42 protein-coding genes and 1 tRNA gene are annotated in these 49,208 nt (G+C 67.5%); 34 read left to right on the top strand and 9 right to left on the bottom strand.

Annotated features, from left to right (window positions below):
- From BLP83_RS15720 to BLP83_RS15710, 3 genes are all read right to left on the bottom strand, one after another.
- Nucleotides 1-461 (bottom strand): flagellin N-terminal helical domain-containing protein (locus BLP83_RS15720; protein ID WP_483757028.1); only part of this gene is annotated, 461 nt, incomplete at its 3' end.
- Nucleotides 462-713: 252 nt separating this feature from the next.
- Entirely contained in the window at nucleotides 714-1,148 is a 435-nt protein-coding gene (locus BLP83_RS15715; RefSeq protein ID WP_091244966.1) for a hypothetical protein, read from the bottom strand.
- Nucleotides 1,149-1,285: 137 nt separating this feature from the next.
- Entirely contained in the window at nucleotides 1,286-1,738 is a 453-nt protein-coding gene (locus BLP83_RS15710; RefSeq protein WP_091244963.1) for an RDD family protein, read from the bottom strand.
- 41 nt (nucleotides 1,739-1,779) lie between these two features.
- On the opposite strand from BLP83_RS15710, the gene xerD reads away from it, so the two are divergent.
- From xerD to BLP83_RS15580, 26 genes are all read left to right on the top strand, one after another.
- Nucleotides 1,780-2,763 carry a site-specific tyrosine recombinase XerD gene (xerD, locus tag BLP83_RS15705; protein ID WP_091244960.1) on the top strand — a complete coding sequence of 328 codons (984 nt, stop codon included), beginning with the start codon at nucleotides 1,780-1,782 and terminating at the stop codon, nucleotides 2,761-2,763.
- A 141-nt stretch (nucleotides 2,764-2,904) separates the two neighbouring features.
- Entirely contained in the window at nucleotides 2,905-3,642 is a 738-nt protein-coding gene (locus tag BLP83_RS15700; RefSeq protein WP_091244958.1) for a DsbC family protein, read from the top strand.
- Nucleotides 3,643-3,891: 249 nt separating this feature from the next.
- Nucleotides 3,892-7,764 (top strand): phosphoribosylformylglycinamidine synthase, encoded by a 3,873-nt coding sequence (purL, locus tag BLP83_RS15695; protein ID WP_091244956.1) that lies wholly within the window; start codon nucleotides 3,892-3,894, stop codon nucleotides 7,762-7,764.
- The gene (locus BLP83_RS15690) at nucleotides 7,764-8,375 is read left to right on the top strand and encodes an exosortase H-associated membrane protein (protein ID WP_091244953.1); all 612 of its coding nucleotides are present in this window, start codon (nucleotides 7,764-7,766) and stop codon (nucleotides 8,373-8,375) included. Before purL ends, BLP83_RS15690 begins: the two co-directional genes overlap by 1 nt.
- A gap of 87 nt (nucleotides 8,376-8,462) precedes the next feature.
- The gene (gspE, locus tag BLP83_RS15685; protein WP_425389020.1) at nucleotides 8,463-10,220 is read left to right on the top strand and encodes a type II secretion system ATPase GspE; all 1,758 of its coding nucleotides are present in this window, start codon (nucleotides 8,463-8,465) and stop codon (nucleotides 10,218-10,220) included.
- 176 nt (nucleotides 10,221-10,396) lie between these two features.
- Nucleotides 10,397-11,611 carry a type II secretion system inner membrane protein GspF gene (gene gspF, locus BLP83_RS15680; RefSeq protein WP_091244951.1) on the top strand — a complete coding sequence of 405 codons (1,215 nt, stop codon included), beginning with the start codon at nucleotides 10,397-10,399 and terminating at the stop codon, nucleotides 11,609-11,611.
- 5 nt (nucleotides 11,612-11,616) lie between these two features.
- Nucleotides 11,617-12,045 (top strand): type II secretion system major pseudopilin GspG, encoded by a 429-nt coding sequence (gene gspG / locus BLP83_RS15675; protein WP_176764232.1) that lies wholly within the window; start codon nucleotides 11,617-11,619, stop codon nucleotides 12,043-12,045.
- A 33-nt stretch (nucleotides 12,046-12,078) separates the two neighbouring features.
- Nucleotides 12,079-12,525 (top strand): GspH/FimT family pseudopilin, encoded by a 447-nt coding sequence (locus BLP83_RS15670; protein WP_091244946.1) that lies wholly within the window; start codon nucleotides 12,079-12,081, stop codon nucleotides 12,523-12,525.
- Nucleotide 12,526: 1 nt separating this feature from the next.
- The gene (locus tag BLP83_RS15665) at nucleotides 12,527-12,961 is read left to right on the top strand and encodes a type IV pilus modification PilV family protein (protein WP_091244942.1); all 435 of its coding nucleotides are present in this window, start codon (nucleotides 12,527-12,529) and stop codon (nucleotides 12,959-12,961) included.
- Nucleotides 12,958-13,677, top strand: coding sequence for a prepilin-type N-terminal cleavage/methylation domain-containing protein (locus BLP83_RS15660; RefSeq protein WP_091244938.1), 720 nt, complete (start codon nucleotides 12,958-12,960; stop codon nucleotides 13,675-13,677). Before BLP83_RS15665 ends, BLP83_RS15660 begins: the two co-directional genes overlap by 4 nt.
- Nucleotides 13,674-14,585 (top strand): type II secretion system minor pseudopilin, encoded by a 912-nt coding sequence (locus tag BLP83_RS15655; RefSeq protein WP_091244935.1) that lies wholly within the window; start codon nucleotides 13,674-13,676, stop codon nucleotides 14,583-14,585. Before BLP83_RS15660 ends, BLP83_RS15655 begins: the two co-directional genes overlap by 4 nt.
- Before the next feature lie 43 nt (nucleotides 14,586-14,628).
- Nucleotides 14,629-15,753, top strand: a complete 1,125-nt coding sequence (locus BLP83_RS15650; RefSeq protein ID WP_091244932.1) for a PilN domain-containing protein — start codon at nucleotides 14,629-14,631, stop codon at nucleotides 15,751-15,753.
- On the top strand, nucleotides 15,750-16,352 hold the full coding sequence (gene gspM, locus BLP83_RS15645; protein ID WP_091244928.1) for a type II secretion system protein GspM: 603 nt from the start codon (nucleotides 15,750-15,752) through the stop codon (nucleotides 16,350-16,352). Before BLP83_RS15650 ends, gspM begins: the two co-directional genes overlap by 4 nt.
- Nucleotides 16,352-17,068, top strand: coding sequence for a hypothetical protein (locus tag BLP83_RS15640; protein ID WP_091244925.1), 717 nt, complete (start codon nucleotides 16,352-16,354; stop codon nucleotides 17,066-17,068). Before gspM ends, BLP83_RS15640 begins: the two co-directional genes overlap by 1 nt.
- 100 nt (nucleotides 17,069-17,168) lie before the next feature.
- On the top strand, nucleotides 17,169-19,442 hold the full coding sequence (gspD, locus tag BLP83_RS15635) for a type II secretion system secretin GspD (RefSeq protein ID WP_176764231.1): 2,274 nt from the start codon (nucleotides 17,169-17,171) through the stop codon (nucleotides 19,440-19,442).
- Between the two features lie 54 nt (nucleotides 19,443-19,496).
- Nucleotides 19,497-19,937, top strand: a complete 441-nt coding sequence (locus tag BLP83_RS15630; protein ID WP_091244920.1) for a hypothetical protein — start codon at nucleotides 19,497-19,499, stop codon at nucleotides 19,935-19,937.
- A gap of 260 nt (nucleotides 19,938-20,197) precedes the next feature.
- Nucleotides 20,198-21,811 carry a hypothetical protein gene (locus BLP83_RS15625; protein WP_091244916.1) on the top strand — a complete coding sequence of 538 codons (1,614 nt, stop codon included), beginning with the start codon at nucleotides 20,198-20,200 and terminating at the stop codon, nucleotides 21,809-21,811.
- A gap of 141 nt (nucleotides 21,812-21,952) precedes the next feature.
- On the top strand, nucleotides 21,953-23,110 hold the full coding sequence (locus BLP83_RS15620; RefSeq protein WP_143006723.1) for a hypothetical protein: 1,158 nt from the start codon (nucleotides 21,953-21,955) through the stop codon (nucleotides 23,108-23,110).
- Nucleotides 23,111-23,388: 278 nt separating this feature from the next.
- Entirely contained in the window at nucleotides 23,389-24,399 is a 1,011-nt protein-coding gene (locus BLP83_RS15615; RefSeq protein WP_091244908.1) for a peptidylprolyl isomerase, read from the top strand.
- A gap of 17 nt (nucleotides 24,400-24,416) precedes the next feature.
- Nucleotides 24,417-25,208 (top strand): ABC transporter permease, encoded by a 792-nt coding sequence (locus BLP83_RS15610; protein ID WP_176764230.1) that lies wholly within the window; start codon nucleotides 24,417-24,419, stop codon nucleotides 25,206-25,208.
- Nucleotides 25,205-26,401 carry an ABC transporter ATP-binding protein gene (locus BLP83_RS15605; RefSeq protein ID WP_091244900.1) on the top strand — a complete coding sequence of 399 codons (1,197 nt, stop codon included), beginning with the start codon at nucleotides 25,205-25,207 and terminating at the stop codon, nucleotides 26,399-26,401. Before BLP83_RS15610 ends, BLP83_RS15605 begins: the two co-directional genes overlap by 4 nt.
- Nucleotides 26,398-27,273 carry a glycosyltransferase family 2 protein gene (locus BLP83_RS15600; protein WP_091244897.1) on the top strand — a complete coding sequence of 292 codons (876 nt, stop codon included), beginning with the start codon at nucleotides 26,398-26,400 and terminating at the stop codon, nucleotides 27,271-27,273. Before BLP83_RS15605 ends, BLP83_RS15600 begins: the two co-directional genes overlap by 4 nt.
- A 20-nt stretch (nucleotides 27,274-27,293) precedes the next feature.
- Nucleotides 27,294-28,154: a class I SAM-dependent methyltransferase gene (locus BLP83_RS15595; protein ID WP_091244893.1), complete on the top strand. Its 861-nt coding sequence runs from the start codon at nucleotides 27,294-27,296 to the stop codon at nucleotides 28,152-28,154.
- Nucleotides 28,151-29,995: a hypothetical protein gene (locus BLP83_RS15590; RefSeq protein ID WP_091244890.1), complete on the top strand. Its 1,845-nt coding sequence runs from the start codon at nucleotides 28,151-28,153 to the stop codon at nucleotides 29,993-29,995. Before BLP83_RS15595 ends, BLP83_RS15590 begins: the two co-directional genes overlap by 4 nt.
- Nucleotides 29,992-30,867 carry a glycosyltransferase family 2 protein gene (locus BLP83_RS15585; protein WP_176764229.1) on the top strand — a complete coding sequence of 292 codons (876 nt, stop codon included), beginning with the start codon at nucleotides 29,992-29,994 and terminating at the stop codon, nucleotides 30,865-30,867. The genes BLP83_RS15590 and BLP83_RS15585 overlap by 4 nt, the downstream gene beginning before the upstream one ends.
- Complete coding sequence (locus BLP83_RS15580) at nucleotides 30,864-31,229, top strand: gamma-butyrobetaine hydroxylase family protein (RefSeq protein WP_091244882.1); 366 nt, start codon at nucleotides 30,864-30,866, stop codon at nucleotides 31,227-31,229. Before BLP83_RS15585 ends, BLP83_RS15580 begins: the two co-directional genes overlap by 4 nt.
- A 188-nt stretch (nucleotides 31,230-31,417) precedes the next feature.
- Here BLP83_RS15580 and BLP83_RS15575 read toward each other — a convergent pair whose 3' ends face one another.
- The 4 genes from BLP83_RS15575 to thiS form a co-directional block, all read right to left on the bottom strand.
- The gene (locus BLP83_RS15575) at nucleotides 31,418-33,247 is read right to left on the bottom strand and encodes an SLC13 family permease (protein ID WP_091244879.1); all 1,830 of its coding nucleotides are present in this window, start codon (nucleotides 33,245-33,247) and stop codon (nucleotides 31,418-31,420) included.
- Between the two features lie 70 nt (nucleotides 33,248-33,317).
- A complete protein-coding gene (gene trmB, locus BLP83_RS15570; protein ID WP_091244876.1) occupies nucleotides 33,318-34,034 on the bottom strand; it encodes a tRNA (guanosine(46)-N7)-methyltransferase TrmB in 717 nt (238 codons plus the stop codon).
- Complete coding sequence (locus tag BLP83_RS15565; protein ID WP_091244874.1) at nucleotides 34,034-34,834, bottom strand: thiazole synthase; 801 nt, start codon at nucleotides 34,832-34,834, stop codon at nucleotides 34,034-34,036. The genes trmB and BLP83_RS15565 overlap by 1 nt, the downstream gene beginning before the upstream one ends.
- A 66-nt stretch (nucleotides 34,835-34,900) precedes the next feature.
- Nucleotides 34,901-35,101, bottom strand: coding sequence for a sulfur carrier protein ThiS (thiS, locus tag BLP83_RS15560; protein WP_218121263.1), 201 nt, complete (start codon nucleotides 35,099-35,101; stop codon nucleotides 34,901-34,903).
- A 115-nt stretch (nucleotides 35,102-35,216) separates the two neighbouring features.
- Between thiS and BLP83_RS15555 the strand changes: the two genes are divergently transcribed.
- From BLP83_RS15555 to BLP83_RS15530, 6 genes are all read left to right on the top strand, one after another.
- Nucleotides 35,217-35,290: transfer RNA gene (locus BLP83_RS15555), tRNA-Gly, on the top strand.
- 21 nt (nucleotides 35,291-35,311) lie between these two features.
- Entirely contained in the window at nucleotides 35,312-35,755 is a 444-nt protein-coding gene (locus BLP83_RS15550) for an ATP-dependent zinc protease family protein (RefSeq protein ID WP_091244868.1), read from the top strand.
- An 83-nt stretch (nucleotides 35,756-35,838) separates the two neighbouring features.
- Nucleotides 35,839-36,732 (top strand): 30S ribosomal protein S6--L-glutamate ligase, encoded by an 894-nt coding sequence (rimK, locus tag BLP83_RS15545; RefSeq protein ID WP_091244865.1) that lies wholly within the window; start codon nucleotides 35,839-35,841, stop codon nucleotides 36,730-36,732.
- An 878-nt stretch (nucleotides 36,733-37,610) separates the two neighbouring features.
- Nucleotides 37,611-37,916: a hypothetical protein gene (locus BLP83_RS18420; protein WP_143006722.1), complete on the top strand. Its 306-nt coding sequence runs from the start codon at nucleotides 37,611-37,613 to the stop codon at nucleotides 37,914-37,916.
- A 323-nt stretch (nucleotides 37,917-38,239) separates the two neighbouring features.
- Nucleotides 38,240-38,764 carry a hypothetical protein gene (locus tag BLP83_RS15535; protein ID WP_143006721.1) on the top strand — a complete coding sequence of 175 codons (525 nt, stop codon included), beginning with the start codon at nucleotides 38,240-38,242 and terminating at the stop codon, nucleotides 38,762-38,764.
- A 33-nt stretch (nucleotides 38,765-38,797) separates the two neighbouring features.
- A complete protein-coding gene (locus BLP83_RS15530; protein WP_091244853.1) occupies nucleotides 38,798-40,723 on the top strand; it encodes a putative 2OG-Fe(II) oxygenase in 1,926 nt (641 codons plus the stop codon).
- A gap of 21 nt (nucleotides 40,724-40,744) precedes the next feature.
- On the opposite strand, the gene BLP83_RS15525 is transcribed toward BLP83_RS15530, so the two are convergent.
- Nucleotides 40,745-41,701 (bottom strand): class I SAM-dependent methyltransferase, encoded by a 957-nt coding sequence (locus tag BLP83_RS15525; RefSeq protein WP_176764228.1) that lies wholly within the window; start codon nucleotides 41,699-41,701, stop codon nucleotides 40,745-40,747.
- Between the two features lie 249 nt (nucleotides 41,702-41,950).
- Between BLP83_RS15525 and BLP83_RS15520 the strand changes: the two genes are divergently transcribed.
- A complete protein-coding gene (locus BLP83_RS15520) occupies nucleotides 41,951-43,213 on the top strand; it encodes an aspartyl/asparaginyl beta-hydroxylase domain-containing protein (protein WP_091244846.1) in 1,263 nt (420 codons plus the stop codon).
- A gap of 464 nt (nucleotides 43,214-43,677) precedes the next feature.
- Here the strand turns inward: BLP83_RS15520 and BLP83_RS15515 are convergent, their stop codons facing one another.
- Nucleotides 43,678-46,533, bottom strand: a complete 2,856-nt coding sequence (locus tag BLP83_RS15515; protein WP_091244843.1) for a TonB-dependent receptor domain-containing protein — start codon at nucleotides 46,531-46,533, stop codon at nucleotides 43,678-43,680.
- A 340-nt stretch (nucleotides 46,534-46,873) separates the two neighbouring features.
- On the opposite strand from BLP83_RS15515, the gene tkt reads away from it, so the two are divergent.
- A complete protein-coding gene (tkt, locus tag BLP83_RS15510; protein WP_091244978.1) occupies nucleotides 46,874-48,865 on the top strand; it encodes a transketolase in 1,992 nt (663 codons plus the stop codon).
- Nucleotides 48,866-49,208: the final 343 nt, after the last annotated feature.

The raw sequence follows: 49,208 nt of genomic DNA, 5'->3' as shown, positions 1-49,208 counted from the left end.
CCGGCATTGGCGCCGACCTGGAAGGCCTGGCCGGTGAAGCTGCCGTCGAGCAGCTTGGTGCCGTTGAACTCGGTCTGGGTGGCGACGCGCTGGATTTCCGACTGCAGCTGGGCGACTTCCTTCTGCAGGGCCTCGCGATCGGTGGCGCTGTTCGAGGCGTTCGAGGACTGCACCGCCAACTCGCGGATGCGCTGCAGGTTGTTGCCGATCTCGCCCATGCCGCCTTCGGCGGTCTGCGCCAGCGAGATGCCGTCGTTGGCATTGCGGGTGGCGACGTTCAGGCCGCGGATCTGGGTGCTGAAGCGCTCGGAGATGGCGAGGCCGGCGGCGTCGTCCTTGGCGCTGTTGATGCGCAGGCCCGAGCTCAGGCGTTGCAGGCTGGTGGCGAGCTGGCTGCCGGAGGTGGACAGGTTGCGCTGCGCGTTCAGCGAGGCGACGTTGGTGTTGATGACCTGCATGATGACTCTCCTTGAAACCGGTGCCGGCGTGCGGCGCGTGGGTCGGATGCGGCAGGCGGTGCTTGCCTGCGCCTGATCCAGTTATCGGAGGTGAGCCGTGTTTCTTTAGGGCGATTTTTGAGGATCGTCGTGCCGCCGGCTGCCGAACTAAGGAAACAGGCGCGTCGGCGAGGCCGGTTGTGCGGCTGGCCTTGAATCGCGCGCAAAAAAAGGCGGGCCGGAGCCCGCCTTGCCTTTCGAGGGCGTGCGGTGGCTTCAGCGCAGCAGGGCCAGCGCGGTTTCCGGCTTCAGGTTGGCCTGAGCACTGACGACTTGCGCGCCTGCCGTCTCTGCCTGCAGACGCAGGCGCCCCAGGCTCTCGTTGATGCGCTGCGCGGTTTCCGCACGGGTCTGGTCCAGCAGCTCGGACGCCGACGGCGCGCCACCTTGGGCGGTCCGCGCCAGTCCGGCGCTGCCGCTCAAGGGACGCGGTCGCGCGAGGAACTCAGCGCCCAAAGCGAAGGTGTCCTGCCCCGGCTGGATTCGTTGGTCGATCTGCAGGCCCAGATTGGATGCCTGCTGGGTTTCCGCCGCACCCGTCGGGTTCAGTGCCTGGCCGCTGCCAAGACGCTGGCCGGCGCGCGACTGCGTGTCGAGATCGACAGCGCGCGTGCTCTGGGCGGACAGGGTGGGTTTGACGTTGATCTGCATGGCGGCCCCCGCTGGGGATGAGCTCGAGTGCTGACGCGCAGTCTAGGCCCGGGGCCGCGCGCGGGTCGTCAAGCCGGACACGGTCGGGTGTCAGGGCAAACCTGACATGTCTGCCTGTGGCCGATCGGATCCGTGGTTCAGCGTTTGGGTAGACGCACGGTCAGCGTGCCGGAGGCCAGTTCGTGCCAGCTGCGGCGCTCGCGGTCGATCAGGACCCAGACGAAGCCCAGCCCGGCCGCGGCGAGTGAGACCGCGCCCACCGCGAAGCGCAGCGCGATCGCCGTCCAGCCCGGCGGGTTGCCGCTGGCGTCGACCGCGCGCAGGCGCCAGGCGCGCATGCCGAGCGTTTGGCCGCCGAAGCGCCAGGACAGGCCCGCATACAGAAAGGTCGCGGCGACCAGGGCTGCGAACTCCAGCCAGGCGCCCAGGCTGCCCGGGGTGACGGGCTCGCCGCCGTTCAGGGCATAGCTCAACACTGAAACCGCGAACCAGATGCCCAGCACCGGGAAGAAGTCGTAGACCAGCGCCAGCAGGCGCGGCAGCAGGGGCGCAGTTTCGACTTCGAGGCGGGGGGCAGGGGCGGTGCTCATGGGCGGCAAGGATACCGGGCTCACTCGCTAAGCTTGCGCGCATGCCGACGCCGCCGACTCCCAAGCCGAGATCCAAGCCCGCCTCCGCCGCCGATCGGAGGGAGCAGACCCTCGCCCTGCCGCCTGCGCGCGAGGCCGACCAGCGCCTGATCGAGGCCTTCATCGAGCGCGCCTGGGCCGAGGACGGGCTGTCGCGCAACACCCAGGATAGCTACCGCCGCGACCTCGAAGGCTTTGCCCGCTGGCTGGTCGACCATGGTCCGGGTCTGTTCGAGGTGGGTCGCAGCGAGGTCTACGCCTATCTGGCCTGGCGCAGCGCGCAGGGCTACAGCCCGCGCAGCGGTGCGCGCCTGCTGTCCAGCCTGCGCCGCTTCTATGCCCAGGCCCTGCGCCTGAACCGTATCGGCAGTGATCCGCTGGCACTGATCGAAAGCCCCAAGCTGGGGCGCCCGCTGCCCAAGGCCCTGACCGAGGCCGAGGTCGAGGCCCTGCTGGCCGCGCCCGAGCTCGACAGCCCGTTGGGCCTGCGCGACCGCGCCATGCTGGAGTTGATGTACGGCACCGGTCTGCGCGTCTCAGAGCTGGTCGAGCTGCCGGCCACCGCGGTCAACCTGCGCCAGGGCGTGCTGCGGGTGATGGGCAAGGGCAGCAAGGAGCGTCTGCTGCCGATGGGCGAAGAGGCCCAGCATTGGCTGCAGCGCTACCTGGACGAGGCCCGCCCGCTGCTGGCCCGCGGGCGGCAGCCGCTGGCCCTGTTCCTGTCGCGGTTGGGCGAGGGCATGAGCCGGCAGATGTTCTGGCATGGCGTGAAGCAGTTGGCCCTGCGCGCCGGCATTCCCGGCGAGCGCGTCAGCCCGCACACCCTCCGGCACGCCTTCGCCACTCATCTGCTGAATCACGGCGCTGATCTGCGCGCCCTGCAGATGCTGCTGGGCCACAGCAGCCTGTCGACCACCCAGATCTACACCTTCGTCGCGCGCGAAGGCCTGAAGCGCCTGCACAGCCAGCACCATCCGCGCGGCTGAGGTCGGCCGTAGCTGCCCGGCCGGCTCGGGTACACTCGCCGCCGCCCGCGCCTGCCGCGGCACAGTGAACTTCCGGCCCGGGGCACGGTCGCAGCGCGACAGGCCCGCAGCCCGCCGGCCCATCCAGCTTCGAGGAACCGCATGACCCGCATCCTTGCCGGCGCCGTGATCGCCGCCCTGAGTCTCGTGGCCACTGCCACGCCCGCCATCGCGCAGTCCGGTGAATCCGCGGTACGCGGTGCCATCGAAACCCTGGTGCCGAACGCCAAGATCGACAGCGTGTCCGAGTCGGTGGTGCCGAACCTGTACGAGGTCACCATCGAAGGCCGCGTGGTCTATGTCACCGCCGACGGCCGCTACCTGATCCAGGGCTCGCTGTTCGACATCCCCAACCGGGTCGATGTCACCGAGGCCAGCCGGGCCAAAGTCCGCCGCGAGGCCCTGGCCGAGGTCACCACAGGCCGCATCGTGTTCGCGCCGCCGAACCCCAAGTACACGCTCACCGTGTTCACCGACATCGACTGCGGCTACTGCCGCAAGATGCATGAGCACATGACCGAGTACAACAGCGCCGGTATCGCCATCGAGTACATGTTCTTCCCGCGCGCTGGCATCGGCTCCGAGAGCTACCAGAAGGCGGTTTCGGTCTACTGCTCGACCAACCAGCAGAAGGCCATGACCGACGCCAAGGCCGGCCAGCCGCTGGATATGAAGGAGTGCGAGAACCCGATCGCCGACCAGTTCAACCTGTCGCAGAAGATCGGCGTGACCGGCACCCCGGCCGTGTTCGCCGAGGACGGCACCCAGCTCGGCGGCTACATGCCGCCGGACCAGCTGCTGCAGCGTCTGGAGGCAATGGCGGCGGCGCCCAAGCAGTAAGCCGCGCCAGCCATCCGGAAAGAGAACGGCGATCCCGGCTGCGGGGTCGCCGTTCTTCGTTTTGGCGGCGCGGTCGCCGCGGTTTCGGGCAAGAGGGCGGCATCGCCGATCGGCTGGCAAGCGTCGTAGGAGGGCGGGCTCCCGACGCCCGCCACTGCCCGGGAACAACTCGGGTCCGGCCCGCTCCGGGCAAGCTGGTAGAATCCGCGCCCCGCATTCCTCGCGCCGCGCGCGCGTGACAAGGTCAGCATGATCGTGTTCGAGGGCCAGGCGGCCCTGTCGTCCTTCCGTCTGGCGGCACTGGCCGCCCGCGTTGGCAGCCTGGCACCGGGCCTCGGCCCTGTCTCCACCCGCTGGCTGTATTTCATCGAACTGGAGCCCGGCGCGGTTCTCGGTGAAGCGGACAGCCTTCGCTTCGGGCGCATCCTCGAAGCCCGCCCCGGCAGCGCGCAGCCTGCGCCGACTTCACCCTGGGTGCTGCCGCGTCTGGGCACGCGCTCGCCCTGGTCGACCAAGGCCACCGAGATCCTGCGCGGCGCCGGCCTGCCGGTGGCGCGGGTTGAGCGCGGGCTCGCCTATGCGCTGAACGCCGAGCTGCCGGCCACGCCGGGCCTCGCCGTGCTGCTGCACGATCCGATGACCCAAAGCCTGGTGGTCGAGGGCTCGCGTCTGGCCGGCCTGTTCGCCGCACAGCCGCCGGAGCGGGCCGAGCGCATCGCCCCGGCCGAGCTGCCGGCGGCCAACCGCCGCTTGGGCCTGGCCCTGTCCGAGGACGAGATCGAGTACCTGCAGGCGCGCTTCGCCGAGCTGGGGCGCGACCCGTCTGACGCTGAGCTGATGATGTTCGCGCAGGCCAACTCCGAGCACTGCCGGCACAAGATCTTCAACGCCAGCTGGCGGATCGACGGCGAGAACAAGGCGATCAGCCTGTTCGGCATGATCCGCAACACGCAGAAGGTCTCGCCGCAGCTGACCCTGTCCGCGTACAAGGACAACGCGGCCGTGGTCGAGGGCTTCAGCGCACGTCGCTTCGCCGCCGGCCCCGATCGCGTCTACGTCGAGCGCGCTTCCGTGCCTTCGGCGTTCGCGATCAAGGTCGAGACCCACAACCACCCGACCGCGATCTCGCCCTTTCCTGGGGCGGCCACCGGCTCGGGTGGTGAGATCCGCGACGAAGGCGCCACGGGCCGCGGCGGCAAGCCCAAGGCCGGGCTCACCGGCTTCACCGTCAGCCATCTGCGCATTCCGGGGTTGCCGCGGCCCTGGGAGAACGCGCGTCCACTCAACCCGCGCATGGCCACGGCCTTCGAGATCATGCGCGACGGCCCGATCGGCGCGGCAGCGTTCAACAACGAGTTCGGCCGGCCGGCGCTGACCGGCTATTTCCGCAGCTTCGAACTGCCCACCGAGCAGCCCGGTGTGTACCGCGGCTACGACAAGCCGATCATGCTGGCCGGCGGCATTGGCAGTATCGAGCGCGACCAGGTCGAGAAGCGCCGCCTGCGTCCCGGCGATGCCGTCGTGGTGCTCGGCGGGCCGGGCATGCTGATCGGTCTCGGTGGCGGTGCGGCCTCCTCGGTGGCCTCGGGCCAGAGCAGCGAGGACCTCGACTTTGCCTCGGTGCAGCGCGACAACCCCGAGATGCAGCGCCGCTGCCAGGAAGTGATCGATCGCTGCTGGCTGCTGGGCGAGGCCAACCCGATCCTGTCCGCACATGACGTCGGCGCGGGCGGCCTGTCGAACGCGCTGCCCGAGCTGCTGAACGATTCCGAGGTCGGCGGCGAGATCGATCTGGCCCAGGTGCCCTCCGACGATCCCGGCCTGTCGCCGATGCAGCTGTGGTGCAACGAGGCGCAGGAACGCTACGCCCTGGGCATCGCCGCCGAGCGCCTGGCCGAGTTCGAAGCCCTGTGCCGGCGCGAGCGCTGCATTTATGCGGTGGTCGGCCGGGTCACTGCCGAACGCCATCTGCGCGTCACCGATTCGCGGCCGCAGGCGCTTGCGGTCACCGGCACGCCGGAGGCGGTGATCGACCTGCCGATGGACGTGCTCTTCGGCAAGGCGCCGAAGATGCACCGCGATACCCGGCCGCCGCGCGCTGTGGCCTGGCCGCGGCTCGACCCGTCCGCGATCGACCTGCGCGAAGCAGGCCTGCGCGTGCTCTCGCATCCCAGCGTGGGCGCCAAGCAGTTCCTGGTGACGATCGGTGATCGCACGGTCGGCGGCCTCTCGGCCCGCGACCAGATGGTCGGGCCCTGGCAGCTGCCGCTGGCCGATGTCGCCGTCACCCTGGCCGACTTCGAGGGCTATACGGGTGAGGCGATGGCGCTGGGCGAGCGCAGCCCGCTGGCCCTGATCGATGCCGCCGCCTCCGCACGCATGGCCGTTGGCGAAGCCCTGACCAATCTGGCCGCCGCACCCGTGGCGTCGCTGAAAGAGGTGAAGCTGTCGGCCAACTGGATGGCCGCGGCCGGTTTTGACGGTGAGGACGCCCTGCTGTTCGAGGCAGTGCAGGCGGTCGGCATGGAGCTCTGCCCCGCGCTCGGCATCGGCATTCCGGTCGGCAAGGATTCGCTGTCCATGCAGGCGCGCTGGCAGCACGGCGATGAGACCCAGACGGTGGCCTCGCCGGTGTCGCTGGTGATCAGCGCGTTCGCACGCGTCGAGGACGTGCGCGCCACCCTGACTCCCGTGCTGGCGACCGACCAGGGCGAAACCGAGCTGTGGCTGATCGGCCTGGGCGCCGGCAAGCAGCGCATGGGCGGCTCGATCCTGGCGCAGTGCTACGAGCGCTTCGGCGGTGCAAGCCCGGACATCGAGGATGCCGAGACCCTGCGCGAGTTCTTCGATCTGATCCAGACCGCGCGCGCCGAAGGCCTGATCCTCGCCTACCACGATCGTTCCGACGGTGGCGCCTTCGCCGCCGCCTGCGAGATGGCCTTCGCCGCTCACTGCGGCCTGCGCCTGCAGCTGCAGGGCTGGTCCGAGCAGGCGATCCCGGCGCTCTTCAACGAGGAGCTGGGGGCGGTCGTGCAGATCCGCACCGAGGACCGCGCGGCTTTCGCCGACCTGGTCGAGCGTCACGGTCTGATCCACTGCGCGCAGCGCATCGGCCGGCCCAGCCGCCGGCCCAGCGTGCGCGTGCTGGACGGCGACGCCATCGTCGCCGAGTGGACGTGGAAGGATCTTTTCGAGGCCTGGTGGTCGACCAGCCATGCGATCCAGCAGCGTCGCGACGAGCCCGGCTGTGCCGATGCCGAACTGGCCCAGGCCAGCGATTTCGAGGCCGCGCCGCTGGAGGCTGTGCTCAGCTTCGAGCCCGAGGACGACATCGCCGCGCCCTACATCAACACCGGCGCGCGGCCGCGGGTGGCGATCCTGCGCGAGCAGGGCGTCAACGGCCAGGTCGAGATGGCCGCGGCCTTCCATCGCGCCGGCTTCGAGGCCGTCGATGTGCACATGAGCGACCTGCTGGAAAACGGCGGCTCGCTGGCGAGTTTCCGCGGCCTCGCCGCCTGCGGTGGTTTCAGCTACGGCGATGTGCTGGGCGCGGGGCGCGGCTGGGCGACCTCGATCCTCGAGCATGCACGCCTGCGCACCGAGTTCGAGCGCTTCTTCCACCGTGCCGATGCCTTCGCCCTGGGCGTCTGCAACGGCTGTCAGATGCTGAGTCAGCTCAAAGATCTGATTCCCGGCGCGGAGGACTGGCCGCAGTTCCACCGCAATGCCTCGGAGCAGTACGAGGCGCGGCTGGTGCAGGTCGAGGTGCTGGAATCGCCCTCGATCCTGCTGCGCGGCATGGCCGGTTCGCGCTTGCCGATCGTGGTCAGCCACGGCGAAGGCCGAGCAGTATTCGCCTCGGCCGAGCAGCAGGGCAGGGCGGCGGTCGTGCTGCGCTATGCCCTGCACGGCGGTGGCCCGGCGAGCGCGTATCCGCTCAATCCGAACGGCTCGCCCGAGGGCATCACCGGCCTGACCAACCGCGACGGCCGGGTCAGCTTGATGATGCCGCACCCCGAGCGCGTGTTCCGGACGGTGCAGATGAGCTGGCATCCGGCCGGCTGGAGCGAGGCTTCGCCCTGGCTGCGTCTGTTCCGCAACGCCCGCGCCTGGGTCCAGTGATGCAGCTCTCGCCGCTGCGCCAGTTCATCCTCGCCGCGGCGCTCTGGCTGCCGGCCTGCTTCTTCCTGTGGGCGGTGCTGATCTCGCCGATCCTGATGCCAGTGGCCAAGCTCGCACAGCTTGTGCTGCTGCAGCTGCTGCCGCAGACGGTGGAGCTGATCGAGCAGGACGGTCAGAACTTCGAGGTGGTCACCCGTCTGCTCACCGAGGCCGATGCCAGCGGCCGCGTGGGTCAGCTGGTGCTGAGCTCGACGCCGATGATCTACGCCTGGTGTCTGCCGCTGTTCGCAGGGCTGGTGATGGCCGCCCCCATCGAGGCCCGCCAGCGTTTGAAGCAGTTCGCCATCGGTATCCCCGTGCTGTGGCTGGTGGTGAGCTGGGGTGCGGTCTTCGATGCGCTCTATCTGCTGCAGTTCCAGGCTGGCGCACTGGGCCAGGCGGCCCTGCAGCAGGCCGGGCTCGCGCCCAATCTCGTCGCCCTGGGCTACCAGTTCGGTTATCTGATCCTGCCGCCGGTGGTGCCGATCGTGATGTGGATCGGGCTCAACAGCGCCTTCCTGCAGGAACTGGTGGAGTTCACCCGGGAACCACCGGAGCCACCCGCAGTCTGAGGCCCGCTTCCGCGTCGCGGCAGCCCCCGCGCCGGCCCAGGGGTTATCCTTGCCGGCCCATCCTTCTGGCCGCTTGAGGCAATCCGCTTGAACGCAGCGCTGGCTGACCCCCTGCACTCCGACACCCTGGTCGATGCCGATGGCGTCGATGCCGGTCTCGTTGCGTTGGAGAACCGCATCAGCGAGGCCCTGCTGGCCCGCGGTCGACTGAAAGACGCCGACCTGCAGCGCGCGCGCCGGCTGCTGGAGGAGAACCCGGGCAGCCTGATCGGCCTGATCACCCGGATCGGCCTGGCATCGGAGCGCGATGTCGCCGAGGCCAGCGCGGAAGTGCTGGGCCTGCCGCTGGTCTCGACCAAGGATGTACCCGAACAGCCGCCGCAGAACGTGCAGCTGTCTCTGCGGTTTCTCAAGCAGCAACACGTGTGCCCGATCGGCGAAAGTGAAACCCATGTGGACCTGCTCACGGCCGATCCCCAGGATCATTACCTGGTCGAGGCCGTGCAGCTGGCCACCGGCAAGGAGGTGAAGCTGCACGTCGGCCTGCGCTCGGAGATCGACGACCTGATCGAGCGCTACTACGGCGCCGGCCGCTCGGCCATGGGCACGATTGTCGAGAACCTCGCCGAAGGCGACGTGCGCAGCGAGGACGATGTCGAGCACCTGCGCGACCTGGCTTCGGAAGCGCCGGTCATCCGCCTCGTCAACCTGGTGATCCAGCGCGCGGTCGAGCAGCGCGCCTCCGATATCCACATCGAGCCCTTCGAGAGCCGGCTCAAGGTGCGCTACCGCATCGACGGCGTGCTGCACGAGGTCGAGTCGCCGCCCTCGTCGAGCACGGCGGCGGTGATCTCGCGCATCAAGATCATGGCCAAGCTCAACATCGCCGAGCGCCGCCTGCCGCAGGACGGCCGCATCATGCTGCGCGTGCAGGGCAAGGAACTCGACCTGCGCGTCTCCACCGTGCCGACCGCGCACGGCGAGTCGGTGGTGATGCGTATCCTCGATCGCGAGTCGATCGTCTTCGATTTCCACAAGCTCGGCTTCACCGACAATTTCCTCGACAAGTTCGTCAAGGTGCTGGAGCTGCCGCACGGCATCCTGCTGGTCACCGGCCCCACCGGTTCGGGCAAGACCACGACGCTGTACACCGCGCTTTCGCGCTTGAACACGCCGGACGTCAAGATCATCACGGTCGAGGACCCGGTCGAATACCAGATCGAAGGCATCAACCAGATCCAGGCCAAGCCGCAGATCGGCCTCGATTTCTCGCACGCCTTGCGCTCCATCGTCCGCCAGGACCCCGACGTCATCATGATCGGCGAGATGCGTGACCTGGAAACCGCGAAGATCGCGATCCAGTCGGCGCTGACCGGCCATCTGGTGCTGTCGACCCTGCACACCAACAACGCCGCCGGCGGCATCACCCGTCTGCTCGACATGGGTGTCGAGGATTACCTCTTGACCTCGACGGTCAATGGCATCCTCGCCCAGCGTTTGGTGCGGCGCCTGGTGCCCGAGTACCGCGAAGCCTATGTCGCCATGCCCGAGGTGATCGAGGAGTTCGGCCTGCGTCGCTTCACCGAAGCCGACCCGGTGACGCTCTATCGCCCGGTGGCCAGCGCCGGCTCCAGCACCGGCTACCACGGCCGCACCACGATCATGGAATTCCTGGTCATGAACGACCCCCTGCGCAGGCTGGTAATGAAGCACGCCGGCATGAGCGAGCTCGAGCAGGCCGCCCGCGAGAACGGCATGCGCACCATGTACGAGGACGGCCTGGTCAAGTCGCTGGAAGGCGTGACCACGATCGAGGAGGTCCTGCGGGTGACGCAGGAGGGCTGATGGAGGGCTGGGATTCGGGATTCGGGATTCGGGATTCGTCAGAGCCGCGCTCGGCGAGAGCCGTGCTCGCGCCCTGGTCGCAGGTCGACAGCGTTCGGGGAGTGCCGCTGCGTGGTGCCATGCCGTACCGCTTCTGCGAATCTCGAATCCCGAATCCCAAATCCCGGCTCTAACCCATGCCCCAATTCCGCTACAAAGCCCTGAGCCCCGCCGGTGAGGCGGTGGACGGCCTGATGGAGGCGGCGAGCGCCGACGAGGTGATCGCCAAGCTGCAGGACGCCGGCAACATTCCGCTCAAGGCCCTGCCCGCGGATCAGGCTCAGGGCTCGGGCCTGTCTGCGCTGTTCCAGCGCGCGCCCATGGGCGCGAACCAGGTGCTGCAATTCACCCAGCAGCTCGCCACCCTGCTCGGCGCCGGCCAGCCGCTGGACCGCGCCCTGCAGATCCTGCTCGATCTGCCCGAGTCCGAGCAGGCGCGCCGAGTCATCGACCGCATTCGTGAGGCCGTCCGCGGCGGCACGCCGCTGTCGCAGGCGATGGAAGCGCAGAGCGGCGTGTTCTCGCGCCTGTACGTCAACATGGTGCGAGCCGGCGAGGTCGGTGGCGCGCTCGACGACACCCTGAAGCGCCTCGCCGACTACCTGGAGCGCAGCAAGGCGCTCAAGGAAAGCGTCATCAACGCGATGATCTACCCGAGCATCCTGATCGTGCTGGTGCTGGGCGCGATCGGCCTGCTGGTGGGCTATGTGGTGCCACAGTTCCTGCCCCTGTTCGAGGACATGGGCGCCGAGATTCCCTGGTTGACCGCGGTGATCATGAGCCTCGGTCTGTTCGTGCAGGGCTGGTGGTGGCTGCTGCTGCTCGGCGCGGTGGCGCTGATCTGGCTTGCATCAAAGTCGCTGGCGGATCCGGCGCGGCGCCTGCAGTTCGACACCTGGATCCTCGGCCGTGGCCTGCTCGGCCAGCTGCTGGCCAAGCTCGATACCGCGCGCCTTGCGCGGACGCTCGCGACTCTGGTGCACAACGGCGTGCCGCTGCTGACCTCGCTTGCCATCGCCCGCAACGTGCTGACCAACAGCGCCTTGTCCGAGGCTGTTGGGCGGGCCGCCGAAGAAGTGAAGACCGGTGGCGGACTGGCGGTCGCGCTGGGCCGCAGCAAGCTGTTCCCGCGGTTGGCCCTGCAGATGATCAGCGTCGGCGAGGAATCCGGCGAGATGGACACCATGCTCGGCAAGGTCGCCGACACTTTCGACGCCGATGTGAGGAACACTGTCGATCGCCTGCTGTCTGCCCTGGTCCCGGTCATTACCATCGTGATGGCCTTTGCCGTCGCCATCATCATGATGGCCATCCTGATCCCGATCTTCGAACTCACCAACACCGTGGGATGAATGCCATGAACACTTCCAGCTCCGTGCGCCTTCGCAGCCTTCGCCAGGGCGGTTTCAGCCTGATTGAAATCCTGATCGTGGTCGCGTTGATCGCGGTGATCGTCGGCTTCGCGACCAACCAGATCTTCGGTGGCCAGGACAAGGCCAAGGCGAATCTGGCGAAAGCCCAGATCCAGACGCTGGTGGGCAAGATCGAGCAGTACCAGCTCGACAATGGCGGCGCGCCGACCAGCTTGGAGGACCTCGTGCGCCAGCCCTCCGGCTCGCGTACCTGGCTCGGCCCGTATGCGAAGGAATCCGACCTGAAGGATCCCTGGGGCCGCGCGTTCCAGTACCAGACCGGCGGTGACGCCGGCTTCGAGATCGTCAGCCTGGGCAAGGACGGCAAGGCCGGCGGCGACAGCGTCAACCGCGACATCAAGAGCAGCGAGTAAGCGCAGAGGCCGCGGGCGTCCCGAGGGCATTGCATGCGCGCGCGCGGCTTCAGCCTGGTGGAAGTGCTGGTGGTGGCAGCGATCATTGCTGTCGCCGTTGCCATGCTGGCCGGCGCCATGGGCTACAGCCTCACGGGCCAGCAGATGCGCGGCGCCAGTCGCGATCTGGTGGCCGCACTGCGCTACACGCGGGGCCAGGCCATCGTGAAGCGCGAGCCCCAGGTGCTGGTGCTCAATCTGGACGACAAGAGCTACCGCGCCGCCAGCCGACCGCCGGTCAAACTGCCGCCCAAGTTCGATCTCGCGATCGAGACCGCACGCCAGGAAATGCGCAGTGAGAGCGAAGCAGGCATCCGCTTCTTCCCCGACGGGTCTTCCACCGGCGGCAACATCGAGCTGTCCCGTGGCGACACGGTCTGGCGCATCGACATCAACTGGCTGACGGGCGAGGTGAATCTGCGTGAGCCGGGCAGCCGCTGACATGCGCCAACGGGGTTTCACCCTGATCGAAGTGGTGATCGCGCTCGCCGTGTTCGCCGTCGCGGTGGGCGTGTGCATGCAGATCGCCACCGCCGGCCTGCGGCAGAGCCGGATCGCCGCCGAGCAGACCCAGGCGGCGCTGCTGGCGCAGTCCCTGCTGGACATGCATGGCGTCGGCGAGCGACTGGAACCCGGTCGCGACAGTGGTCGCGCCGAAGGCGATTACCAGTGGGAGCTCGAGGTCACGCCCTACGAGGTGCCGCTGCAGACCGACAGCCCGCTGGCGCCCGGCTTCAGTGCGGTGCAGCTGTTCCGGCTGGATCTGACGATCCGCTGGCCCGCTGGCCAGAACGAGCGCAGCGCGCGCTTCTCCACCCTGCGGGCGATGACCCCGGATCCGAACGTGCCGGCAAATCTTCCGGGAGCTGGCGGATGAAGCAGGATGCCCGCGGTTTCACCCTGGTCGAGATCCTGATCGCCACCAGCCTGCTGGCGCTGATGATCCTGGGCGCGATGGCGGCGCTGTCGAGCAGCGTACGCGCTGTCCGTTCGGGCCAGGCGCTGGTCAATCGCACCGACAGCGTGCGCATCGCCCAGGAGTTCCTCCGCCGCCAGCTTTCCCAGGCGCTGGCGCTGCCGTTCGAGCGCAGTGACGATCTCGGCATGGTGTTCGTGTTCGAGGGCAGCGACCGTGATCTCAAGTTCGTGGCGCCTATGCCCGGCCATCTCGCGCGCGGCGGTCCGCACGTGCAGCAGATCAGCATCGGCGACGGCGAGCGTGGGCAGAAGCGCATCGAGTTCACCCACGCCCTGCTGAATGGCTATGGCGATTTGCAGAATCGCCCGGATGAGCGCCCGCCGGTGGTGGTGCTGGAGGGCCTGCAGGACGCGTACTTCGAATACCGCTCGGTCGACGAGAACGGCCAGCTGATGCCGTGGTCGCGCGATTGGGACCATCCGCAGTTCCTGCCGATGATGGTGCGGCTGGTGGCCGAGTTCCCGCGCGAACGCCCGCAGCACTGGCCGCAGTTCGAGGTGCCGGTGCATGCGGGGGCGGGCGGTTCGGTCAGCAGCTTCTACAGCCGGACCTCGTTCCAGCGACGGGCTCGCGACCGCGATCGCGACAGCCCGGGCAAGCCGCCGCAGCGATGAGAAAGGCCCTCTACCCTCGCGGTCGCCGCGCGCGCGGCGTTGCGCTCATTTTCGTGCTCTGGCTGCTGGCCCTGTTGACCCTCCTGCTGGGCAGCTTCGCGCTGGTGACCCGCACCGAGTCGTTGCAGTCGCGGCACCTGTTCGACAGCACCCGCGCCCGCTATGCAGCCGAGGCGGGGGTCAATCAGGCGGCCTGGTCGCTGTCCCTGCCCGACCCCGTGCTGCGCTGGCTGCCCGACGGCCGCGAGTATCGGGTGCAGTTCGAGGAGTCCGAGATCTCGATCCGGATCACCGACGAGTCCGGGCTGATTGACCTGAACGCCGCCGAGCCGCAGACCCTCGCCAACCTGTTCGTCGGCGCCGGGGTCGAGCTGCCCCAGGCCAGCGCCTTGGCCGATGCCATCCTCGACTGGCGCGACGGTGACGATCTGAAGCTGCTGAACGGAGCCGAGGACGACGACTACCGCGCCGAGGGCTATCCCTATGGCGCCAAGGACGCGCCCTTCGATCTCGTGGCCGAACTGGAACAGGTGATGGGCATGACGCCCGAGCTTTACCAGCGGGTGGCGCCGGCGCTGACCGTCTATTCCGGGCAGGCCGTGCCCAATCTCGCTTACGCGCCGATCGAGGTGATCCGGGCCTTTCCCAACATCGATCCGGCGATGGCGCAGATGCTGATCGAGCAGCGCCACGCTTGGCGTCCCGGCCTCGGCCTGCCGCCCCCGACACTCCCCGACGGCACGCCGCTCGTGGCGGAGGGGGGCACCGGAACGTATAGTATCGAGTCGCGTGCCACCCTTCCGAACGGCGCTTTCACGGAACTTCGGGTGACTCTGCGACTCGGAGGCTCCGGCATTTCCGGTCGTGCTTTCAGCGTCCTGCGTTGGCAGGACACGAGCGCGCTGTGAGGGCCCCGGTCCTTTTCCCGTCCCAACCATTCGAAGCTGGCGCATGACACTGGCGGATGCCTTCAACCCGCTGCTTGCGCGACTGCGGTCGCGCCTGGCCCAGACACCGCTGCCGCAGTTCTGGCGCTGGTGGACGGGCGAGCTGCTGTCCTTCCTGCCGCCCCGCTGGCGCGAGGCCCTGGCCGTCGAGCAGGCGTGCCTGCTCCTTTCCGCCCATGGCGACGGGCTGAGCCTTGAGCTTGAGCGAGCCGGCCAGCGCAGCCCCCTCCTTCAACTCGATGGCGAGCGCGACGCCTGGGGGCAGCGTTTCGCCGCGGATGTCGATGACAACCTGCGGGCGCTCCCTCTGATCCTCGGCCTGCCGGTCGCGCGAGTGCTGCGCCGCGTGCTGTCCCTGCCGGTCGCCGCACTCGAGAACCTTGATGCCGTGCTCGGCTTCGAGCTCGACCGGCAGACGCCCTTCAAGCCTGAGCAGGTCTACTTCGCCAGCCGCGTGCTGCGCCAGGATGCCGGTGCGAAGCAGGCCCAGGTGGAACTGATTGTCGTGACGCGGCCCGTGCTGGAGGAGGCGGTGGCAGGCCTTGCCGGCCTCGCCGAACGACTGGCCGCGGTGGACGTGATCGATGCCCACGGGCAGCGCCTTGGCGTGAACCTGCTGCCGGCCGAGCGCCGCGCCTCGCAGCCGCGGACCCAGCCGCTGATCCAGCTCGGCCTGCTGTGCGCCAGCATCATGCTGGTGTTCTTTGGCTTGGGTCAGGTTGTCGGCAACCGCCAGGCTGCCGTGGCTGAGATGGAAGAGCTGGTGCAGGCGCAGCGCGAGCGCGCCCGCGAGGTCGGGGCACTGCGCGCCCAACTGGAGGAGTCGGCCACCGCCGCCAATTTCCTCGCCGTGCAGAAGCAGACCCAAGCCTCGATGGTGCTTCTGCTCGACGAGCTCACCCAGCGTCTACCCGACGATACCTTTCTTACGCGCCTGTCGGTCAGCGGCAACCAGGTCAGCCTCAGCGGCTACAGCTCGCAGGCGCTCAAGCTGGTGGCTGAACTGCAGAAATCCGTTGTGCTGAAGGACGCCGCGCTGAGCGGTGGCGTGCAGCCCGAGGTGCGCGTCGCCCGCGACATGTTCACCATCAACGCCAGCTACGGGCCCGACCCCAAGGCCGAGCCATGACCCCCGCCAACCTGACACCCAAGCAAAGCCGCTGGCTGGCCTTGGGCCTGCTCGGCCTGGTGCTCGGCCTGTTCTACCTGCTGTTCGTGCACTGGTGGTTCGTCGAGCCATTTCTCGAGGCCCGGGCGAGCTTCATCGAGCAGCGCGAACAGGAGCAGCGCCTGCGCGCCAACGCCTCCCAGCGCGCGGAGATCGAGGCCCGGCTCGCCGAGGTTCGCGCCTTCGAGGCTGGCAATCCGGGCTTCCTTACCGAAGCCAGCTTCGACTTGGCGGCGCCTGCTCTGATCATGCGCATCCAGAGTGCGGTTGAACGCCAAGGCCAGCCCGAGCGCTGCCTCGTCATCAACAGCCAGCCGATGCGCGGCCAGCAGGCCGAGAGCTTCGAGCGCGTCACCATCCAGGTGCGCCTGCGCTGCGAGCTGGAACATCTGTATCCGGTGCTCCACGAACTGGAAAGCGGCAGCCCGCAGCTGTTCCTGTCGGAGCTCAACATCATCGCCCGACGCATTCCCCCGCATCCTGGCGGCGAGGTCTTCCAGGGCTATGTGGACGTCTCGTTCAATGTGCACGGCTACCTGCGGCCAAAGGGAGGGCGCTGATGGCCAGCCGATCGCAGATCCTGCTGACCTCGGCGCTCGCTGCCGTGGCGGCTTGGAGCACAGGTTTCGCTGTGCTCGGCGCAGCCGGTCTTGGTGGCCGCTACGGCACCCTGCCTGATGATCCCTCGCTGGTGGCTCCGCTGCCGGCGATCAACCTCGAACAAGCGGTCAGCAGCCTTGAGGGCGTCGGCAGCTACGCCGCCATTGGCGATCGTCCGCTGTTCAACTTCGACCGCAGGCCGCTGCCGGCGGTCAACGCGCCTGATGCGAACGCGGTCGTCGAGGCCCCTCCGCCAGCGCCTGAGTTCATCCTCACCAGCGTCATAAAGAGCGGCGACAGGCAGATCGCCATCGTCCAACACACGCCCTCCGGCAAGAGCCAGACGGTGACCCTCGGTCAGGCGCTGCAGGCCGAGCTGGCCGGTTGGACCCTGGTTGAACTGGCGCCGCGCGGCGCCGTGTTCGAGGGCGGCGGTGGGCGCAAGTCGTTCGAACTTCGCGTGTTCGACGGAACCGGTGGACAACCGCCGACGCCGATCGATGTCCCGGCGCCCCAGGCGACAGCGGCACAGGACGGGTCGGCTCCGGTCGTCGGCGCAGACGGCCAGTCGCAGGCGGCCGTGGACACTCCCGAGGCTCGTGCCGAGATGATCCGCCGTCGTATCGAGGAGCGTCGCCGGCAGATGCGCGAGGAGGCAGAGCGTGCCCGCCAATAATCCGCCCGCCCCAGGCGGGAACCTTCGCCGGGATGGGCGTTCTGTCGCCCTCCCCAAGCCCGGGGCTGTCACTGTCGCCCCCGTTGCAGGAGTCACACGCGTGAGCCAACGCATCATCGGTCTGCTCGCCTGCGCGAGCCTCGTCTTCCTGAGCGGCTGTGCCAGCACGGGCGGTCGCTACGCGCCGCTGGAGTCTCGCCCGCAGCCCAGCCTGGCTGCCGCGCAGGATGTGCTCCCGTCCGACAGTCCGGATACGGATGCTGCGACGTCCGGCGAGCACGCCATCGGGGAGGCCTCGGAGGGCGACAAGGCAGTCCGCCTTGGCAGCGGCAGTTTCATCAACCGTGACCTCGCCAGCCGCGGACCGGCGGGTGCGGGCGCCACGGGTGAGGTGACCTTCAATTTCGAGGGTGAGTCCCTGCATGCGGTGGTCAAGGCCATCCTTGGCGACTTCCTGCAGGAGAACTACGTCATCGCCCCGGGCGTGCAGGGCACGGTGACCTTCTCCACCGCCAAGCCGCTGCGTGGTGATCAGGCGCTGTCCATCCTCGAGATGCTGCTGCGCTGGAACAACGCCACCGCGGTCTGGCAGGACGGCCGTTACACCATCCTGCCGGTGTCGCAGGCCCTGCCCGGCAACCTGACGCCGCGCACCGGCCCCGCGGCCAGCGCCCGCGGCTACGAAGTGCGCGCGGTGCCCCTGCAGTACATCTCGGCGGTCGAGATGGAGAAACTGCTGAAGCCCTACGCCAAGCCCGAAGGCATCATCAACGTCGACCCGGCACGCAACATGCTGGTGCTGGCCGGCACTGCTGCCGAACTCGCCAACTACCAGCAGACGGTCGAGATCTTCGACGTCGACTGGCTGGCCGGCATGTCGGTCGGCACCTACCGTCTGGAGCAGGCCGAAGCCGCCAAGGTGGTGACCGAGCTTGAGAAGGTCTTCGGCGAAGGCGCGGGCACCCCACTGTCGGGCATGTTCCGCTTCATCGCCCTGGAAGGCGTCAACTCGATCATCGTCATCACACCGCAGCCGAAGTATCTGGCCCAGGTGCAGGAGTGGATCGAGCGCCTCGACGCCGGCGGCACGCAGAGCGGCTCGCGCCTCTATGTGTATGACGTCAAGAACGTCAAGGCCACGGATCTCGCCGGCACACTCGGCGAGATTTTCGGCGGCCAGCCGCGGCAGCCCCGCGCGAGTCAGTCGGGAGCCGTGGCACCTGGCCTGGACCCCGTGCGCGCCAGCACCCTGGGTCGGGGCGAGCAGCCGCGCTTCGACAACAATGCGCAGCCCGCGGCAGTCGACGCCAACCCCGTCGCCTTCAGTGGCTCGGGCGGCGCGTCTGGCGGCTCCGGAATCCCGGGCGCCACGGGCATCTCGGGACCGGTCGTGGACGCCGCCGGCGGCATCGCGCTGGGCTCGGAAGAGAACGTCCGAGTCTCCGCGATCGAGGAGAACAACCAGCTGCTGGTCAAGGCCACCAGCCAGCAGTGGGAATCGATCCGCCGGGTGATCGAGCGTTTGGACCAGATCCCGCTGCAGGTGCATATCGAGGCGAAGGTGGTCGAGGTAAGCCTCACGGACCAGTTGCGCTATGGCGTCAGTTGGTTTCTTGAGAATGCCATCACGAATGAGGGTCTGCGCAGTGTCGCTGCCGGCCGCAACAGCTTCTCAAGCATTGCCGGATCGATCGCTCGTGCCTCGGCCGATGCGCCGCTGCAGACCAGCTGGACCTTCGTCGGTCGTGACGCGGTGGCGACCATCGCGATGCTCGACAGTGTGTCGCGAACCCAAGTTATCTCGGCGCCGTCGCTGATGGTGCTCAACAACAAGAGCGCTACCATCAATGTTGGTGCGCAGGTCCCGGTTCAGAGCGTATCGATTGGCGGCCTGCCAGGCACGGGGACTGGCGTAGGCACCACCAACTCGTTCACCCAATTCCTGCAGACGGGTACGACCCTGACTGTCACCCCGCGGGTCAACCCCGGGGGGCTGGTATTTATGGAGATTGAGCAGGACGACAGCACTCCGGTCTTCGCCGATGGCGCTGCAAACCCGACGGTCAACAACAAGACGGTATCTACCGAGGTAGCGATCCAGTCGGGCGAGACCCTGATCCTTGGAGGGTTGATCAGCGAGGAGGGAGGCCGCACCAAGGCCGGCCTGCCGTTCTTGAGCCGAATTCCATTGCTCGGTGGTCTTTTCGGTGAGCAGTCACGGACCAGTAACCGTCGAGAATTGATTGTGCTCATCACCCCGCGCGTGGTGAGTAACCCCGAGGATGCGCGACGGGTGACTGATCAGTACATGCGCCAGTTCCGGGGGATGCAGCCCCTGCGCGTGATCAACGACACGCCCGCCGCCCAGCCCTGAGCGGCCGGGGCGGTTCCAAAGACGAAAACAAGAAGCCGAAGAAGAGGAATACCGATGCACCTGAAGCACATTCTCCTGCTCCTGTTGCTCCCGCTCCTCGCCGCCTGCGCCGCGAGCGGCGGTGGCAAGCCCGCAGCAGTGGCCTCCGACGAGGAGCAGCTCTCCACCCGGCCGATCGAGCGCTGGGAGCATCTGATCGCCAAGCGCCCGGACCAGGCTTGGGAGTACCTGAGCCCCGGGTACCGCTCGACCCGTGATCGCAGCGCGTACGTGCAGACCATGTCCAATCGCCCGGTCAGCTGGCTGCGCGCGGAATACCAATCGCATACCTGTGAGCGGCCGGGCGAGTTCTGCGCGGTCGTGATCAAGGTGCATTTTCGGGTGCGCTCGCGCCAGCTGGGTGTGGGCGACCTGGAGTCGTACAACTTCCTGACCGAGCGCTGGATCAAGTCGGGCGGCACCTGGTACCACGTTCCGGAAGAGGTGACGGGCTGACATCCTGCAGCCCTTGCCACGCGTTCGCCGCCAGACTTCCGGGTCTCATCCGGTGGGGGCCGGCGCAGCGCGTGTGGCCTGAAACCCGCGTTTTGTCTGGGCTTGGCGGGGATTGCACGGCCTGTATCGATGTGTCAGACTGCCAGCGCTCTTGTCTAACCTCGCCCATGTAAGGCGGGTGGAACACCGCCGTCATGGCGTGCGGTTGGTCGGTTGGCAAAAGCACAAAAAGCCCTGTGGTTGAATTTAGGAGTGTTGTGATGAAAAAGAGTTCTCTGACCACCGCCGTGGTCGCAGGTATCGTGGGCGTCGCCGGTCTGGTGAGCGTCTCCAACGCCGTCAACGTCAACGCCGACGGTCTGGGCCAGGTCCTGATCTACCCGTACTACACCGTGAACAAGGGCAACAACACCCTGATCTCGGTCGTCAACACCACCGACCAGACCAAGGCCGTCAAGGTCCGCTTCCTGGAAGGCCGCAACTCGAACGAAGTCCTCGACTTCAACCTGTACCTGTCGCCGTGGGACGTGTGGACTGGCGCCGTGATCTCCTCGGGCGCTGAGGGCACCGATCCGGCCGCTGCTCCGCCGGCCCGCCTGATCACCAACGACAAGTCCTGCACCGTGCCGGCCATCCCGGCCGCCGGCGTTGACTTCGTGAACTTCGAGTACGCCCGCTTCGAGACCACGACCGGCGCCAAGACCGACGGTCCGTTCAACCTGAGCCGTACCCGCGAAGGCCACATCGAAATCATCGAGATGGGCGTTGTCAACAACGCCGGCACCGCGGCTGCCACCCAGTTCGCCAGCTTCGCCAAGCACAACTCGGCGGGCATCCCGGCCAACTGCGCCGCGCTCGACGCGGCTTGGGGTGAAACCGGCCAGTGGACCGCCACCAACGGTGACCTCGGCGTGCTGCCCCCGAACGGCGGCCTGTTCGGCGGCGCCGAGATCGTCAATGCGGCGAACGGCACCAACATCAGCTACAACGCCACGGCGATCGAAGGCTTCTTCCAGTCTGCTACCCTGAACCTGCACTTCGAGCCGGGCAGCACCTCGCCGACTCTGGCCCAGGCCCAGACCGATGACACCGGCAACGCCACCGCCATCGTCTTCAACAACGGCACCCTGGTCCAGTTCCCCTTCACCGGCGCCAACGCTGGTCTGAAGGCGGTCTCGGCTGTGTTCATGCACAACGAGATCTACAACGAGTTCAACACCGTCAACGGCGTTTCGAGCTCGGAGTGGGTGATCACCTTCCCGACCAAGCGTCTGCACATCCAGTCGGCGGATCCGGTCACCCGCCTGCCGTTCCGTCAGGCCTACGACATCCGCAATGGCGGCGCCTGCGAGCCGATCTCCATCCGCTTCTGGGATCGCGAAGAGCGTGAGCCGACCACCCCGCCGGGCGGCACGAACTTCTCGCCGCGTCCGACCACCCCGACCGTTGCTGGCCCGTCCCTGTGCTTCGAGGCTCAGATCGTGACCTTCAACCAGACGGACATCGGTGACTACCTGACCGGCGGCGCCCGCTCCGACGTGTTCGGTTCGTACTACGCGCGCAACATCGCTACCGGTGCTGCGTTCTCCGAAGGCTGGGCCCGCATCGGTCTGGGCAACCAGGCCAACACCGGCGGTATCCAGAACTTCCTGCCGATCGCCGTGCCGAGCACCGGCACCCCGCAGCAGCCGAACGCCCTGGTGGGTCTGCCGGTCGCTGGCTTCTGGGCTGCCAACTTCGTGGGCGGCGCTGCCCCGGGCGTGCTGGCGAACTACTCGGTGGTCCACAACCACCGTGCGGACCGCCTGAGCGCTGGCGTCGACGTCAGCCTGGACGGCACCAACCCGATCTGGCGCGCTGTGTCGGCCAACTAAGGCCAGCAGTCAATCGGTCAGCAACAAGAGAAGGGGCCCTCCGGGGCCCCTTCTTGCAGTCAGCGGAAGTTCAAGTGCCCGGCTTGATCTTTGAGCACTGCACCCGTAGCACCTGCCTGCCACCACCCACAGCGGACTCCCATGAGACTCTTGCCTATTCCGTTTTTCATGTCTGTTTTGTTCGGCGTTTCCGCGCCGACCTTTGCCGTTGAAAGTCCGACGCTCACCTTCCGGGGCTCGGAACATCCTCCCATCCCCTTGAACCCCGCCGATTCCGTGCAAGTCGCCCCTGACGGCAGCGTTCAGGCCACCTGCGTCTTCCAGGAAGCCAACCCGACCCGCTGTGTCAACGTGGGCACCCAAGTGTCCGGACAGGTTCCCCAGGTCAGCTTCACGACCAACCTGAGCTTCGTTCAGGACAGCACGACCGTGTATGCCGCAACCTCCGGCCAGCAGTTCACCATCACCCGCAGCGTGACGGGGACGGCTGATGTCTGCCTTCCCAGCGTCAGCGGTGCCACGGCGACAGTCCAGGGCTGGACTTCGGTGCCCGCCGGCAGCGGAACCAGCAATGTCAGCATCAGCGCCACGGTGCCAGCGGGAGAAACCCGGGACGTCACCTTGGGCCTGCGCTGCTACAACGCTTTTGGCGCGCCTGAGACCTTCCAGCGCACTTTCAGGCTGTCCGCGCCTGCGGGACCCAATCCGGGCGCCTGCACCTTGCCGTCCAACCCCCTGATCCGTCCTCAGGGTTTCACGGAGCACGTGCGGACTTGGGCGCAGATCTTCAATGGCTTCAACTACCCGCAGACGCCATCCTTCCAGATGCCGGTCGGCTCGTACTCCGTGACGCGGGATTCTTCGACGTCACCGCCTTCCGCCGGCATGTACCTGGCGGTGCCCATCACTCTGCCCGACAACGCCTTCCTCCGCTTGACGACGTATCAGGCAACCGGCAGGTTCGCGATCAACTACTTCGAGCCGCGTGCTGGCAACGTCTTCTTCAGCCTGAGTCCCTGCGCGGGTGACCTGCGGCCGTTCAGTGCGACCGGGGCCGACGTTTTCCAGCGCTGCTCGCGCGGCCTCTTGTTCGAGGGCTCGATCACCTTCTCCACGCAGTCCGCCGCCGGTGCCTGCCGCCTGCCTGCAGGTGACTACTGGCTCAACATCATCCACGCCAACCCCGCGGCTACAGGGTTCTCGGATCCGGCCATCGCGCCCACCCTGAATTCCTGCAACGGAGGCTTGACGCGCTGCGAAAGCAACGTGACCGTCGCGCATGGAGGAATCGTCCAGTAAGGCCTCAGCCAAGGCCTGCTTTGGAACAAGAAGCCCCGACTGTCCCGTCGGGGCTTCTTGTTTGCGCGGCACCAGCAGTGCGCGCAGAAAGCTCTGGTCGGACGTCTGCGCTGCTGGAGCCTCTTCATCCAGAGCAAGCGCGCTAAACTCCCCAGTTGACCAACGCTAGAATTCCGGCGACCACTCCGGCTCTGTGTGGGAGTCTTCCGGCCTGTCCTGCCCGGGTTCCCATACCTGATCTCTGCGTCGTCGCAGACTCGTCCTCTGGATCACCCCCCATGCGATCAATCTCTCTGCCTGCCTCCGTCGCCGTCCTCGCACTCTTCTTCGTTCTCGCGGTACTTCCCGTCAGCGCGGCAGAGGAGTCGCCCGACCCTGCCACCATCGTGGTTGCCTCGCGCGGTGGACAAGCGGTCACGCTTGATGAGGTCGACGCCCAGGTGATGGCCCTGCCCAAGCACTTGCGAGCGGGCTTTCTGGACAACCCCAAGCGGATCGAAGAACTTGTCGAGCGGCTCCTGCTCAACAAGCAGCTCGCCGCACGCGCCCGCGAACAGGGTGCGGATCAGGAGCCCTATTTCGAGCTGCAGCGCCGTCACGCCGAGGAAGAAGTGCTCGCGCGCCGCGCGCGCAGCCTCAACGAGGACGCCCTGCAAGCGGCTTTGCCGGATTTCGAGGTGCTGGCCCGCGAGATCTACCTCGCGGCGCCGCATCGCTTCCGCACGCCGCCGCGCCTGACCCTGGAACACATCCTGATCCGCACCTCTCAGCGTGGAGAGGAAGCCGCCCGTGCCCTGGCCGAGGAAGCGCGGCAGGCGCTGCTGGTCCCCGCGGCCGAATTCGAGCCGATCTTCAGGAAGTTCAGCGATGAAGCCTCCGCTTCGTCGGCCGCCGGCCAAGGCCTGCTCCAGGACGTGGTGCCGGGCATGATGGAACGTCCCTTCGAGGAAGCTGTGTTTGCCTTGACCAAGGTGGGTGAGGTCGCTCCCGTGATCGAAACCGTCTACGGCTTGCACGTTGTGCGTCTGCGCGACCGCGTCGAGCCAACGCAGATCAGCTACGAAGAAGCGGCACCCGACCTCATCGCGCAGCAGCGCAACACCTATATCGAGGGCGAGAAAACCCGCTTCCTGACAAGCTTCGTCGCCATTCCGATGGAAGCGAAGCAGCCCGTGGTCGCCCAGCTGCGGACGCGCTATGCGAAGGCCGCCGAGGGCATCCTGCCGCCGGCCGTCGACGGTAGTGAGCCGCCCGAGGAAGCGGCAGAAGACGCGACCGAAACGCCCTGATCCGTTGTGAGATGGGCTTGAGCGCGCAGCGAGACGCCGCGTCGCAGGGGGCGGCACTGTTCCGGCTGTTTGTTCGCCAGGATCTGCGCCAGCGCTTCGCGGGCAATCTGCTGGGTGTCGCGTGGGCGGTGTTGGCGCCACTGCTGCAGCTCGCGGTGTTCAACCTGGTGTTCGTACACATCCTCAAAGCCCGCGTCCCGGGCCTTGAGGGCGACGTCTATCTGGTATTTCTTGCACTCGGCTTCTGGCCGTGGTTCGCGTTCTCCGAGGCCGTGACCCGCGGTTGCACGGCGATCACCGACCACAGCGGGCTCGCCGGCAAGGTCGCGGTGCCACGCGCGGTTCCCGTACTCGCGGCGGTCAGCACCGCGTTCCTCCTGCACGGCCTGGGCTACCTGCTCGTCCTGTTGATGCTTGTGCTGTTCGGCCCGGCGCTGGACTGGAGCCGACTGCCGCTAGCGATGCTGCACTGGCTGCCGCTTCTGGCCATGGCCGCAGGACTCGCTCTGGCCCTTGCCGCGGTACAGGTCTTCATCCGCGACCTGGCGCAGACCATCGGGCTGCTGATCACCCTGTGGTTCTTCCTGACGCCGATCATCTACGCGCCCGAGACAGTGCCCGGCGGCCTCGCCCAATGGCTCGCCATCAATCCGGTCACCGGCATCGTCGATGCGCAGCGCGCACTGCTGCCCGGCCTTGCAGCCCTGCCGGGCAGCGCAGTGGCGACCTGGATAGGCGCTGCACTCATCCCTCTGCTGGGCTGGCTGGTGTTCCGTCGCCTGCGTCCTCACCTCGAGGAGTTCGAATGAGCGCGCCCCTGCTGCGGGTCGAGGGGCTGGGCAAAAGCTGGCCGGTCGATGCAAGCCCGCGCGCGCGCGCCTCGGCCCTGCTGCGTGCGCTGGTCGGGCGACCGATCGCGCGCACGCCGGTGCTGCGCGACATCGGCTTCGAGATCCGGCCCGGCGAGTCGCTGGGCATCATCGGCGAGAACGGCGCCGGCAAGTCGACCTTGCTGAAACTCATCGCCGGCGTGCTGACGCCCAGCGAGGGCAGGGTGCAGCTCAACGCGACCGTGGGTGCCCTGTTGGAACTCGGTGCCGGCTTCGAGCTGGAGCGCACCGGCCGCGAGAATATCGGTATCGCTGCCGGCCTGATGGGCTGGTCGCGTCGTGAGATCGAGGCGCGCACGCCGGAGATCGAAGCCTTCGCCGACATCGGCCGCTACCTCGACGAGCCGGTCAAGCACTACTCCTCCGGCATGGTGGTGCGCCTGGGCTTCGCCATCATCGCCACGGTGCGCCCGCAGCTGCTCATCACCGACGAGGTGTTGGCCGTCGGCGACGAGAGTTTCCAGCGCAAGTGCATCCGCTGGATCGAGGACTATCTCGAACACGGCGGAACGCTCCTGCTGGTCTCGCATTCGACCTACCACATCCAGAAGCTCTGCAAGCACGCGCTGTGGCTGCGCGAGGGCAGGGTGCAGGCTTACGGCGACGTGTTCGACGTGACCCAGGACTACCTCGCCTACCACGAGCGCAAGAGCGCCGCCGAGCGCGGGCCGGAGCTGGATGCTGCCTATGCCGGCAGCGAGTACCGCTTGGTCCGCGTGGCCATCAACGACAGCGAGGACGAAGGTGCGCGCCTGCTCGCGGAAGGTGCGTCGCTGCGCGTCGAGGCCGAGCTGCACAGTCCGGATGGCCGCAGCCCGCAGTTCAGCTTCGGCGTGATCCGCGCCGATGGCACCGCGCTGTACGGCCAGGTCGCCGAGATCGAAGGCGTGCGCGGCGAGCCGCTGGGCGGCAGTCGCACGCGCTACGCGCTGGAGATCGATCCCTCCGCCCTGCTGCCCGGCAGCTACGTGCTGCGCCTGCACGCCATGGACCCGGAGGGCCTGCGCGTGTTCGACACCGTGGAGCGCGCCTTCACCCTGCGTGGCGCCAGCCGCGAGCTCGGCTGCGTGCGCCTGCCGCACCGCTGGCTGCAGGCGGGAGCCCAGCCATGAGCGCGCGCGCCATGCAGGTCATCGTGCCGGTCTATCGCGCATTGCCCGCGCTGCAGCGTCTGGTCGAAGGGCTGCGGCGTACGCTGGGCGCGGGAGAGCGCGTGCTGTTCTGCGATGACGCCTCGCCCGAGCCCGAAGTCTCGGCCTATCTGCAGAGCCTGCCGGGCACGCTGCCCTTCGAGGCGCGCGTGCTGCGGCGTGAGCGCAACCTGGGCTTCGTCGGCAACGTCAACGCCGCCTTCGCCGAGACCGGCGCGGACGATGTGGTCTTGCTCAACAGCGACACGTTGCCGGGTCAGGGCTGGCTTGAGCGTCTGCGCGCCTGCTTCGCCGCGGATGCGCGCATCGCCACCGCCACGCCCTGGTCGAACAACGCCGAGATCTGCTCGCTGCCGCACCTGTGCCGACCTGCGCCGCTGCCCGACGATCCCGACCGCTGGGCGCGCGCCTGCCTCGACGCCTGTCGTGACGAATACCTCGACCTGCCGACCGGCGTCGGCTTCTGCATGGCCATCCGCCGCACCTGCCTGGACCGCATCGGCGCTTTCGATGCCGAGACCTTCGGCCGCGGCTACGGCGAGGAGAACGATTTTTGCCTGCGCGCCGAAGGCCACGGCTGGCGCAATGTGCTCTGCGCCGACGCGTTCGTGGGCCATGAGGGCGGCGCCTCATTCAGCCTCGAAGGCCTGGCGCCCGGCGGTGGCAACCTCATGCGGCTCCTGAACCGCTACCCCGACTACAACCGCCGCGTTGCCGAGTTCATCATGGCGGACCCGATCAAACCCCTGCGCCTGCGCGTGGTCGAGCGCTATGCCGCGCTGGCCGCCGGTCAGCCCGACGCCACTGGGCTGCAGGGTCAGTTGTTCCAATAACCCATCCGAGGTTGTCCGCGATGAGCGAATCGACGCCGGCGCTGGAATTCACCGGCGAACGCTTCACGCCGGAATGCGTGCGTGAGATCTGGTACGAGCACTACCACCGCTACGCCTTCGCGCAGCCGCTGGCGCGCGGCAAGCGCGTGCTCGATGCCGCCTGTGGCGAGGGCTACGGCTCGGCTCTGGTCGTGGCCGGTGCGGCCTCCGTGCTGGGGCTCGACGTGTCGGCACAGGCCATCGCCCATGCGCGTGCCCGCTACGCCCAGCCGAACCTGCGCTTCGAGCAGGCCGACGTGACCGCGCTGGAGCACCTGCCCGCCGCCAGCTTCGACCTGATCCTGAGCTTCGAAACGCTGGAGCACCTGCACGCCCAGGAAACCATGCTGCAGGGCTTCCGCCGCCTGCTGGCCCCCGGCGGCCTGCTGCTGGTGTCGACCCCGGACAAGCGCAACTACACCGACATTCCGCAGTTCCACAACGAACACCATGTGCGTGAGCTCTACCGCGAGGAGTTCGAGGCCCTGCTGGCCGGGATCTTCCCGCACCGTCGCCTGTACGCGCAGAAGCTGCTGTTCCAGTCGGCGCTGTGGGCGCTGGATGCGGACGAGGGCGGGCCGGCCGCGGCCACACTCAGTCGCGAGGGCGGCTTGAGCGAGGGAATGGCCTATCCGCCGATGTACTACATCGCCGCCTGCGCGCTGCAGCCGCTGCCTGTGCTGCCCGCCACGCATCTGTTTGGTGACGCGGAAGAAAGCGTCTACGCCCACTACCACCACGAGATCCGCAAGAACATGGCGGCTGGCCATCGCATCCAGGAACTGGAGCGCGAGGTCGAAGCGCTGCGCGCCGCGCTGCGGGCGGCTGGAGCGGCGGGGTGAGCTGGGGCAGCTACGGCCTGCGCCTTGGACCGACCCCGAGCCCGTCGGCGGCACCGCTGTTCGCGGCGGTGCCGACGCGGGCGCTGGCGCTTGGTGACGGGCAGATCCTGCTCAGCGAACGCGATACCGGCCGCAGCCGTATCGTGACCGTCCAAGTCGCACAGGCCCTGGAGCTGTGCGCCGCGTTCGCGCCGATGGATCTGCATGTGCAGCGCGTGTGCGCGAGTGTCTCGGGTCTGCAGGGCCATGAGGTGGCCGTGCGCGGCGTGCTCGAGGATCTTGCCCGGCAGGGCGCCCTGGTCAGCGCCGAGTCTTGGCTCGATGCCTTGCAGGCCGCCGACACGCCCGCGCCGCCGCCTCTGCGTACCGTCATCGTCCGCACCTGCGAGCGCGCGCCCCAGCTCGCCGCCCTGTTCGCGACGCTACGCGAGCACGAACTGCGCTGGCGCAGCGGCCTGCGCTATCTGCTGGTCGATCGCAGCCGAGATGCAGAGACCGTGCAGCGCAACCGCGACACGCTCGAAGCCTTCAGCGCGGCGACCGGTTGCCACAGCGTCCACGTCGACCGGACCCGCCAGCAGGCCTGGCTCGATGAACTCTGCCGGGCTCTGCCGGAGCGGGCCTCGGGCCTGCGAGTCCTGCTCGGTGAAGGTGCGGCGGCGCCGGGCTTCCACGGCGACTATGGCATCAGCCTCAATTGGATCCAGCTGCTCGGCGCCGGCCAGCGCTACGCCATGCTGGATGACGATCACCTGTTCCCGCTGCGCTGGCACCCCGCTTCCGGCCAAGGGCTCGACCTCGTCGACCAGCCCGACCCACCACAGGTGCTGGACGATCTCGATAGCGCGCTGGACTGGGGAAGCGAGGGCGAGATCGATCCCTTCGCCGCCCACGCCGAGGTCTGCGGCCAGCCGCTCGCGCATCTGCTGCGGCAGGCACCGATGCGCCTCGATTCCGCACAGCTGCAGGGCCTTGCGCCTGCGCAACTGCCCGCGTTCAAGGCCGATGCGCGGGTGCTGGCCAGCGTGCATGGCCATCGCGGTGACGCCTCCTCGCTGAGCCTGATCTGGCTGCTGGCGCTGCCAGCGGCCGCGCGCCCAGCCCTGCTCGCGGACCCGCAGCGCTACCGCGAATGTTTGCGCCGTCCTGCGGTGGTACAGGTGGCGCGCCGCTACCGCTGCCTCCGCTCGCACGGCCTGTCGCCCTTCATGCTCGATGGCAGCCGCCTGCTGCCCGCCGTGCCGCCGCGCGGTCGCGGCGAGGATGGGGTGTTCTCGGCCCTGCTGAAGGCTCTGCAGAGCAACAGCCTGCAGGTTGAGCTGCCGATGGCGGTGGGACATCGGCGCCCGGCGGCGCCGGAACGTTCGGAACTTGCCAGCACACCCGCCACGCCGGCGCTGGCGCAGGTGCTGACCGATCAGCTGCACGAGCTCTCGCCCCGGCTGCGCAGCGAGGACCCGCTGGCGCGCCTGCGCGCGGTCTGCGCGAGCCTCGAAGAACACGCCGCCGGGTCCGACGCGGAACTCGCCGGGCATCTGCAGGCACATCTGCGGGCGCAGCGTGCGCGTGTGGTCGCCGGTCTGCGCCTCGCCCTGCATGATCGGCCCGTCGCGCCCGCGCATCTCGCGACCGATCTCGCCAGCCTGATCGAAGCCAACGGCCGCGCCCTGCTCGATGGCGCGCCGGCGCGCTTCGCCGAGTGGCCTGAGGGGATCGACGCGCAGGCGGGGGCCGCGCTCTGGCGCGGCTATGTCCAAGAGTTTGCCGCCGCGCTGCCGGCCTGGCCGCTGGCCCTGGAGGTCGCCCGCGAGCGTCGCGAACACTGGCTGGGTGCGCCTTGAGCCCGCGCGCGCCGCTGCTGTCGGTGCTGATCGTCAGCCACGACAGCGCCGACGTCTTGCCGCGTTGCCTGGAAGCGCTGGCGGTGCAGGAGGGCGTGGCTTTGGAAGTCATCGTCGTCGACAACGGCTCAGCCGTGCCGCCGGCGGCGCATCCGCGGCTCGACCGTTTGATCCGCAATGCCGACAACCCAGGCTTCGCGGTGGCCTGCAACCAGGCGGCAGCACTGGCCCACGGCGAATGGCTGCTTTTCCTCAATCCCGACTGCTTTCCGGGGCCACAGGATCTTGCGACCTTGCTGGCTCTCGCAGGGCAAGCCAACGGCGAGGGACGTCTGGGGGTGCTGGGCGCACAGCTGCTTGAGGCCGACGGCAGCGCGCAGGCGGCCTCGCATCGCCGCGATCCGACGCCGGCTCGCCTGCTGGAGGGCCTGCGCCGGGGCCGCGCGGCGATCGAGCCGCCGCCGGATGCGGGCGCGCCCCGGGAGGTCGAGGCGATCTCCGGTGCGCTCATGCTGCTGCCGCGTGCTTCGTTCGAGGCAGTCGGCGGTTTCGATGAAGGCTACCGCCTGCACTTCGAGGACCTCGACCTGTGCCGCCGCCTGCGCCAGCAGGAGCTGCGCGTGCTGTTCGCGCCGGGCCTGCGGATCACCCACCTGAAGGGCACCAGCAGCCGTCGCCGTCCGCTGTGGGTGGCCTGGCAGAAGCACCGCGGCTGGCGCCGCTACTACGAGCGCTTCGATGCGCAGGCGCTGCCTGCGCCGGCGCGCTGGGGCTTCCGCCTGCTGATCTGGCTGGCCCTGCCCTGGCTGCTGCTGCGCGCGCTCAAGCCGTCCCACCGATCCCTCGCCCGGACTTCGATCCCAAGCCCATGAGCACCACGCCCGCGCCCACCGACATCGTCCTGCACCAGCGTTCGCGCATCCTCGAAGTGGCCTTCGAGGACGGCAGCCGCTTCCATCTGACCTGCGAGTACCTGCGCGTGGAGTCGCCCTCGGCCGAAGTGCAGGGCCATGGGCCGGGTCAGAAGGTGTTGGTGGCGGGCAAGCGCGAGGTCGGTATCCGCGCGATCGAGCCGGTGGGCCACTACGGCGTGCTGTTGCGCTTCGATGATGGGCATGAGACCGGCATCTACAGTTGGACCACCCTGTTCGAACTGGGGCGCGAGCAGGAGCAGCGCTTTGCCGCCTATCTCGACGCGCTGACCAAGGCCGGGCTGTCGCGCGATCGCCGCTGAGAGCATGTGAGAACCATCCGCCGACTGCGGCCGCCTCTGGCCGCCCGTGGCGGCAGCGCGCTAAGCGAATTCCGCGGTCACCAGCTCGCCAAACTCCCTTGAATTCACGTACCGCGCTTTGCCACGAACACCCAGAGGCGCCCTCGCTACGGCGTCTGGGTTTTTTTTACACGCTCTGAGCCGCGCGCTCAGAACACCAGATAGCTCATGCCCAGCACCAGGCCGAGGTAGAGCAGGGACAGGGGCAGGCCGACCTTGAGCAGGTCGCGCACGCGGTAGCCGGCGGCGCCGCTGACCATCGCCAGCACCGGGTTCGAGCCGGTCAGGAAATTGTTCGACGCCGACAGCGCCACCACCACGGCGAACTGGATCGGTGCCGCGCCCGTCGAGATCGCGATGTTGATTGCCATCGGCACCATGATCACGGTGGCGCCGACGTTGCTGATGACCATCGCCATCGCCGTGGTGATGAGCCCCAGCACGCCGAGCAAGGCCCAGCCGGGCAGGTGGCCGAAGTGCTCCAGGGTCTGGCTGGCGACGAAGTTGGCCACCCCGGAGCTGTCCACCGCCCAGCCCAGCGGGATCAGGCAAGCCATGATGAACACGGTTTTCCAGTTCACCGAGGCATAGGCCTCGTCCATGTTGATGACGCCGAGCAGCAGCATGCCGACCGCACCCGTCATCAGCGCCACCGGCACCGCGACTTCGCTGGACAGGGCCAGCGCCAGGGCCAGTCCGAAGCAAGCCAGGGCGTGCCAGAGTTTGTGCGGGCGCTGCTCGTCCTTCGGATAGTCGGTCACCACCACGAAGTCACGGCTGCTGGCGGCCAGCGCGAGGTCGCGCCAGAAGCTGTGGAACACCAGAAGGTCGCCGGCACGCAGCGAAGTACGCCGGATCGCTTCGCGATAGACCTCGTTGCCGCGGTTGATCGCCAGCACGCTGATGCCGAAGCGCTTGCGCAGGTGCAGATCCTCGAGCGTCTGTCCGATCAGCTGCGAGTTGGGCGGAATCACCGCTTCTGAAATGCCTGCGCGGCTGGGGTTGAACAGGTCGGCGAAGTTGCGCAGGCGCGCTTGCAGGCGCAGCAGATTGTTCTGGGCGTAGTCGGCGACCTGCTCGCGCGGGCCCATCACACCGAGCACGCTGCCGACCCAGATCATCTCGTCGGCGGGCGGAGCCAGCCGCGCCTCGTTGCCGCTCTTCAGCGCCAGCAGCAGCGGCGCGCCACGCATCGATTCGGCTTCCAGCACCGACATGCCGACCAGCGGGCTGTCGGAGGTCACCGTCAATTCGTAGACGTCGCCCTCGATGCCATAGGCGCGGGCAAAGTAGCTGTCGGTGCGGCCGGGTGCTACGCCCTTGTCCTCGCCCTGGCCAAGCAGGCGCGCGCCGAACAGGCGGAAGAAGGCCAGCGCCATCAGCAGCAGGGCAAGCCCGATCGGCAGCGGCGCGAAGATCGGCAGCGGTGACAGCGAGGCCACGCCCGAAGGCAGGTTGCTGTTGGCCGCCACCAGCAGGTCGTTCAAGAGGATCAGCGGCGAGCTGCCGACCATGGTGAGCGCGCCGCCCATGACCACGCAGACCGCGATCGGCATCAGCAGGCGGCCGAGAGAGACGCCGGTGCGCGCCGACAGGCGTGCCGCCACCGGCAGGAACAGCGCGGTCACCGAGGGGTTCTGCATGACCGCGGACACCAGGCCAGCCACACTGCTCGACAGCAGCACCAGGCGTTCCTCGTAGCCCTTCGACTTGCGCAGCAGCCACACCGCGACCCGGTTCAGCAGGCCGGTGCGATCCAAGCCCGCGCCCAGGATCATGGTGGCGATGACGCTGATCACCGCATTGCCGGCGAAGCCATCGAACAACTGCTCCACCGGCACCAGCCCGAACAGGCCCAGGCAAACCAGCACCAGCAGGGCGGTGACGTCCTGGCGCAGGCGCTCCCACACGAACATGCCCATGGTGAAGGCCATCAGGCCCAACACCAGCCACATATCGAGCGAGAGGCCGGCGAACATCTAGCTGCTCCGCCGCGGCAAGCGGCCGGCGCGCTGTGCTCGGGTGTCGATGGGACGGTCCGGCATGCACCTAGACCCGGCGGTAGAGCAGATCCCAGACCCCGTGCCCCAGGCGCAGGCCACGGCGCTCGAAGTGGGTCTCCGGGCGCCAGTCCGGGCGCGGCACGTGGCCGCCGGGGCCTTCGGAGTTGCGGAATGCGCCGGATGCGTCCATCACCTCCCACATCTGCTCGGCATAGGGCTGCCAGTCGGTGGCGAGATGCAGCAGGCCGCCCGGCGCGATGCGGCTGGCCAGCAGCTCGACGAAACCGGGCTGGATCAGGCGCCGCTTGACGTGCCGCTTCTTGTGCCAGGGGTCGGGGAAATAGATCCGCACCTCGCTGAGCGCGCCCTCGCCGATGCACTGCTTGAGCACCTCGACGGCGTCCTCCGCGTACAGGCGCACATTTCGCAGCGCGTTCGATTCGATGGCGTTCAGGGCGCGGCCAACGCCCGGCTTGTGCACCTCGATGCCGATGAAGTCGCGCTCGGGCGAATGCAAGGCGCCGTGGATCAGGGCTTCGCCGTTGCCGAAGCCGATCTCCAGCACCAGCGGCGCCGTGCGGCCGAACCGGGTCGGGGCATCCAGCGGCCCTTGCGCGATCTCCAGGCCATACCTCGGCCAGAGCTCGTCGAGCGCGCGCTGCTGCGCCGGGGTCAGCCGGCCGGCACGCTGCACGAAACTGCGCAGCACGCGGGTGGCGGCCTCGGGAAGAACGCGTTCGGGCTTGTCTTCCAGCGCGCTCATCAGAAGAAGAGCCCATCCACCGGCGAGGACGCGCTGGCGTAGCGCTTGCGCGGAATGCGTCCGGCCAGGAAGGCTTCGCGACCGGCTTCGACGGCCTTGCGCATCGCGCTGGCCATGAGCACCGGGTGCTTGGCGCCGGCGATCGCGGTATTCATCAGCACGCCGTCGCACCCGAGCTCCATCGCGATGGCGGCATCGGAGGCCGTGCCCACGCCGGCATCGACGATCACCGGCACCGAGAGGCTCTCGATGATCTCCAGCAGGGTGTAGCGGTTCTGGATGCCCAGCCCCGAGCCGATCGGCGCGGCCAGTGGCATCACCGCCACGCAGCCGATCTTCTCAAGCTCGCGCGCGACGATCGGGTCGTCGCTGGTGTAGACCATCACCTCGAAGCCGTCGCGCACCAGAACTTCGGCGGCGCGCAGGGTCTGCACCACGTCCGGGTAGAGGGTCTTCTCGTCGCCCAGCACCTCGAGCTTGACCAGGTTGTGGCCATCGAGCAGCTCGCGCGCCAGCCGGCAGGTGCGCACCGCATCCTCGGCGCTGTAGCAGCCGGCGGTGTTGGGCAGCAGGGTGTAGCGCTCGGGCGGCAGGAAGTCGAGCAGGTTGGGTTCGCCGGCATTCTGGCCGAGATTGGTGCGGCGGATGGCGACGGTGACGATTTCGGCGCCGGCGGCCTCGCTGGCGCGGCGGGTCTCATCAAAGTCGCGGAACTTGCCGGTGCCTGTCAGCAGGCGGGAGGAAAAACTGCGGGTGCCGATCTTGAGCCGGTCGGCGGCGGGCTGGGCTGCGCTGTCCATCGCCGGATTATCGACCGAACCCGCAGGCGCTGTCGCGACGATGGCCGCGATTGCGTCGGAATCGCTTCAGCCGCCGCCCAGCGCGTGCACCAGCTCGACCACATCGCCATCGGCCAGCGTGTGCTCGGCATGGCGGCTCTTCGGCACGATCTCGCGATTGACTTCGACAGCGACGCGGCGGCCGGCGTGGCCGAGCTGTTCGATCAGGGCGGCGACGGTGGTGCCTGCAGGCAGCGCGCACGCCTCGCCGTTCAATTGGATCTGGATCATGGAGCGCTCGGACGTCGGAGCAGGGAGTGAAGCGGCGCATGGCGCATCGCGGAGACACCTCTCGCGGCATTGCCTGCGTGAGGCAAGCGGGGCTAAGCTTTCGCACCGCAGTGCGGGTGTAGCTTAATGGTAAAGCAGCGGCTTCCCAAGCCGCCGACGTGGGTTCGATTCCCATCACCCGCTCCATCCGATGCCGCCGCCCGAGCCATGGTCGATCCGTTTCCCATCGTGCTCGGCTGGTGCGAGACCCTCGCCCTCCCCGACTTGTCCATCCCGGCGATCGAAGCCAAGATCGATACCGGCGCGCGCAGCTCGTCCCTGCATGTCGACAGCCAGCAGTGCTTCATGCGCGGAGAGCGCGAATGGGTCCGATTCGCCCTGCATCTCGATGGCGCGGCCACCCGGCTCCCCGTGCAGGCCGAGGCGCCGGTGCACGACCGCCGCGCGGTGCGCGACTCCGGCGGCCATGAGACCGAGCGCGTGTTCATCCTCACGACGCTGGCCATCGCCGGCATCCGCTATCCGATCGAAGTGAACCTGGCGGCACGCCGAGGACTCAAGTTCCCCATGCTGATGGGTCGCACCGCCCTTGCGGGGCGCTTCCTGGTTGACCCCGCGCGCAAGCACACCCTGCCATCCCCGGCGCTGTAACCCGCGCAGGCCGGGGGCTCGTTACGCTGCCATCGATTCCCGATTCCCGATTCCCGATTCCCGATTCCCGATTCCCGGCTCCGATGAAACTCGCCATCCTCTCGCGCAACTCCAAGCTCTACTCCACCCAGCGCATCGTCGAGGCCGGGCGCGTGCGCGGCCACAGCGTGCGCGTGCTCGACCCCCTGCGCTGTTACATGCGCATCGCACCCGGCGACTTCCAGATGCACTACAAGGGCAAGGAGCTCACCGATTTCGATGCGGTGATTCCGCGCATCGGCGCCTCGGTGACCTTCTACGGCACGGCGGTGCTGCGTCAATTCGAGATGATGGGCACCTACACGCCGAACGGCTCTGAGGCCATCCTGCGCGCCCGCGACAAGCTGCACTGCCACCAGCTGCTGGCACGGCAGGGCATCGGCTTGCCCAAGACGGTATTTGGCGACAACCCCGACGACACCGCCGACCTGCTGGCCATGCTCGGCAAACCACCGCACGTCATCAAGCTCACCGAGGGCACCCAGGGCACCGGCGTGATCCTCGCCGAGCGCGCGTCCTCCTCGCGCAGCGTGATCGAGGCCTTCCGCGGCCTGTACGCCAACTTCATCGTGCAGGAGTTCATCAGCGAGGCGAAAGGCGCCGACCTGCGCTGCTTCGTGGTGGGCAGCCGGGTGGTCGCTTCCATGCGTCGCCAGGCCAAGCCCGGCGAATTCCGCTCCAACCTGCATCGTGGAGGCACCGCCAAGGCCGTCGAACTGAGTGACGAAGAGCGCGAGATCGCAATCCGCGCGGCCCGTGTGATGGGGCTGGGCGTGGCCGGCGTCGATCTCCTGCGCTCGAAGCGCGGCCCACTGGTGCTGGAGGTGAACTCCTCGCCGGGCCTGGAAGGCATCGAAGCCGCCACCGGCGTGGACGTGGCAGGTGAGATCATCGACTACATCGATCGGCGCCTGCGCGCGCGCAGGCGCAAGGGGTGAGATCCAACAACGGGCATCGGTCGATGCGCGTCTGGCGTACTTCGGCTACCCGATGGTGCTCGGAGTGGTGGTTTAACGTTGGCGCAAGCCACGCTTAACCACTATTTAATCGCTGTCGGCGCAGGCTGTTAGAGCCGTGTCCTCTGCTTGGCACTCCTAAAGTCTTCGTGACTGGCAGATCCATCGGTATCGGGGCAGTACCTCTTCAACCCGCCTTGCGCAGTTCCCCCTGTGCTGGCGGGTTTTCTTTTGCCGCCCCGATGGGGCTTGGTGCGGAGACACGCTCGGGTAGCGACCTGTCTCGCCGAACCACGCTGGCATGTTCGGCTCGATGCGTTCCTTGTCTTGGCGATCTCAGTTCCGGTCCCTGCCAACCAGGCAGGGCAGAGATGCAGTCATCTTTCGATGTCGCCGTGCGCGGCCTCGTCTTGATGCTCTACAGGCAATCGGCCGTGATCCATCCCGGCCCAAGGCGCTTGAGGACGTGTAAGCTCCGCCCGCGTCCGGTCACCGCGTGCGTGGGCCACGAGCCTGCGCAACCCGCAAGACGGGAATCCGATTGCGATGGTCGCGGACAAAGCATCTGGCGAGGGTCGAAGCGTGTGGTCCATAGCCACGGCGCGAGGGCTGTACTTGAATGGGATCCCCGGCGAGACAGCGGCGTTCCGACCACAACCGTCACAGAGTTCATGAGGAGTCTTGCAGTGCATCGCATGCAGTGGGCGTGGAAGGTTGGGCTCCTTGGGGCCTTGGTCTGGTCTGGCGAAGCGTGTGCGGCTGGGCATCCCTGTGCAGAGTTCACCGAGCCGGGCGCGCGGCTCGCTTGCTACGACCGTGCTTTCCCCCCCGTGACAGCCGATTTGTCTTCTGGGCAAGGCTTGACCGAAGCACGCCCGGAGCAGGACTTCGGCCTCAGCGAGCGTCAGGTCGAGTTGAGCAAACCTGAGGCTGAGCGCGCGTCGCAAGTCGACAGGATCGAGGCCGTAGTTGCGGCCGTGCGTTCCCTGAAGGGGGGGCAGCGCGAAGTGGTCCTGGAAAACGGCCAGATATGGCGCGTGACCGAAGGCGGCGTGCGTGGGCCGCTGAGATCCGGGGATATCGTGAACATCCGGAGGACATTTGCGGGCGGTTATCTGTTGAGCAAGCCGGGAGGCACAGGTCTGCGAGTACGTCGCTTGCGCTGATCGAACGCGGGAGGATCAGGGGGGGCGGGTCTGACCTCTCGAGGCTTCCATCTCATCGCCGTGCAACGCGCTGCAAGGGCAGGTTGCGCGGGGCCTTGGGTCTTCCGCTCCTGCGGGGAACTTTTCGAACCAGGGGGGCGAAGCTGCTTGAGGCAGGTGCGAAGACTCCTCCCCTGTACAGTTCCCACCGTGGACGTCCTCCGGCGTCCGAGGCGCCTGAAGAGGGCTCCGACGTCGTCTCGGCCTCTTCGTTTCCGTGTTGCACTTGCGTCCGGCGCGCCGGACTGTTGGACTTGGTGCCTCCGACCAGTGAGGAAGATCCAGTGAAACTGCTTCGAATGCTGTTGGCTATTCTGATCGCTCTGCCATTGATGGTCTCTGCCCGGGATCTCGGCTCGGGAGGTGCGCCTGAAAGTGGTGGAACCGTTGCGGCCGAGAATGATCAACGCACCGAGGCCGAAGCCCTGCTGGATGAAATCGAGCTTTCCATGAACATGGCCCGGGATGGGCAGTATGGCCGCATCAAGAAGCGGGACATGGATCGCCTTGAGTCGGCATTCGCCCATATCGTCGAAGTCTTGGGCATGGTGGAACGAGTGTCTGAGTTGCCCGCGGAGAAGCAGCAGTCGCTGGCCTCGGCGCAGTCCCAGATCAACGATGTCCTCAAGCCTGAAGATGAGGACCGCAAGATCTGCAAACGCATTTCGAGCACAGGGACCCGGCTCGGGGCGCTTGAGTGCTTGACTTTGGCAGAGCGTCGCTCGCGCGCGGAAGCATTCCGCAACATGGTTGATGGCATGCAGCGCGGAGCGTGTGTTCCTGGCGAGGGGAGGCCCTGTCCCGGTTGAGCAACAGGGTTGTAAACGGACCGAGTCTCTGAAATGCGCCTGATGGACCGCACGTCCGCCGAGCTGGTGTCCACGCTGATGCGCGAGGTGTCCCGTGGACGAGGAGCGTCCATGCTCGCCCAGGCTCGAGAGCTCGCGAGGCGACAAGCCTTGGCGCCTGACGCTCAGCATGCGCTCGCTCTCTGCGCGGCGCAGGCTGGCGCCTTGGAGGAGGCTGAACATGCGTTTCGCACGGCGCTGGGTTTGGTGCCTGGGCAACCCATCATCTTGGGCAACCACGCCCGCTTTCTGGCGCGACAGGGTCGCTGGGCGGACGCCGAGTTGGCCTGGCGGCGCTATCTGAGCGTTGCGCCGACAGACGCTGCTGCCTGGGGAGAACTGGGCCTGGTGCAGCTTTCTCTCTCGAGAGTTGGCGGAGCGGATCATGTCTCCTCCAGCCACGGCCGGGACCAGCGACTCGCCGCCATGGCCAGCCTCCGCCGCGCCCTCGAACTTGATGAGCGTCTCGTACGTGCGTGGCATGCCCTGGGAAGCGCGCTGCGCGATAACAGCGATCTCGCAGCCGCCGAGTCCGCCCTGCGCAGGGCCCTTGCGCTGGAGCCAGGTTCGACACTGCTGTGGGCCAGTCTCGCGGGCGTATTGCGTCTCGCTGGTCGGCCCGAGGATGCAGTCGAGGCTTATCGCGAATCCCGCCGACTCGGTGAGGTGGGCCCCGAGGTACTTGATGCGGAAGTGGGGGCGCTGATCGATTGCCTGCGGATCGAGGATGCCCGCGAGGCTTCCAGTCTGTTGTTGGAACGCTTTCCGGGATTCGCGCCCGCCTACACCACTCGCGCGAACCTTGATTGGGAGTACGGGGCTGGCGAAGCGGGGCTGGTCGCGCCCGAGTCGAACGATGCCGCTTTCTTCCGCAAGGCGGTCGAGGCGCAGCCGGAAAACACCGAGCTACAAGTTGGCTACGTCCGCTTCCTCATCGAGACCAAGCGTGGCGAGGAGGCTTTCGAGCGACTGCAGGAGTTGCGTCGACGCGAGGACCATCCGCGATTGATCGCGCTGCAGGCCAACGCTCTGGAGATCTCCGGCCAGTCCGAACGGGCGGCCTCGTTGTACGCCGAGGCTGACCGCAGCCTCGGCGCTCAGGATCCCAGTTTCAACAATGCCTACGTGCGCCATCTGCTCAAGTCCGGACAGTGGTCGGCCGCTGCCGCCCGCGCCGAACGCACCCTGGCGCTCGATCCACAGCGCCAGGAAACTTGGGCGTATCTCGCGACCGCATGGCGTCTGCTTGGGGACCCTCGCGAGGACTGGCTGTGTGGCTTCGAGCGTCTGGTGGCGTTGCGCCCGATCGATGTGCCTCGCGGCTGGCGCGACATGCCTGACTTCCTTGACGATCTGCGGGACGCACTTGAGCCACTGCATCGAGCGAAGACGCAGCCCGTGGCGCAAAGCCTGCGCGGTGGTTCACAGACGCCCGGCCGCCTGTTCGGGCGTGGCGAGCCGAGGATCGAGGTGCTCCGGCAAGCGTTGCTCTCGACGATCGAGGCTTGGCTCGCTGGACTTCGTTCTGAAGAGCGCCATCCGTTTCTTGGCCGCCTTGGGCGCAGCGTGCAATTCACGGGCTCCTGGTCGGTGAAACTCTGGAGGTCGGGCAGCCACGCGAACCATTTCCACAATGAGGGTTGGATGAGTTCGGCCTTCTACGTCGCTCTTCCTCCATCCGTGTCTGAAGCCGGGGAAAGCGCTCATGGCGGGATCACGGCAGGTGCGCTGCAGTTGGGGCAGCCACCGCTGGAACTTGGGCTGGACCTGCAGCCGCGGCGAATCATCCAGCCGCGAGCGGGGCATGTCGCTCTCTTCCCGTCCTACCTTTGGCACGGCACCGTGCCTTTCGACGATGCTGAGCCGCGCATCACCGTCGCATTCGACATGCTTCCAGTGGGCCGAGTCCAAGCGTACTGAGGAAAGGTCCGAGTGGCGGGCTCAGCGCTTTCTCAGACTGAGCTGCCAGCCGACAAGATTCGTCGCCGCGTGGAAGATCGGCTCCGACTTGAGAATTTCGAAGCCGGCACTGTCGGCCTCCCGGCAGACGCGCGCAAAGCCCGCGGCGTCGACGGCATGCCGGGTGAGGTCGTTGAGTCGGCGCCATGCTGCGCGCAGGTCTTCCTCGGCGCGGTCTACCTCCAGCCCGACCAAGCTGGGGCGGGTACGGGTGCGTGCGGCCAACAGGCTGCGGGCGGCGTCCAGGGCGATCTCCAGGATTCGTCCTGATTCGGGGCGATCGTGGCGCCGCTGTTCAAGCGCTTGGCGCAGTTGACGGATCGCCGCCGAGAGCTCCTGCTGGGCGTTCCGAAGGAAGTCTTGGGATGGTTGGTCGGCGCTGACCAAGCGATGCAGTTTCCGGTAGATGCGGGTCTGCTTGAAGACCAGATCGCATTCCGCCATCGAGTGCCGCGCGGAGTCCATCAGCACCGACTCCGCATGATGCAGGACGAACTGGGCGTGTCCGCCGGAAGCCAGTACGCGCGCCACCTCGGCGAGCGAGGCAGAGGTGTTCCCGTATTCGAGTGCGTAGTGCCCGCTTACGCCGTCGAAACTCGCGGCTGTGAAAGGCAGGCGTTCATTGGCGACGCCTGGATGGAAGCGCACGCCGGCATACCTGTGCGCCCCTCCGCTGACGGAGTTGACGGGATCGATCTGGGCCAAGTCGGTGGCGTCGATCGACCATTTCTCGCCGCGTCGCTGCGCGGCTTTCAGCGCCATCAGCGGCAGCACGCCGTTGCCGGTGCCGATGTCCAGCAGGCGAGCATCGGCGGGCAGCTGATCGAAGAAGGCTTGCCAGGCCTCCTGCAGTTCTAGGTCATAGAGACCGTCAAGGCCCACGGGGCCGGTCGCGACGGCACCGCTTCGGTAGTAGGTCTCCCACTGCGAAAGGCTCAAGTGAACTCCGGAATCTTTGGGGCGCATCGGCGCGTGTTGGGCGAGCGGTGTCGAGGGGCGATCGATCAGTCGTTGCGGACCTCGCCAAGTGGTTCCGAGCGCGACTTGGGAGAGCGAGCTGCGGGAAACCGCGCGTTCTCCGACACGCCCGCGGCCAGCAAGTATATCGATCGAGGCATTGGGGCCCCAGGCTAGTCGGCTGGGGCTATCCTTGCAGGCGGATCAGGACCAAGTCACGAGGCGGGACGGATGCAGCAGAACATCGAAGCACTGGTGCAGGCCGCACTTCGCGCGGTTCAGCATGGGCAGGTGGCGCAAGCGGTTTCGCTTTGGCGTCAGGTCCGCCAGCTCAGGCCAGATCATCCGCTCGCCCTGCACCACCTAGGCATGGAGGCGCTGCACCGCGGAGCGACCATCGAGGCGATCGAACTCCTGCAGCAGGCGCATCGGGCGGCACCAGGCGAGCCCATGACCCTGGTCAGCCTTGCCATGGCCCTACGCGAGCGCGCGGATTCTGATGGCGAGGCGAGGGCCCTGACCCAGGCCCTGAGTCTGGATCCATACTGTCTCCCCGCGCTGCTTGCCAAGGCCGCCCTGATTGAGCGCGAGGCGGGTCCGCGTGCCGCGGCATCGCACTATCGGAATGCTCTGCAGGTGGCGCCGCCGGAGCGCGCATGGCCGCCTCAGCTGCGTACGGCGCTCGCACACGCCAAGCACTGCGTCGATCGAGCCAGCGATGCCCTGAGCGAGTTTCTGGAAGCCCGCCTAGGTGTCGCCCGCGAGAAACTCAGCCCCAGTGAGGCCGAGCGCTGGCGTGAGGCAGGGGCCTTGCTGGCGGGGCGGTCACAGCCCTACCCGTCGAAGCCGAACCGGCTTCTGGTTCCGCGCCTGCCTGCCGAGCCCTTTTTCGAGCGCGCGCAGTTCGCCTGGGTGAGCGCTCTTGAGCGGCGCACTGCGGAGATCAGGGAGGAGCTCAATGCCGTTCATGCTGAGGCGCAGGCGGAATTCCAGCCCTACGTCGCGTACGAACCGGGCACTCCGGTGAACCAGTGGAAGGAGCTCAACCATTCAACTCGTTGGAGCAGCTACTTCCTCTGGCAGCACGGTGCACCTGTAGAGGATCACCTGCGTGCCTGTCCACGTACCGCCGAGGCCCTGGCCGAGGTCGAAATGGCCGATATCGGCGGACTCTGTCCCAACGCGATGTTTTCCGCGCTTGCCCCACACACCCATATCCCGCCGCACCATGGGGAGACCAACGCGAGGTTGGTGGTCCATCTGCCCCTGATCGTGCCGGAGCATTGCCTGTACCGGGTCGGCTTCGAGCAGCGCCGTTGGAAGGTGGGCGAGGTGCTGATTTTCGACGACAGCATCGAGCACGAAGCGCGGAACGACAGCGATGAACTTCGCGTCGTCCTGATTTTCGATGTATGGAATCCACTGCTGTCGTTGGCCGAGCGCGACATGGTTCGCGAGATCAGTGCCGCCCTGCCCGAATTCGAGCGGGGCTGAGCCAGTGGGGTCGTGATCTTTCAGGAATCACGCTCGCAGCCCTGCGCTCGCGGCATCCAGGGCAGGCCGTCTCGCCGAGTCCGCCTCGCGTCGCCGCGCAGCGATCGCGGATGTGGCGGAGTAGAGCAGCGGGATAGCCCTGCCGCGGGGGCTCTCCAAGTTGCCGGCCCGCAGATGCGATCCAACGGCCACCCTCCCATCGCAATTGTCCGCTCGTTTCTGACGAGGCAAGCGCACCGTTGAAGCTGGTCGGGGCCAGTGGTCCAGGTTGACCACCCGGGCGTATCCCCCGGCGCGGCCTGGCGCTTGCGAGCTTCCGGCGCCGGGCGGACTGGTGCTCCAGCTGTACTCACGCGTGCGATCGCGGAATGGGGTCCGCGGCGGGCTGCTGCCTGCCTTGTCCATGGGGCAAAAAAAGACGGCGGGCCGAGGCCCGCCGTCCAGGTGCTGCACGTGGTGCTCGATTAGAAGCGCACGTTGATGCTGCTGAAGATGAAGCGACCCAGCTGGTCGTAGCCGCCCGGAGCGTTGGCGTTGGTGGCGTTGTCAACACCCACCAGCGGCGGCTCCTTGTCAACGATGTTGTTGATGCCCAAGGTCAGGTCGATGTTGTCGGCCAGAGCCAGCGAGCCGGACAGGTCGAGGTAGTTGTAGCTACCGATCCCGCCACGCTCGGCGAGCAGCAGGTCGTCCTCGAGCGGTTCGCCGTCGACCGACACGTAGTCGATCGCGCCGAAGTGACGCCAGCGCAGGTTCAGCGACCAGCTGTCGCGCGAGTAGCGGACATTGGCGATATGGCGCCAATCCTGCGTGCGGCAGCTTTCGTTGATCAGGCCAGCGCAATCGAACGCCGTGTTCGGCACGCCGGGCAGCGGCGAGACTTCCTGTTCGAGGATGTAGGTGCCGACGAAGTTGGTGAAGAAGCGGCCACCCAGAGCTTCGAAGGTGTAGTTGACGTTCAGGTCGACGCCGTTCGTGGACAGCTCACCGAAGTTCTGGGTGGTGTTGACCACGAAGTTGCTGTCGGCCTGCCACAGGTCGCCGTCGGGGCCGCGCTGGATCAGGTCACAGATAGAAGCCAGACCGGTGTCCAGACAGGTACGCAGGATCGTCGGCGCACCGATGCCGGTGATGGTGTCCTCGATCTGGATGTTGTAGTAGTCCAGCGCGATCGACAGGTCGTCGGTCGGCGTCACCACCAGGCCCACGGTGTAGGTATCGGCCTGCTCCGGCTCGAGGTTCGGGTTACCACCGATGAACTGGTTGTTCTGGCCCGCCGGGTTGTTCAGGATGTTGCCGTACTGCGCGGCCGTGACGCCGGTGCGCGCGCACTCTTCCGGGGTGCGCCCGCTCGAAACAAGACCCGTGGAGGCAGACACCGGGCCCGCGCACGGATCGGCGCCCGCGTACAGGGCAGTGCGCTGCAGCGAGAACAGGTTGTTGATGCCCGGCGCGCGGATGGCGCGGTTGTAGCCCACGCGCGGACGCACCATGCCGATCTCGCCGATCAGGCCGATCTTGTAGGTGTTGGCGCCGCCGGCACGGTCATAGTCGGAGTAGCGGTAGCCGAGGTCGAGGTCCAGCGAGCGGAAGGCGCCATCGCCAGCGAACAGCGGGACCAGGGCTTCCATGAAGACTTCGTTGACCTTGGTCTGGCCGTCGATCGGCGGCTGGGCGGCACCGGCGCCGGCGAAGTTGCCCGCCGCGCTGTCGTTGTCCGACACCGACGAGAAGGCTTCACGGCGGTGCTCGACACCGAACACGCTGAAGATGGTCGAGCCGCCGGCCCAGGGCAGGCCGAAGCCGAGGTCGCCGGTGGCGAAGGCGTTGAACACCTCCATCTCGGTGTCGGTCTTGTTGAAGCTGGTGCCGGCCAGGGCGTTCGCCGCCTCGGCAGTCGCGCCACCGTCACGCCAGACGTTCCAGAACTGGCAGCCAGCGAAGGAGCCGGCGGGGCAGCCCAGCAGGCCACTGCGGATGCGCGAGATCAGGAAGTCGTTCGAGCCCTGGGTGTCGTTGCTCGTGCGCGCGAACGTGTACGAGGCATCGTAGTTCCAGATCTCACCCAGCGCACCCTTCGCGCCCACCACGAAGCGATAGGAGAAGTCGCTGGTGCGGGTGATGCGCGGGCCACCCTCGACGTTGCGGCGCAGCACGCCCACGTTGAAGGGCAGATCAGGATTCAGGCCCAGGTCGGCGCACAGCGAACCGAAGATGGGGTTGGCGCAGCTCTGGCCGGTCAGACCGACGTTGAAGGCGCCGGACTCGGCGATCTGGATGCTGTCCTTGCGGTTCACCAGCATGGCTTCGAAGTACGGGGTGAAGTACTCGTTCACCTCGTAGCTGATCGCGGTGCCGGCGGTGTAGCGCTCATCCGGACGCTGGTAGTAGTTCGGCGGAGCGTAGTTGTAGAGGTTACGCACGCCGTTCGACCAGCGGCCGGTGCTGTCGAACGAGGCGAAGGCGCCGTTGCGGACACCGGCCTGGCTGACAACGAAGTTGCCGGTATCGCTGGTGGCCGAGCCGCCGCAGAACGTGCCGGTGGCATCAAGCGCGCACGAGGAGTAGTCGCGCTGGGCGTGGAACAGCGGATCGTTCTCGCGGTAGGTCACCCAAGCCATGGCGTGGCCGGAACCGTCGCCGATCGCGCCGCCCCAGGCCAGGTCAAGGTTGCGGCTGGCGCCGTCGAAGCCGGAGTTGCCGTCTTCGTACTCGAAGCCGGACTCGTCCTGCAGGCCCTGCATGTAGCTGTTGCGGTTGTCGTGCTGGTAGGCCGAGTAGCCCGCGTTGATGCTGAAGCCCTCGAACTCGGTGTCGAGCACGAAGTTCACGACGCCGGCGACGGCGTCGGAGCCGTACACCGCGGACGCACCGCCGGTCAGGATGTCGACGCGGTTGATCAGCGCCGCGGGAATGATGCTGATGTCGCGCAGCTCACCCGTCGGGCCCGGCGGCAGGCGACGGCCATTGACCAGGGTCAGGGTGCGTTCCGGGCCCAGGTTGCGCAGGGAGACGGTGGCGTAGCCGGTGGCGCCGTTGTTCTCTTGTGAGTCAAAGGCCGGGTTCAGCTGGGGGTACTGGTTGACGAGGTCGTCAACGCGGGTCGCACCGGAGAGCGCGAAGTCTTCGCGCTGGATTTCAGTGACCGGGGCGGACGCGGTCACAGTCTGGCTCTGGATGCGCGAGCCGGTGACCACGATCTGGTCAAGCGAGGTGGGCGTTTCTTCTTCCTGGGCGTAGGCCGGAGCTGCCACGAGAGCGGCGGTACCGGCGACGAGCGCGAAGCGAATAGCACCCGACAGCGGGTTGAACTTTGACATCGGCTATGTCTCCAAACAGTTGGCTGGGATCGGGTCAGCACCCGAATACCTCAACCGCCCCCGGAACTGGGTTGGCGGTCGTCGGATGCTAACACAATGTTTACAAGCCTCTGCCAGCGCAGCGGCCGGTTCCCCGGCTCGCGGCCGCCCAGTTTCCCGGCTCGTGCCGCCAGACTTTCCGACAGCTCAGGGTCCAAGGGTCGGGACTCCGCAAGGCAGGCATGCACGGCGGACGACGGGCTGGCGTTTGATTGTCAATACGCCTGGTCCCGCGTTTGCCCCCCTCCGGACCCTCGGCGACAATGACGGGCTTACCGCCCAGCCGCCCATGGAACCCCCGATGCCCAGCCGTCGCGAACTCGCCAACGCCATCCGATTCCTGTCCGCCGACGCCGTCGAGGCGGCCAAGAGCGGCCACCCGGGCATGCCGATGGGCATGGCCGACATTGCCGAAGTGCTGTGGAACGATTTCCTGAAGCACAGCCCGGGCAACCCCGGTTGGGCCAACCGAGACCGCTTCGTGGTCTCCAACGGCCATGGATCGATGCTGCTGTATTCGCTGCTGCATCTGGCCGGCTACGACTTGCCGATCGACGAGCTGAAGCGCTTCCGCCAGCTGCATTCCAAGACCCCGGGTCATCCGGAGGCGTTCCATACACCGGGCGTGGAAACCACGACCGGTCCGCTGGGCCAAGGCTTGGCCAATGCTGTTGGTATGGCGCTCGCCGAGAAGGTGCTCGCGCGGCGCTTCAACCGGCCCGGCCACGCCGTGGTCGATCACCATACCTATGTGTTCCTTGGTGACGGCTGCCTGATGGAAGGCATCAGCCACGAGGCCTGCTCGCTGGCCGGCACCATGAAGCTCGGCAAGCTGATCGCCTTCTGGGACGACAACGGGATCTCGATCGACGGCGAGGTCCACGGCTGGTTCACCGATGACACCCCGGCCCGCTTCGAGGCCTACGGCTGGCAGGTGATCCGCCGTGTCGATGGCCACGACCCCGAAGAGATCGCCCAGGCCATCCGTACCGCGCAGGCCGAAACCGATCGCCCGACCCTGATCTGCTGCCGCACCACGATCGGCTTCGGTGCGCCGACCAAGGCTGGCAAGGAGGCCTGCCATGGCGCGCCGCTGGGCAAGGACGAGATCGCCGGCGCCCGTGCCGCGCTCAACTGGCCGCATGCGCCCTTCGAGATTCCGCAGGACATCTACGCCGGCTGGCGCGCGCGTGACCTCGCCGGCGCTGAGGCGCAGTGGAACGCGATGTTCCAGGCCTATGCGCAGGCCAACCCCGAGCTCGCCGCCGAGTTCGAGCGCCGCATGCGCGGCGAGCTGCCGGCGGACTTCGTGGCTGCCGCCGATGCCTACATCAGCAAACTGCAGGCGGAAGGCCCGACCGTCGCCTCGCGCAAGGCTTCGCAGATGGCGCTGGAAGCCTTCGGCCCGCTGCTACCCGAGCTGATCGGCGGTTCGGCCGATCTGGCGGGCTCCAACCTGACGCTGTGGAAGGGCTCGAAGGACGTCAACGCCGAGGACCCGAACGCCAACTACGTCTACTACGGCGTGCGCGAGTTCGGCATGAGCGCGATCGCCAACGGTCTGGCCCTGCACGGCGGCTTCCTGCCCTACGACGCCACCTTCCTGGTGTTCAGCGACTACGCGCGCAATGCCCTGCGCATGTCGGCGCTGATCCCGACCCGCACCATCCACGTTTTCACCCACGACTCCATCGGCCTGGGCGAGGACGGCCCGACCCACCAGCCGGTCGAGCATCTGGCCAGCCTGCGCTACATCCCCAACAACCACGTCTGGCGTCCCTGCGATGCGGTGGAGAGCGCGGTCAGCTGGAAGGCCGCGATCACCCGCGCCGACGGGCCGAGCTGCCTGGTCTTCAGCCGCCAGAACCTGCAGCACCAGCCGCGCACGGCCGAGCAGGTTGCCGACATCGCCCGTGGCGGCTACGTGCTGACTGATCCGCCGGAAGCGCGCTTCGACCTCATCCTGATTGCCAGCGGCAGCGAGGTCGAACTCGCCATGCAGGCGGCACGCGCGCTGGAGGCCGAAGGCACCAAGGTGCGCGTGGTCAGCATGCCCTGCAGCAATGTATTCGACGCCCAGCCCGTGGAATGGCGCGAAGGCGTGCTGCCCGGCTGGTGCCGCAAGCGCATCGCCATCGAGGCCGGCGTGTCCGACTTCTGGCGCAAGTACGTGGGCCTCGACGGCGCCGTCATCGGCATCGACAGCTTCGGCGCCTCGGCACCGGCGGACCAGTTGTTCAAGCACTACGGGTTCACGGTCGAGAAGATCGTGGCGGCGGCGAAGGGGCTTTGACGGCCGGGATTCGGGATTGGGGATTCGGGATTCGTTGAGAGCAATCCAGGCTTCGGGTTGATTGATTCAAAGCCGATGTGGCTCTGGCATTGACTCTCGCTTCTCGCTTCTCGCTTCTCGCTGCTTGCGTTGGCTCTTGCGGGCAGAAGCCCGCGCTCTTCTCGGGGCCCCTGGGGAGCGGCGAGGCTCGGACGATCCGCCCGCGGGGGCGCCTGCAGGGAGGCCGGCGATGTTCGTGACAGTGCAGGGATGCACTGTCCACGAACACCGGCCGAGAATCGCGGACCTATCGCGCATGGATGCGCGATGGGCGCGGACGAGCAGGCCTTTCTCTTGCCTACTT

It is taken from the genome of Aquimonas voraii (assembly GCF_900101825.1).
Taxonomy (GTDB): domain Bacteria; phylum Pseudomonadota; class Gammaproteobacteria; order Xanthomonadales; family Xanthomonadaceae; genus Aquimonas; species Aquimonas voraii.
The sequence above is the reverse complement of the archived record's forward strand: the minus strand, read 5'-3'. Positions and strand labels throughout refer to the sequence as shown.

Coding starts and splice junctions, on each gene's coding strand:
- BLP83_RS15650 (WP_091244932.1), top strand. CDS start 14,629: ATGACACTGGCGGATGCCTTCAACCCGCTGCTTGCGCGACTGCGGTCG.
- BLP83_RS15565 (WP_091244874.1), bottom strand. CDS start 34,834: ATGGACAGCGCAGCCCAGCCCGCCGCCGACCGGCTCAAGATCGGCACC.
- BLP83_RS15625 (WP_091244916.1), top strand. CDS start 20,198: ATGAAAAAGAGTTCTCTGACCACCGCCGTGGTCGCAGGTATCGTGGGC.
- BLP83_RS15620 (WP_143006723.1), top strand. CDS start 21,953: ATGAGACTCTTGCCTATTCCGTTTTTCATGTCTGTTTTGTTCGGCGTT.
- purL (WP_091244956.1), top strand. CDS start 3,892: ATGATCGTGTTCGAGGGCCAGGCGGCCCTGTCGTCCTTCCGTCTGGCG.
- BLP83_RS15615 (WP_091244908.1), top strand. CDS start 23,389: ATGCGATCAATCTCTCTGCCTGCCTCCGTCGCCGTCCTCGCACTCTTC.
- BLP83_RS15595 (WP_091244893.1), top strand. CDS start 27,294: ATGAGCGAATCGACGCCGGCGCTGGAATTCACCGGCGAACGCTTCACG.
- gspM (WP_091244928.1), top strand. CDS start 15,750: ATGACCCCCGCCAACCTGACACCCAAGCAAAGCCGCTGGCTGGCCTTG.
- BLP83_RS15715 (WP_091244966.1), bottom strand. CDS start 1,148: ATGCAGATCAACGTCAAACCCACCCTGTCCGCCCAGAGCACGCGCGCT.
- BLP83_RS15655 (WP_091244935.1), top strand. CDS start 13,674: ATGAGAAAGGCCCTCTACCCTCGCGGTCGCCGCGCGCGCGGCGTTGCG.
- trmB (WP_091244876.1), bottom strand. CDS start 34,034: ATGAGCGCGCTGGAAGACAAGCCCGAACGCGTTCTTCCCGAGGCCGCC.
- BLP83_RS15700 (WP_091244958.1), top strand. CDS start 2,905: ATGACCCGCATCCTTGCCGGCGCCGTGATCGCCGCCCTGAGTCTCGTG.
- BLP83_RS15665 (WP_091244942.1), top strand. CDS start 12,527: ATGCGCCAACGGGGTTTCACCCTGATCGAAGTGGTGATCGCGCTCGCC.
- BLP83_RS15690 (WP_091244953.1), top strand. CDS start 7,764: ATGCAGCTCTCGCCGCTGCGCCAGTTCATCCTCGCCGCGGCGCTCTGG.
- BLP83_RS15575 (WP_091244879.1), bottom strand. CDS start 33,247: ATGTTCGCCGGCCTCTCGCTCGATATGTGGCTGGTGTTGGGCCTGATG.
- BLP83_RS15660 (WP_091244938.1), top strand. CDS start 12,958: ATGAAGCAGGATGCCCGCGGTTTCACCCTGGTCGAGATCCTGATCGCC.
- gspF (WP_091244951.1), top strand. CDS start 10,397: ATGCCCCAATTCCGCTACAAAGCCCTGAGCCCCGCCGGTGAGGCGGTG.
- BLP83_RS15640 (WP_091244925.1), top strand. CDS start 16,352: ATGGCCAGCCGATCGCAGATCCTGCTGACCTCGGCGCTCGCTGCCGTG.
- BLP83_RS15530 (WP_091244853.1), top strand. CDS start 38,798: ATGCGCCTGATGGACCGCACGTCCGCCGAGCTGGTGTCCACGCTGATG.
- tkt (WP_091244978.1), top strand. CDS start 46,874: ATGCCCAGCCGTCGCGAACTCGCCAACGCCATCCGATTCCTGTCCGCC.
- gspG (WP_176764232.1), top strand. CDS start 11,617: ATGAACACTTCCAGCTCCGTGCGCCTTCGCAGCCTTCGCCAGGGCGGT.
- BLP83_RS15605 (WP_091244900.1), top strand. CDS start 25,205: ATGAGCGCGCCCCTGCTGCGGGTCGAGGGGCTGGGCAAAAGCTGGCCG.
- BLP83_RS15630 (WP_091244920.1), top strand. CDS start 19,497: ATGCACCTGAAGCACATTCTCCTGCTCCTGTTGCTCCCGCTCCTCGCC.
- BLP83_RS15580 (WP_091244882.1), top strand. CDS start 30,864: ATGAGCACCACGCCCGCGCCCACCGACATCGTCCTGCACCAGCGTTCG.
- BLP83_RS15710 (WP_091244963.1), bottom strand. CDS start 1,738: ATGAGCACCGCCCCTGCCCCCCGCCTCGAAGTCGAAACTGCGCCCCTG.
- BLP83_RS15550 (WP_091244868.1), top strand. CDS start 35,312: ATGGTCGATCCGTTTCCCATCGTGCTCGGCTGGTGCGAGACCCTCGCC.
- BLP83_RS15515 (WP_091244843.1), bottom strand. CDS start 46,533: ATGTCAAAGTTCAACCCGCTGTCGGGTGCTATTCGCTTCGCGCTCGTC.
- rimK (WP_091244865.1), top strand. CDS start 35,839: ATGAAACTCGCCATCCTCTCGCGCAACTCCAAGCTCTACTCCACCCAG.
- BLP83_RS15670 (WP_091244946.1), top strand. CDS start 12,079: ATGCGCGCGCGCGGCTTCAGCCTGGTGGAAGTGCTGGTGGTGGCAGCG.
- BLP83_RS15520 (WP_091244846.1), top strand. CDS start 41,951: ATGCAGCAGAACATCGAAGCACTGGTGCAGGCCGCACTTCGCGCGGTT.
- BLP83_RS15600 (WP_091244897.1), top strand. CDS start 26,398: ATGAGCGCGCGCGCCATGCAGGTCATCGTGCCGGTCTATCGCGCATTG.
- xerD (WP_091244960.1), top strand. CDS start 1,780: ATGCCGACGCCGCCGACTCCCAAGCCGAGATCCAAGCCCGCCTCCGCC.